Source organism: Ensifer sp. GW101-20A05 (assembly GCF_059424735.1).
In genome coordinates, this window is the sequence record NZ_JBWKZT010000011.1 from 115344 (window position 1) to 171860 (window position 56517).

A 56517-nucleotide genomic window follows, 5' to 3' on the forward strand; every position below is an offset into this window, starting at 1 on the left:
GTCGCCAGATTGACACTGGCTTCCGTGACGCCCGGCACGGTCTTCAGCGCCTTCTCGATGCGCGCGACGCAGGAGGCGCAGGTCATGCCTTCGATTGTGAGTTCGATCGTGTCTTCGGCGGCGCCGTACCCTGCATTTTCGATCGCCTTGACGATGTCGGCGGACTTGGTGCTGGCATCGAAGCGAACATCGGCGCGTTCCGTTGCGAGGTTGACCGAGGCTTCGGTGACACCAGGCACGGCGCGGATCGCCTTTTCAACGCGGGAGACGCAGGACGCGCAGGTCATGCCCTCGACGGGTATGCTCGCACTCAGCGCGGCCGCGGAAATCGCTTCGAGATTGTTCGTTCTAATGGGGGTCACCGATCCCATGATCGTGCTCCTTTCGCTGTCTTTGTCACAAGATGGAGCTTCCAACGATGGGAAGGTCAATGGCGCTGCCGAACTTTCTCTGCGCCGCCAACCCTGATGGGCCAAAACTAATTTGAAGCGGCGCCAAAAACACACGGCACAAACCCAAAAAATCTTGGTGTTTCCGTTTGCGTATGTCCTTGATGTAAAATTGATTAGTCGCTCTCGCGCGATTTAAGCGGGCCCGCCGTTACTTGGCTTCGTCCTCGGTCCGCTTCTCGAAACGAACATTCGCCGCGCAATGACCATCTCGCGCCCGATCAGTCTTATGCTCCTTATCGCAACGGTTGGCATGTTCGTGCTGATGGTCGTGCCGTCCTTCCGGCGGACGTGCGAAGAAGCATTCGAGGACGAGGAAGACTGATCGCAAGCCGACTGGGAAACTTGATAACGGCGGCCACGTGCGGCCGTTATCAATTTCAGCTCGGTCCCAGGTGAGCCAGAAGCTCTCGCATTCGAAAGCCCTGACGGAAGGTTCGAATCTGGTCAAGGCGAAGAGAAGCTGGTCCGACATCGTGCTCGATGCCAACTGCGGTCCACGCTCAACAACGGCTTTGCGCCCTCGCTCCTTCCGGAATGGCCGGTGGAGTTCCCAAGAGCATACGTTCCCCCGGAGGCGAGTTTCCCGACCCGCGCTACTCGTCTTTGCTTGAAAGCAATTCGTCGAGCTGCTCCAGCTGTTCCGGCAATGCGGCCGCCGAGCCCTGTAGTGTTTCCTCAAGCGCCTCCTTGGACGGATAGATTTCGTGGAAATTCAGCAGCGTCTTCCCGCCCTGGTCCTCGAAGGTTACGGTCGTGACCGCGCCCTCTTCGCCCTCGTCGTTGGTCCAGACGATGCGCTCGTTCGGCACCACCTCGAGATACTTGCCGTAGAAGGCCATGGTGTCCGAACCGCCGGCGCCGAATTCCAGCCGATATTTGCCGCCGGTACGGACGTCCATATCGCACGATACGAGCGAAACGCCGGATGCCGATTTTGGCACCCACCAGCGCTGGAACAGCTCGGGCTGGCTCCACGCCCTGTAAGCCGTGCTCGGCGGCGCATTGAATGTCCGCGTTACGACGAGTTCGCGATCCCCTCTGCGCTCGACTGACATGCCGTGCTACTCACCACCGGGACTGTTAACTTGCTGAATCATCGCTTCCCTCTTTTTTCATTTCGCTGATGATTTCGTCCAATGCTTCGAAGCGGGCCCCGACGAGCTTGCGATGCGCCTCGATCCACTCGGCGTCCGCCTTGAGGCCGCGTTTCCCAAGCTTGCAGATCTCACCCATCCAACCTTCTGCGTGACGACGAGGCACGTATCGCCCTCAGGATCAATCCCGGTTTTGACTCCAAGGCTGCTGGCATGAAGATGGGCGGGGGCCCAAAGTTTGGAATTGACCAACGCTGAAAGCCGACCCTTGTATTCAGCGTAGTGGGCCGACTGCAGGGACGACGAACGGAGCGACGGCCCTTACTTCACCGTGATGGCAAGTCCGCTGAGATCGGCGTTGACTTGCAGGCCTACCTGCTTGCCTGAGAGCTCGAGTTGGGCGCCCTTGTCATTGGTCATGACGATCACCTGGGCCCCTTTGCCGACCGCGCCGCCACCGCCGGCCGCACCGTAGACCCCCGTCACATCTCGGGCGCGGCGAATGTGGCGAACGGTACCATGGAAATAGGTCTTAGAAGCCCCGAAGGCGAGGCCGCCCGAGATGCCGCCGACAGAGATGGGATAGCGGCGACCATGGAAGGTCAGCGTGCCCTCGCCGCCAGAACCACCCACAAAGAAGGCAGCCTTGTAGACTGAGAAGCTGATCGTACCGCTGTCGGCATGCGCGGAGCCGGCAAAGCTGATTCCTGCTGCAGCGATAACCGCAGCCGCGACTGAACGAAATCTGGACGAAATCTTCATGATGCGAGTCTCCTCATAATCGAGGCTTACCCAGCCAGGAGGGCGCGTCAGCGTCATGCCAAAGTCACAGCTGAAACAGTCTTGCCCGTCATTAGTTCCAAGCACGCGGCCCGAATCCGGCTGCGAGAAGGCCGCCGGCTCCTGTCGACGGTGAAGAGAACGTCGCCCTTGCGAACCACGGCATTGTCGGCGACCGCAACGCGATCGACGAGCCCGGTGACGTCGGGCGCAAGCGAAACGATGATGCAGCGGAACTATCGCGCTCGCCAGCTATTGTTGCGCGAAAGGAGCGCACCGATGACAGACATCCGAAACGCCACATTCTACGTGTTGGAACAGGACGATCCCCCTACGCCCAGTGATGCAATACCTGTCAGTTTTGAAGACGCCTTCAAGGAAGCTGAAAAGCTCACGGCGAGCGGCCGCGCGGTTCACGTCCTTTACACCGAGGATGCAACCCAGATTCAGCTCACCCGCTTTGCCGCGGCTGGCATCAGAACGAGCCTTGCTCCGCAAGGGTAGGGTGGATTGGCCGCGCAGGGCGCGAACCTCGGATCACAAAAACCACGGAATAATAACGGCGAGGTTCGTGTCTAAGTTACAAGCGGCGAAAAATGCATTCCGTTCGGAGGACATCCGATGAATACCGGGATCCCGCGACTCTCGATCATTGTCTCCATCATAGGTGTCCTCGCCACCGGTTGTGTCGCCGTTTCGGATCAGAAGACGGGGGCAATTGCCTCCAACGGCGGCTATGGGCCGAACCCGACGCTGCCAAAGCCGCGACCGACGCTTATCCCCACGATCCGGATCGCCGAAGCGAAAGGTTGGCGGGACGGCACGGCGCCGACGCCCGCAAAAGGCTTAAGGGTCAATGCCTTCGCCACAGGTCTCGACCACCCCCGTTGGCTGCACGTCCTGCCCAATGGCGATGTGCTGGTTGCTGAAAGTAACGCGCCGGAAAAGAAGGGCGGCGGCTTCAGCCTCCGCAAGCTGGTCATGGGCGCCGCAATGAAGCGTGCCGGCGCGGCAACCAAAAGCGCCAATCGGATCACGCTCCTGCGCGACACCGATGGAGATGGCGCCGCCGACATGCGCCGGAGGTTTCTGGAGGGACTGAATTCGCCCTTCGGCATGACTCTTTCGAACGGCACGATCTACGTCGCCAATACCGATGCCCTCGTCGCCTTCCCCTACAGGAGCGGCCGCACCCGTATAACTGCTCCGGCGCAAAAGATTGTCGATCTGCCGGCGGGCGATCTCAACCACCATTGGACCAAGGACGTCACCGCCAGCCCTGACGGGCGCAAACTGTACGTTACAGTCGGCTCGAACAGCAATGTCGGGGAAAACGGCATGGCAGCGGAGGCGAACCGGGCCGCTGTTCTCGAGATCGACCGCGCAAGCCGCCGCACGCGCGTCTTCGCCTCGGGCCTGCGCAACCCGAACGGCCTCTCCTGGAATCCGCAGAGCGGCGAACTCTGGGTCGCCGTCAACGAACGGGATGAGATCGGTAACGATCTCGTCCCCGACTACATGACCTCCGTCCGCGATGGAGGCTTCTACGGCTGGCCCTACAGCTATTTCGGCGGGAACGTCGACGCCCGCGTCAAGCCACAGCGTCCCGATCTCGTCGCCAAGGCTATCAAGCCGGACTATGCGCTGGGCTCGCACACCGCCTCGCTGGGTCTTACGTTCTCAAAGGGCGCTTCAATCGGCCCACTCTATCGCAACGGAGCTTTCGTTGGTCAGCACGGCTCCTGGAACCGGAGCGTCTACAGCGGCTACAAGGTTGTCTTCGTGCCTTTCCGAAATGGCAAACCCAGTGGCCGGCCACAGGATATTCTCACGGGCTTTATCGGCCCCGACAACAAGGCAATGGGTCGTCCGGTCGGCGTAGCGATCGACAAAAGCGGCGCATTGCTTGTGGCAGATGACGTCGGCAACGTCATTTGGCGCGTAAGCCGACGCAATTGAGAACCGAGCGCAGGTATAGAACTCATTTTGGCGAAGGGGAGGGGCGTGAGTTCGTCTCCGAAAGCCGACAAAGCGCCTGACGGCGAGCCTAAGCGCAGTATCAGCACAGCCTCAGCTTGTTGCTCAGAATAGGCGCCTTTCGAGAATGACTGCATGTCTCGCGACCCATCGGCGACGCAATAGACCATACTGTCCGATCCCACGACGCGGTAGATCAACCGCCAAGGCTTGTGCGATAGCCCATATTCTATCGTGGCCAACCGCATCGAAAGGAATAACGACGCCAGCAGGCGTGTCATACGCTTCGACAACAAAAAAGATGGAGTTATTGCAATGAGGATCGTTACCTTGATTACCGCCTCGGCGGCCTTGCTGATCTCCTCCGGTGCGATCGCCCAAGCGGACGACCATCTATTCCAAGCGCAACAGAACGGATTGGCGGCTGGCGGCACAGCATCTTCCAACACACACGCTTTCACGACAAACAGTGCAGGCCATAGTGGTACCTTGGCGCCCGGTCAGGGCAGTCCCTTCACCGGCCATGACACCCAGACGCCCGCTACTGATACCGATGCCGCCAACCAGCACGCCAACGTGAAAGTCCGCTAAGGCTGAAGGAATGGCAGGGGCTCCGCGTCTCCCTGCTCTTCGACGGCCCCGTTACATAGGCGATCGAGGCAGCGGCGCCGGCTCCGAATCTGAGGCGAGGCCGGCTGGCTGGCGGAAGGCGAGGAGGTAACGCTCTTGCTGGCTGGCTTGGCGTGGTCGTACTGGCCTGACGGCATTCCTTGATCTGAAGCCGGGCGAAACGTTGCGAGTGTCACCGGAGCGGCAGCATGCGGGCGACAATGGAGTGGAGCACACAGCACAGCACGCCCGCCAAAATCAGGGCTATGCGATGTAAGCTTCGTGATGGCTTCACTAGAACATTGCGATGCCTGCGCGCCCTCGAAGTGGTAGGATAAAGTTGGCCATTGGAGTGTGGGCGGGAAAATGGAGAGGCGGCTCACCGCAATACTCTCTGCTGATGTTGTCGGCTATAGCCGCCTGATGGGAGAGGACGAGGTTGGCACCCTAGAGCGGCTGAAGGCCTGCCGCCGGGAGTTGGTTGATCCCGCCATAGCCGACTTCCATGGCCGCATCATCAAGCTCATGGGCGATGGTGCGCTCGTTGAATTCGCGAGCGTTGTGGACGCGGTTCAATGTGCCGCCGTGATCCAGCGGAGAATGGCCGGCCGCTGCGAGGCTGTTACCGCGGCACAGCGAATTCAGTTCCGTATTGGCATCAATCTCGGTGACGTCATCGTCGAAGGCGATGACATCTACGGCGACGGCGTGAACATAGCCGCGCGACTGCAAAGTGTGGCCCAGCCTGGCGGGATATGTATATCCGGAACCGCGTTCGATCACGCCGTGCACAAGGCCAATGTCGGCTTTTCGGCCCTCGGTGAGCAGCACCTGAAAAATATAGCCGACCCGGTCCGTGTCTATCGCGTTCTGCTCGACCCATCCGAGGGGGGAAAGGTCTTGACGGTCGGCCGCAGGCACGGCCGTCGGGCTATTATCTTGGTAGTGGGCCTCGCCGCGATGCTGATCGGAACCTTGGCGATCGTCTTCGCATGGCAATGGTCGTTTGCCCCGCAGCATACATCGGTTGCGGTGCTGCCATTCGCCAATCTGAGCGGCGACCCGGCCGAGGATTATTTCACCGATGGCATCACCGACGATCTGATTACCGATCTCGCAAGTCTATCGGACGTGGAGGTCACCGCCCGGAATTCGGTGTTCGCTTACAAAGGCAAAGCCGAAGCTGCGGCGGACATCGGACGCAAACTCGGCGTGCATTTTGTCGTCGAGGGCAGCGTTCGTCGAACGGGGGATCAAATCCGCATCAATGCCCAACTGATCGATATCGCAAGCGGCGACCATGTTTGGGCCAAGAGGTTCGACCGCGACGAAGCGGAGGTATTCGTGCTGCAAGACGAGATGAGCAGGCAGATCGCTAAGGCACTCGGGTTAGAGTTGACCCGGTCGCAGACCGAACGGATTGCCCGACCGCCGACCGCGAACCTTGAAGCATATGACAATTATCTGCGGGCCGAGCAGGCGACGAGGACCGGACGCCCTTCCGAGTTGCTGGAGGCCCTAGCCCTGTTTGACAAGGCGGAGGCGCTCGACCCCGGTTTTGCTGAGGCCTTCGCGGCCGACGCGCGCGCCACCGCTTACGTCTGGCGAAACGCATTTGACGACGTTCTCCAGAGCGCATTGGCGCGAAAAAGGGCCTACGACAAGGCAAGCCGTGCCTTGGCGCTCGACCCCGCCCTTTCATCGCCGTACGCGGTCCTTGCCGTCATTCAGGTTGTGGAGCGACGCTATGAAGAGGCCATCGCCTCAGCACGGCAGGCGATAGCCCTCGGGTCCGCCGATGCCGAAGCGCAGATGGCCGTCGCATACGTTCAACTGTTCTCCGGAAACCTTGCCGAAGCCGCTGCGGCCGTCGAGACGGCGCTCAAGCTCGATCCGAACCTGTCGGCCATCGACCGGTATACCGCTGGGCTGATTTTCTATCTACAACGCGACTACGTGAAGGCCATCGAAAATTTTGCGCTTGCGCGCGATGGTTCGCCCGGAAACGGCTATTTCGTTACCCCTCTCGCTATGGCCTACGTCCAGGTCGCCCGGCTTGAGGATGCCCGTGCGGCTGTCGCCGAAGGAATCCGGCTGCTCGGCGGTAGCAAATCTGCGGAGTCCCTGGCGGGCTGGCGGATGAGTCATGCCCACTTTCGAAACGAGCAGGACTTGGCGTTTATCCTCGATGCCCTGCGCGAGGCCGGTATGCCGGAGTGGCCATTCGGATTCCAAGGCGACGCGCACGACCGGTTGAACAGTGACGAAATAGCGAGCACGGTCATGGGGAAACTTCTGCGGGGTAAGATCGGCCCCTCCGGAAGCCCGGCACTCCTGCAGGTTAACCGCGATGGCAAGGCGGCATTCCGCTCAGCAACGCAGATGATGACCGAAACGGTTTTCGTCAAGGGGGACTTGCTCTGTGAGCAGAGTGAAAACGCATTTGGTCAAGCCGATTGCGGCCCGGTCTACAAACGTGCAAGTTCGCCCGATGAAGGCGGCTATGCTTACGTGAACTCGAGCAAGGTCTTCTACTTCTCGCCAGTCAAATAGATACGCGCATCCGTGGCGGTTCAGTGATATTGATCCAGCTTGAGGTCGGCCGCGATCTTCGGCCAATTGTCATCGGCTTTGGCCACTGCTTCCACCGCGTGGGTCGCAAACCAGTTCGCACCGCCCTGATCGTAGGTCAAGTAAAGCTTGCCGTCGATAATCTTGAACGCTTCTGGATCGATGTTTACCGTGACTGACCCGAATGCGACCTCGCCCGCGCAGTAGCCGCCATACTGCGGCGCATACTTCATCGGCTCGCTGATAAACATTTCGCGGTGTTTGGCATTGGCGAAATGCCAGGGCGTCCCCAGCCATTCGTAGGAGAATTTTTCGGAACCTTTCATTGCCTTGCCGCGGGTGAAGTAGGCGACCGGGTCGTATCCCATGATCGCTACGCCGCCGAAGTAGCCTGTGTTCACCGAGTCATCGGCGAAAGCTGATGGTCCACCAACATTGGCTGCGATCGCAAGGATAACCATCGCCACAGATCCGCGAAGCCCCCGAGTCGGAGCGCGTTTGCTCATCGCATGCATCGTTCCCTCCTGCTCAATCGTGGATTCCCAAACACTTCATGTAATCGTCGTCGCCCAAAACGCTGGCCGGAGGACAGGTCGCGCCATGCCGCTTCAACAGCCGGACAATGTCGGTATTGCCTTTCCAAAACGCCCGTGTGATGGGCGTGTAGCCGTGAACCTCCACACGGCCGACATCGGCTCCCCTGGCGAGAAGAAACGTAGCGAGAGCGACGTGGTTTTCCTCCCCGGCAACCATCAGCGGCGTCACACCCGCCTTATTGGCCGCATCGTCGAGCGTCGCGCCGTGGGCGAGCAGTAGTTTGGTGATCGGCAGGCTGCCAGAAAAGGCCGCGGCATGAAGCGGGGTAAAGCCGCCAGAGTTTCGCGCCATAACGTCGGCACCTTTATGTATCAGCAACTCGGCGATTGCGAGCTGGTCGGCCAAAGCAGCGTTTATCAGAGGCGTCGCTTGATCGTGCGCCCGGCTGTTGACATCGGCGCCCGAGGCCAGAGCCTTCTCGACAGCGGCGGAATCTCGGGCTGTTACGGCATCGAACACGGAATTCCCCGCGGCGGCGATTGTCGCCGTGAAGATCAGCGTTTCCAATGCCAATAACCCGCGCATGGCTGGCCTTTCTAGGTTTCTAAAATAGCATGGACCCTGTTTTTTGGGTAGGCGGCGACGCGCCTAGTCTCGTGTAAGCCCCTCCTTGTGGGCGATCACAATCATAAGGAGAGTAGTAGGTTTCAAAGCGGGCACGCGGGTCTTTGTCAAACACTGTGCGGCATAGCACCGGCCCTGACTGCACAGCGTATCTAACGCGGATTGTGCCGCGGTGAGGTCCACCAAAGGGGTGCTTGGTGTCAAACGCGTGAATCTGTCCGGCCGGCATTGCCTCAGGCAAAATGGTGCGCTGGCTTTAACTGCGTGGGGGAGGGCGATGCCGGGGCACAGTCGATTGGGGCCCCGACCAGCTGCGCGCGAGAGCCTCGTCAGCACGTCGCGTGTCGTCGCCTTGCCCGAAGCGAGATCGGCGTGGAGGATCTGAAGGGCGAGAAGATCATCTCGTTCTCACGGCAGAACCTCTCTGACACTGAGCGATATTTCACTAAAAAGTTCGAGGAGCACGATCTGTCGAAGAGTTTCGCCTATACTGCGACGACACCTTCTCGCTGGTGTCGTTGGTCTCCGCAGGTCTTGGCATCGATCTGCCCAACAGCAAGTTCGAGCCCATGGAGGTGAGGGGCATCGACTTCCCTGGCCTTCCCGCGGCGCGGCGTGCCGGGTAGTCGGCCCCGGTCCCCGGCTGATGGCTTGGCTCTCCTAATTCTCTTGGCAGACGGCACTTTTAAGCGATTAAGGCCCGCGCGGACGGACTCTCCAACATGCTTTTGCTATCTTCTAGCTCGGCAACTTTTGCCGCTGCCTCCTTCAGCGACGACTTTCTCTGCTCGGAACTTACGTTGACCCCATCTGCAGTGATAACCTCAGGACTGGCGATTCCGATGAAAGTCAGCACGCTCTTCAGATAGCTCAGCGTGTGCTCCAATTTCTCTGCTGGTGAACCCGGTCCGTAGAAGCCGCCGCGCGCCAACGCTATGATGACGCGCTTGTTGAACACCAAGCCTTCGGGTCCCTTTTCGGTGTACCGAAACGTCTTGCCCGGGACGGCGATTCGATCAATCCACGCTTTCAGTTGGCTGGGCACGCTGAAATTATACTGGGCTGCGCCGAGAACGACGGTGTCGGCTGCCAGGAACTCTTCCAGAACAGCTTGGCCAAGCGCAAGGTCGGCCTGAAGCGCGGCATCATGGCTCGCTTCCAAGCCTCCCCTGACCACGGCTACGTAGTTGCCTGAGAGGTGTGGGATCGGCTGGGCTGCAAGGTCGCGATACACCACGTCAAAGCCAGGATTGAGATCCTTAAGGCGTGTGACCACAGCCGCCGAAAGCGCTCGGCTGACGGAGTTTCCGCCGAGAATGCTGGAATCGAGATGCAGGAGGGATGGCATCGATGAACCTCACACACGGAATTGAGCGGGGATGGGGCTGAGCAAGATGGAAGTCTCGATCAACAGAAATGATTATAAAGTCATTTCGACGATATAGTCAATATGAAAATTCACTGATCATCTGGAAATTAGAAATGGGTCACGCCAGCTTTCGATCGCCTCTGTCGCGATTTTGCGGTTGCCCTTTCAGGATGGCTTGGCCTGCTGCATCCGTCGATCGGGCGCGGCGCCGGGAAGCGAAAGCTCCAATACAATTGAACGCAATAGTCAAAACGACTATATGCTCATAGCGAGCCACGGGATTTGCGGAGCAGGTTGACGAATGGCAAAGATAAATATGGAGCGCCGGGCGAAGATCGGGCGCGAAAGGCGGGCCAGGACGCACGCGCAAATCGTCGAAGCGGGGACGATGTTGCTCGCGCAAGGGCCCGCCAAGGCCCTCACAGTGGAAGCTGTTGCAGAGGCAGCGGGCCTCGCCAAGGGCACCTTCTACTATCACTTCCAGAATATCGAGGAGTTGGTTTCTGAGGTAACCGGGCAACTCGGCCGGAGTTTCGACGACGTGCTGTCGCCTGATCGGTTCGAGATGAGCGACCCTATCGCCCGTATTTCTTTCGCCTTCACGCAATCACTGGAAAAAGCGATTTCAGACACTGGCTGGGCGCGGTTGGTCGTTCAGAGCGCGCAAACCCGCGGCGAGTTCGCCCGCAGTGTTCGCGACAATCTCAAAACCGAGATTGCTGAGGCGATTGCCCAAGGGCATATGACAGTGAGGGACCCGGAACTGGCTGTCGACATCCTCGTTGGAATTTGGCTGCAGGTGACCCGTGGCATTCTCCAACGAGTCGCCCCCCCTGAATTGTCCAGCCAGGCCCTGGAAGCGGCACTTCGGGCCATCGGGAGCGCCCGACCCAAGAGCCCGAGTCCTTGATGGGTTCTGGCGAAGCTTCCGTGTCGGCATTATAGAGCATGTACCATGCCCCCGGGGTGTGCCGCTCGCAAAGCAGTCCGAAATCGCGAAGCTTGCTCCGCCCCGCATGTTCGCTACTTGGTCGCGCTTCGCGAGGAATTGTCCGACATGGGAGTTGCCGGTAAGCGCATAAGGACAGACTTGGCCTCCTGGGCATTGAGGCCGATCGCGCGCAGAATCGCGCTGATGGCAGCGTCACGGTCGATCGAGGACAACCTTCCTTCGCCGAGCGCGCGTAAGATCTGGAGCATGATTCCGACGACAATCTCCAGTTTCAGCTCTGCAGACACCCCGTCGTCCGGCAATGCCTTTGAGAACTGCTGTAGGTCTTCGAAGAGGCGGCGGCGGGCAATCTCGCCGCCCTTCGGCGCCGCTGCCGCCAGTCTTGCGACAACGCTGGCCCATAGAGGGTCTTTGAGAGCCTTGTCGATGAATGAGTAGCACCCGAAGGCAATCTTTAGAGCAGGGTCGGTGAGGGAGCCTCGGCCCGGCTGCAGCAGTTCGTCGAAGGACCGCACCAGCTCCTCCGCGACCGCTGCGGTCACTGCCTCCAGGCTGTCGAAATGAACGTAGAAGGTTCCCTTGGCGACGCCGGCCTCCTTGACCACGTCATCCACTGTGACAGATTCCACCGCCTGCCTAGCAAACAGCGAATTGGCGGCAGCAACAAGCTGCGCTCGAGTTCTCGCGCGCTTTTCACGCCCGATTTCGGCGCGTCGGATCGGATCGATTTTGGCCACGTACAGACAACCTGAAAACTTTTCATGCAAATAGGTCATATTGACCAGAATGTCCAGTTATCAGCCCTAACCAGATGCGACGACCTTTCTAAGTCGCGGAGGGGCAGCACCGGCTAGTTCTGTGCGATCGTGCCGCTGCAGCCGTCGTAAAGCTACCGGCAAACCCAGTGCGCAAGAAGTACTATCATCGCGCCCCCGTATTCCCGGCGCTAGGCTCGGCGAGGAGAGAACTCCTGCATCGTACAAAAGCGTAATTCTCATATTGACGTTAAGGTCGAATTGACATATTAGTCAAGCCGAAGGTCAAATTTGATCATGCGTAGGCCTTCTCATCGTCAAACCCTTACAACCTCGAACCTTTCGAGCGGAGGCTTTCATGCGCCCGTCGTCCGGTCAGTTTCTTTGTGTCTGTGTTGCTAGCCTTTATCTCTCTGGCAGTTGCGAAGTCCTCGGACTCGCAGTCGCGACCATGCTGACGCTGGTCTCCTATATCGCCGTCAACCAATTTCGGGAGACGGACGAGCCGGCGATAGATCCGCGTGCACTCGCGGCGCCTGCTGCCGTACGGCTGCACTGAGGCGGAACAGCCATGCCGGAGACCCCAGCCTCGCTCCTTGAGCGCTCTCTTCGATCGGATACCCCGATGTACGTCTCGCCGAGTGAGAACAAGCAGGATTATGTAGACAGGATGCTCCTTGCCGCGTTGCAGGAAACGCAAGTGACGGCGCGCTCCTATGACACCAAGGCGCAGATCGTTGGCGCCGGCTACATCCTGGCACTCAATCTGGTGCTGCATTTCGGCGATCTCCTGCCGACGCGTGCACCGCTTGGCCCGCTGTTCTTCGCCGTGGTCTGGGGCGTTGTCATCCTGCCGATCCTGCAGTTCGGGCAAGTGCTCTATCCGAGCCGAACCCGCGCAGAAAAGGACCTGCTCGGGAAAACGTCCGCTGCTTCCGATCAGCGCGTCTACTATGTCGAACCCGACACATTTGCCGATCTCAAAGACTTCGTCCGAGAGGCGCTGAGATCCGACTGGACCTCGGTGCTCGGCGCCGAGCTGCTCAAGACGTCTCGCGTCAGGATCATCAAACAGGTGCGCTTCCGGCGGGGCCTTATGATGGCCGTCGTGTCTTTCATCGTGCTCGGAGGCGAGCAGTTTATTCGAAGTCTCGCCATCCCCTGATAAGGAACATTCGGTAGGCGGGGACGATCCGGCCCGGTTCGAGTTCCACACCGGAAAAGATAGGAGATTCTATGCGACTTTAGAGGTGCACAGAGATCGGCAAGATCCACCTGGGGCTATGAACGCGGTAACAGTCCGTTTAGGGCCAGGTCGAAATGCGCCTCGATGAAGGCAGGCCCATCAATCGGCTTTCGATCCGCAAACATCAGGCGCCACACGGCAACGTGAAGGATCGAACTGGCGACGACGTCGGGAAACTTTGACGCGGCCCCCTCGCGGAATTCTCCCGATGCCACGCCTTCATCGACGAGCGTACGGACGGCAGCGATCAACGGAGCGATGAACTCGTCATGGTGTCGGTCCACAATGTCGGGGAAGCGCGTCCCCTCGGACAATGACAAGCGCAGGAGTTCTCTTGTTTTCCGGTCGTCGGCGATCTTTTCGTATGCCAGGAGCAGAAGGGCCCGTAGCTGGTCCGCCGTCGAACCTTCGAGTGTGCCGACAGACGCCAGCAGGTCCGCGAACGGGGTCGACATATGGCGGAACATTTCCTCGAAGAGAACGTCCTTCGTCGGAAAATAGAGATAGACGGTGCCCTTCGTCACCCCGAGGCGGGCAGCAACGTCTTCCACCCGCGTCGCCGCGTATCCCTTGACGGTAAATTCTTCGAACGCGGCCTCGAGGATCTCCTGAGGGCGCCTGGCTTTTTGTTCCGCCCGAGAGGTCTTCTTTTCGGTCTTTGTCATCACACTTCCATTTCCTGCTGGATTGGACCGGTTGTTCGGGTCGCCTGGTTGCAAGCAATCCTAGCAGGTTAGCCCGGGTACAGACGGTTCGCCGCTTTGGCAACTGTGATCATCCCGGCGCCTTGCTCAACTAATTGACTAACTCGTTAGTCAGTGATACTAGCGCACCACCCTTTTGATTGCAAACCGCTGTGGAGAAAAACATGAAGCCCTTTCGTTTGATTGGAATTGGTCTCGCCTGCGCCTATCTCGCCGCTTGCGAAGACAAAGCCGAAGTGGCCGCGCCACCACAGCAGGTTCGGGCGGTTCGCGCGTCTGCGGCCGAGTATCAACCGGCCGCAGAGATTACCGGCGAAGTCAAGGCACGGATCCAATCCGATCTGTCCTTCCGCGTCAGCGGCAGGGTTATCGAGCGTCTCGTCGACGTTGGATCGCATGTGGACGCCGGCGACGTCCTCGCTCGTCTCAACGATACCGAACAACGGGCCGATGTGGAGGTAGCCCGCGCTGGGCTCGAATCGGCACAGGCGATCGTCAAGCAAAAGGCCCTGACGTTCGAACGGTATGACGCGCTATTGCGCTCACGCTCGATTGCTCAGGCGACCTTCGATCAGGCTGACAAGGAACTGCGAACGGCACGAGCGTCACTGGATGCTGCGGAAGCGGCGTTGGCAACGGCGAAGGACGCATTGTCGCATACCGAGTTGAAGGCCGGCTCGGGAGGGATCATCACCGCGCGCGAGATCGAAGTCGGCCAGGTGGTTTCCGCGGCGCAGCCTGCCTTCACTCTCGCCCATGACGGCCCCCGCGACGCCGTTTTCGACGTCTTCGAGGCTTTCTTTCTCGAAGGACGGCCATTGGCGCAGGTCGGTGTCGCACCGGTCGGGGATCGCGCGCTCGAAACTCAAGCGACCGTCAGGGAGATCGCTCCTTTCATCGACACGAGAACCGGAACGATCCGCATCAAGGTGGCGCTTGCGGAAGATGCGCAATGGCCGCTTGGCACGCCGGTTGTCGGTGAATTCCGTTCGCCGTCACGCAAGGGGATTGTCCTGCCCGCCGGCGCGATCGCCTCCGCGATGGGCGAGCCCGCCGTGTGGCGCATCAACCCCGTGAAGAACTCCGTCTCGCTGCAAAAGATCGCAGTCGCTAAGTACCGGCAAAGCGATCTGATCGTGGAGGGCGGGATCGCTCCGCAAGACCTGATCGTCACAGAGGGCGGAAAGTTCCTCAAGCAAGGCCAAGTGGTGGCCTGGGAGGGCAAGTAAGATGGTTGCTTATCGTCCCCAAGTCTCGTTTTCACTCCTGGCAGCGCTGGCGATTCTTGCCGGCTGTAGTCAGGATGCCGGCGCAGGTGAGACCGCCAGGCCGCGGCCGGTCAAGTCCGTTGCGGTGAGTGCAGCGCACGTGCAGCTAGTGCGCCTCCCCGGGATCGTCCAGGCCAGGGTTGAGACCGATCTTGCATTCCGAACCTTGGGACGCGTCGTGTCGCGCAAGGTAAATGTTGGCGACCTCGTGCGTGCCGGCGATGTCGTGGCTGAAATCGATCCGTTTGCTCTTCAGCTTGCGGTCCGCAGCGCCGAAGCCGATCTGCGCAACGCTGAAGCGCAGTTCGAGAATGCCTTGTTGACGCAGGACCGCAAGCGGAGGCTTGCCTCGACGAGCGCCGCGAGCACCGCGGATCTGGACCTCGCCGATCAGGCGCTGAAATCGGCCTGGGCGGGCGTCGGCAAGGCAAATGCCAGCCTGGAGAAGGTACGCGAGCAGCTTGGCTATGCTGTGTTGAAGGCCGAGTTCGATGGTGTTGTGACTGCGACCTGGGTCGAAGTCGGACAGACGGTAACTGCCGGGCAGCCTGTCCTGAAGCTTGCGCGTCTTGATCAGCGCGACGTAGTCGTCGACGTTCCCGAAACGTATCTACGATCGTTGCGTCTGGGGGACCGAGCGGACATTGCCCTCCAACTCGATGACGCGCTGCAGACCTCCGGCGTCCTGCGCGAAATTGGCCCGCAGGCGGATGCCGGTACTCGTACTCATCGGCTGAAAATCGCCATCGATGAGGCGCCGGAGGTCTTCCGGCTGGGATCGGTAGTGACCGCGGCACCAGCCGGCGTTCGGCAAGGGGCGGCGATCGACGTACCGGCAACGGCCGTCGTCAAGAAGGACGGCGCCGACCGTGTCTGGGTGGTTGACCCGGAGACACACACCGTCTCGCTCAAAGCCGTGCGGCTCGACGGCTCCTCCACGGACATCCGTTCTGTCCAAGTCCTCTCCGGGCTCAAGGATGGCGAAGAGATCGTCGTCGCCGGCGTGAATGAACTTGCCGAGGGGCAGAGTGTGAGAACTGAACAGGATAATCGCCCGTGAACAAATTCAATCTTTCAGACTGGGCGCTCGAGCACCGCTCGCTCGTCTGGTATTTCATGATCATCTTCGCAGTGGCGGGAGCGTTTGCCTATCTAAGCCTTGGCCGTGAAGAGGATCCATCCTTCACGATCAAGACGATGGTGATCCAGGCCCAATGGCCCGGCGCCTCTGCCCAGGAAGTGACGCAGCAGGTTACCGACCGCATCGAAAAGAAGCTGCAGGAACTCAACAATCTCGAACACACCCGCAGTATCACAACCGCCGGCCAGACGATCGTCTTCGTCGATCTGTTGCCGGATACGAATGCGCAGGATGTAAAGCCCACCTGGTCGCGGGTGCGCAACCTGATCGACGACATCAAACACGAGTTCCCTCAGGGCGTCATCGGTCCGTTGTTCGATGACCAGTTCGGCGATGTCTACGGCAATATATTTGCCTTAACCAGCGACGGGCTAAGTCACCGGGAACTGCGGGACTTCGCGGAAGATGCCCGTACCCAGATCCTCAAGATTGCGGACGTCGGCAAGGTCGACATCGTCGGCGCGCAGGACGAGGTCATCTATCTTGAGTTCTCCACCCGCAAGATCGCGGCCCTCGGCCTTAACCGCGCCGACATTATTTCCACGCTGCAGGCGCAGAACGCCGTCACCCAGTCGGGTTTCATTCAGACGGGACCAGAACGCGTCGCATTGCGGGTCGGAGGACGCTTTATCTCCGAAGACACCTTGCGTGGGATCAACCTACGGGTAAACGACCGATTCTTCCCGCTGACAGACGTTGCCAACATCACGCGTGGCTATGTCGACCCGCCGACCTCGCTCTTCCGATTCAAGGGAAAACCGGCCATCGGGCTCGCAATTGGCATGAAGACCGGCGGTAACCTGCTTGCCTTTGGCGAAGCGCTCGAAAAGACGATGGCCGGGATCGTTCAGGATCTTCCCGTCGGCGTCTCGGTCGAACAGGTATCCGACCAACCGAAAGTCGTTCACGAGGCCGTGGGAGGCTTCACGAAGGCCCTGTTCGAGGCGGTGGCCATCGTGCTCGCGATCAGTTTTATCAGTCTCGGTTTCCGGGCAGGCCTGGTCGTGGCGATCGCGATCCCGTTGGTTCTCGCTATCACCTTTATGGTGATGCTCTATTCGGGCATTTCACTGCAGCGAATCTCGCTCGGTGCGCTCATTATCGCACTCGGTCTTCTCGTCGACGACGCAATGATCGCGGTCGAAATGATGGTGGCACGGCTGGAAATGGGTGACAGTCTCAGGAAGGCCGCCACCTACGTCTACACGTCCACGGCCTTTCCGATGCTGACCGGCACGCTCGTGACCGTCGCGGGCTTCATCCCGGTCGCCTTCAACAAGAGCAGCGCCGGCGAATTCACTTTCACCCTCTTCGTCGTGATCGCCGTATCGCTCGTCGTCTCCTGGATCGTTGCCGTCCTGTTCACGCCTCTCATCGGCGTTACCTTGCTGCCGAAGACTATGAAGAAGCATGCTGAACACAAGGGCCGGTTCGCGAGGGCATTCTCGAGCATGCTGCAGTTCTGCTTGCGCTGGCGCTGGATGACGATCCTCGCGACCGTTCTCCTCTTCGCAGGTTCGCTCGCGGGGCTGACATTGGTGCCGCAGCAGTTCTTCCCAAGCTCTGACAGGCCGGAACTGATCGTTGACTGGAACCTGCCGCAGAACAGCTCGATTGCCGAAACGAGCCGTCAAATGGCTCAGTTCGAGCGCGAGATGCTGGCCGGAAACCCTGCGGTCGATCACTGGTCGACATATGTCGGAAGGGGCGCGCCGCGCTTCATCCTTTCCTTCGACGTGCAGCCGGCAGACGTTTCCTTCGGTCAGACCGTTATCGTCGCCAAGGAGCTCGACGCCCGCGACAAGCTGAAGCAAGAAGCGGAAGCTTACCTCCAGAAGACCTTTCCCGGCACTGACGCCTATGTGAAGCTGCTGGAAATCGGACCGCCGGTCGGCAAGCCGATTCAGTACCGCGTGTCCGGCGAAGACCTCCAGACGGTGCGCGACCTGGCACAGAAACTGGGGTCTGTCATCGGTGCCCATCCTTCCCTCAAGAATCTCGCCTTCAACTGGAATGAACCGGCACGTGTCGTAAAGATCGACGTGCTGCAGGACAAGGCGCGGCAGCTCGGTGTCTCGTCCCAAGACATCGCGATGGCGCTCAACACCGTCGTACAAGGTGACGCCGCAACGCAGGTCCGGGACGACATCTATCTGGTCAATGTCGTCGGTCGTGCCTCGGAAAAGGAGCGCGGCTCGATCGACACGCTGCTCGACCTGCAACTGCAGAGCAGCAGCGGTCAGTCGGTTCCGCTCTCATCGGTCGCAACGTTCCGTTACGAGCTCGAACAGCCGACGATCTGGCGGCGCGACAGGGTCCCGACCATCACGATCAAGGCCGGGATCAGTGGTACGACGCAGCCGGCGACCATCGTGAAGGCGCTCGCCGACAAGGTTGCGGCGTTCGAAAAGACGCTGCCGGTTGGCTATTCCGTTGCAGTCGGCGGCGCGGTCGAAGAAAGCGCCAAGTCGCAGGGGCCAATCGCCACGGTGGCGCCGGCCATGCTCCTTATCATGGCGACCCTGCTGATGATCCAGCTCCAGAGCTTCCACAGGCTCTTCCTGGTCTTCTCGGTTGCCCCTTTGGCGCTGATTGGTGTCGTCGCGGCGCTGTTCATGAGCAATGCCCCGCTCGGCTTCGTCGCTCTTCTGGGGGTGCTCGCACTCGTTGGCATTCTCATCCGCAACTCGGTGATCCTGATCGTGGAGATCGAGGAATTGCGAGCCGCGGGAAAGTCGCCCTGGACGGCGGTGGTGGAGGCGACCGAACACCGAATGCGACCAATTATGCTGACGGCCGCAGCCGCGACCCTGGCGCTGATCCCGATCTCGCACGAGATATTCTGGGGACCCATGGCCTATGCAATGATGGGCGGTATCGTCGTGGGCACGGCACTAACGCTCCTCTTCCTGCCGGCGCTCTATGTCGCCTGGTTCCGGATACCGCGTGAGATCGAGGAGGGCTGACATGACCGGTTCAACGCCTCCCGACCGCCCGCGCAGCATTTGCGCTTTGCAATGGATCGGCCGCAAGCGGCCGATCCTCACGACACATCGAACAAAGCCTCGACAGGTGCTCCCCGCGCTAGTGATAGTGTCCGTCGTCATAACCGGCTGCGCGACCCGGGTGGAGAACGTCCTTCAGCCTCATCAGGTGGCAGCCAACGACGCCAGCCGGGTGAGCATGCTGGTGGCAACGACGCGAAGGCCATCCGACGATCCCGGCCGCCTCTATTCGGGCGAGCGTGGAACGGCGATCTCGCTGAATAACCTCACCGTCTCCATTCCTCCGGATCGAAACCGCAAGATCGGCGAGGTGCAGTGGCCCTCACGCGTTCCGCCGAATCCGGAAAAGGAGTTTGCAGTCCTTGAAGTCGGCAAGGTTGCGACGGAAGGGCAGGCTCTCGCATGGTTTCGCAAGAATCGGAACGCCAAGCGGCAGGTGCTCATCTTTGTTCATGGCTTTAACAACACTTATGCCGACGCCGTCTTTCGCTTCGCCCAGATCGTACACGACTCGGGCACCGATGCGGCACCTATACTCTTCGCCTGGCCATCGCGGGCTCGCGTTTTCGACTACCTCTATGACAAGGAGAGTGCCAACTACTCGCGGCGAGCCTTGGAGGACCTGATCCTTCAGGCCACCCGAAGCCCCGATGTCGACGAAGTGACGATTCTCGCGCATTCGATGGGGACCTGGCTCGCGGCGGAGGCACTGCGCGGTGTTGCCATGCGCGAAAAATCGATCCCGGCCAAAATCAAGAATGTCATCCTTGCATCGCCGGACATCGACATCGATGTGTTTCGCCGGCAGTTTATCGAAATGGGACCAAAGCGGCCGCATTTTGCGATTCTGACATCCACACGTGACAAGGCGCTCGAGGTTTCGGGCTTTCTGTCGGGCGGAGTTGACCGCGTCGGAGGATCCGATCTCAGACCCTATGCCGCTGCGCTCGAGGAGTTGGGCGTGTCAGTCATCGACACAAGCGCCATTGCGTCAAACGACCCGCTTGGCCACAATGCCTTTGCTGACAGTCCCGAGATCGTGCGTCTGCTCGGCCGGCGTCTGGCCGGCCAATCGATTTCGGGCGGCGAGGAGACGTTCGCGGATCGCGTGGGAGTAGCCGCCGCCAATTTCGCCGGGTCGGCAGCCCGCGTGGCCGTTGCGGCTCCGGTATCGGTCATCAGCGGCGATGCGCGCGAAGTCTTGAAACGCGAACTTTCTTCCTCGAGCGGGCAGATCGTGGATGGAAGGATCGCGTATTGACGACAGGTCTGCCTGGCAGACCTGTTTTCTGCCTAGCTGCCTCCATTCATGTTTGGCGCCCCTTAGCGCGCACCGTCGAGATCATCCAGTCGATCTGCGGCATAGAAGCCTGCAGAAACTCGCTCCCAGCAGAAGGTGACGTCGATCTGCGACGCCGTTTCCGGCGGCGAGGATCAAAACGAATACCCCACTTTGACGGCGGCGCTGACGAGATCGTTGTCCGTAAAATTTCCGAATGAACCCGACGCATCACCGAACTGGTGGTAGCTGATAGCGGTGGTTATTTTCATCCCGTCCTTCGTATAGATCGCCCCAAGCGTGGCGCCCCACAAACCGTCGGTTGCGTCGAGCGGCCCTTCAGCCGATACGTCGGTCGAGGGTTCATATGTCAGAGTTGTGAAACCCGACCATTGTTCACTGAACATCTGTGCCACGCCGAGCGTGTAGGTCGTCGTGTCGTTGAAGTGGACGAGTGATCCCAAAGGGTAGCCCGGCGGATTGATCGTGTGTTCGCTCCAATCGGCCCAGCGAACTGTCGCGAAGAGCAACGTGGAAAGGCTGATCGGCGCCTGGAGATGGACGTTGACCGATTGCGGGGTCTCGACATCCGTGGTCCCTTGATAGGCACCGGACGTGTCGAAATCGTAGTCGATCGCGGAATTGTACGTGACTGCGATCCGGACATGGCTTTCCGGGATTTCAAAGGCCGCCCCAACCACGTAGCCCGCCGCCCAGGTGTCGTCAAAGGTGACGTTGCCAATACCGGCGGGCACGCCGCCTGCGAAAACTGAGATATCGGTGTCGCCACCCATACGTTGCAGTCTGGGTCCGCCGAAGACGCTGAAACGATCCGTGAGCTTGTAACGCAGCAAACCTGTGACTGCGATCGACTCGACTTTTCCCGACAGGCCGGACAGCGGCCCGCTATCGTACTCGACTCTGCGCCCATACGGATTGTCTACGATGACCGCTCCTGAGAATTGTTCGTTGATATCGGCCTTGAAGGCGCCATTGTAGAATGGGACCGAGGGCGCCGTATCGCCGGAAGCAAACGGGGGCCCGACGGCAATGATTTGTCCCCCCACGTTCGGACTGCCAAAGCCGATCCCGAATTCGACGTAGCGTCCCGTCTCGAAAAGGGCTTCATTCGGCTGCCCCAGGAGATCGAAGCCTCCTCCCATCGCCGGTGTGACCAAAAGACAGCTGAACAATCCGGTCGACAAATTAATAGCTTTCATGCGGGTCTCCCTCCTCCGAGACGTGTCGCTTTTCCGCAAAGCCCAAGGAAATGCGCATTGCTCTCTTTGCCTGCAGCCCTGCGCGTTGCCGGCTGCTCCAGGTCAAGGGGCTAGACCAGAAGGTGACACCCGAGCCCTTCACACCTCCGCCGATTAGACTGTGGTGCGGGCGGCCACGGCGTGCGCGTCCTGGTCTCGCCGAGATCACGCGTCCACGATTGCGAGCAATTGCCCGCCAAAATCGACCGCGCTGTCATCGGTGCGCATTTCGGCACGCATTATGTCGCCCGGTGCGAGGTAACGTGCGTGCGCGGTCGCCTCCTGGATGATCGCTTCCTTCCGCTCCGAATCCTTGAAGAGCTTGGTCGTCAGGATTTGGGCGAGGGGGGCGCTCGCTTGCAGGATCACGCCGCCCGGCGTCCCGGTCAGGACCAGATCGCCCGCAGCCAGGTCCATTAGAGACGCAATGTCGTTGAGGCAGGTTTCCGGGCGAAAGACGAAGTCCCGGGAATGGGCCGACTGCCGCAGTTCGTCGTTCAGCCAGAGACGGATCTCAATCCTGTCGAGCAGATCCGCCACCTCGTCCGCTTCGGGAATGACCAGCCACGGACCACAAGGGCAGAAGGTCCGGGCGCTTTTGCCGCGGAACCACTGCAAGAAGGCTTCACCGAACATGACGTCGCGGGCTGATATGTCGTTGCACAAGACGAGTCCGCCGATGAAATCGCCGAGGGTCTCTCGGGTGACGTGGTCGCCCGCAGTTAGTGGTCGCTTCAGGACAAGCCCAAGTTCCACTTCGTAGTCGAGCATCTGACATCCTGTCGGCCGGATGACGGGATCGAACGCTCCGGATAGCGAGGAGGCGGCCTTCATGAAGAGCAGGTTCTTCTGGCGTGACGCATGCCCCGATTGATCCGCGTGATCTGCATAATTCAGACCCTGGCAAACGATCTGCGCCGGCGCTGTGACGGGGCTCAGAATGGTTGCCGAGTTGATCGGGAAACGTTCAGCGCCTGCCCGCGCCTTGAGCTCAGTGGGAGGAAGGCGCAGGATGTCGGCAGTCGAGACGAAGGTGCCTTCGAGGGGTGCGATCTCTTCTCCATCCAAAATTCCCCACAAGGGTTCTCCACCGATCGCAAATCGGGTCACTTTAACAACCATTTCATTTCCTTTTTTGAGGGGGCCGCTTGGAAAGCGGCTCGAATCTCCGCTCACAGCACTTTGAAGGTCGGCGCGGCGTTAGGCGCGGTCCTTGCCCTTGAGCTCCCCGTATCGCTCGCGATAGTTCTCGATCGTGTCCATTGCCCCGCAGAATTCGACATTGTGCCAGTCGGGGTCGTAGAGATAGCAGGCCACGTTTCCGCCGGTCTCGCCGTCGCCCAAAGGCGGTTCGCTGTTGTGGCGGACTGGACCGTAGTTCAACTGGAATCCGTCGGCCTGCTGTTGCTTGGCAAAGGCCAGGACATCCTCCAGTTGGTTTCCTTTCACCTCGAGCGCGAAATGGAAGAAGCTCATGCCCGAAGGTACGGTAATCCTGCCTGAAGGATCGTATTCCTCGACGAGCACGAGGCATTCCTCGTGGTCAGTTGCACTCATGTAGCAGCAGCGAATGCGCCACCCTTCCTTGAACGGATGCGGCTCCAGCTCGCAGGTGCGGCTATGGATCATGCCGGCAACTTTCTCGTACCAGGCCCGGCTTCGCGCGATGTCGCGCACATAGATGGAGAGCTGTCCGATATGAGAAACGAGCGAAGGCTTGAAGACGCCGTAGTCCTCAGTCTTGTTGGAGAACCGCCGCTTCGTCAGCGTCGGCCACAACAGCACCATTTCGCGAAACCATTTCCGCTTCAGGAGGCCTGCGAAGCGTAGCTTGAATGGGGGCAGGACGTTCGGGGGAACGAATGCGGTATTGCTCATCTGCTGGGCTCCTCAATGATCTCGATCCAGTGCCTGTCTGGGTCCTGGAGGCAAAAAGCACGCGATACAGGGCGCGCGGAGGCGAGCATGCGCCCCTCGCGGATCGGTAAGTCCATGTCTCGTGCGCGGCGTCTGATCTCGTCGAATGCCTCTGCGTCCTTCACGGCTAGCGTGAAGTGGAGCATGGAATTGTTGTCCATCTTCAGCTTGTGATGCTTCACCAGGCAGATGTCGTGATGGTGGAAGCCGAATGAGAAGAAATGCATTTCCTGCTGCGACAAACGCATCGCGGCGCTGCTGTCGGGATGGTTGAGAGCGGAGAACTGCAGGTCGAAGACCTTGATATAGAAAGCCTTTGAGCGTTCCAGGTCGGTAACGTAGAAGACGTGGTGTTGAAGGTGGGTGACGAGGATTCGAGTTGGAGCGTTCATGACTGGTTTCCTGACTGCTGGTTTGCCCATGAGAGTGCTGGCGCCCCGATCTCGGAAAGGGCAAAATTGATCGCCATGACTGGCTTCCTTTTCTTCTCGCGAGTGTTCAGAGGAATTGCGCCTTAAAGGCGTAGTGGCCCAGTTTTTCGCGCAATAGGCGTGGATCGCCCTCTGCTGTAATTCTTGCAAGCAGCCCGAGCCGGGCGTCTTGAATGACCGAAAGCGATTCGAGCTTCACGCCGGACGACGCCGCCTCCTGAAGGACGACATCCTCGATCTCCAGCATCGACAACGCTGGCTTGAAGAGCTTGCCGACGGGTGTGACGGGGAGCGTGGGCAGAATCCGGACGGATTTGGGGTGCGCAGCGCGCTCGGGAATACGGCCGACGGCATGGGCAAGCAGATCCGCCTCCGTTGCGGTCGTCCCGGGCTTCAATTGGACGTAGAGCACCGGCAGTTCTCCCGCGCGCTCATCGGGTCTTCCCACCGCTGCGGCAAGCTGTACCGCCGGGTGATCTTGCACGGCATTTTCGATCAGCTTCGGATCGATGTTATGCCCGCCCCGGATAATGAGCTCCTTCTTGCGACCGGTCAGCCAGAAGTAGCCGTCAGTGTCCTGGCGGGCGAGATCGCCGGTGTTCAGCCAGCGCTCGCCGTCAATCTCAAGCCAGAGGCCCTTGTTGTGTTCGGCATTGATGTAACCGGCAAAGACATTCGGCCCGCGGATCGCGAGCACGCCGACCTCGTCCGTCCCGGCGAACCCGGTGAAGCCCGAATCGTCGAGTCTGACCACTGCCATTTGCTGGTAGGGGAGGCGTAGGCCGATCGAACCGACACGCCGCTCGCCTTCCGGCGGGTTGACGCTGGAAACACAGGCGCCTTCCGTCAGGCCGTAGGCCTCCAGAATGCGGATTCCAATCGTCTCTTCGAAAGTGCGGAACAGTTCCACGGGCATCGGAGCCGCGCCGCAAAAACCGTAGCCGACGCTCGAAATGTCGCGGCCGCCGACCGGCACCTGCATCAGTGCCGAGTATACAGTCGGAACGCCCGAGAAGGCCACGACACGATAGTGTTCGACGATCTCCCAAAAGGACGGAATAACTCCCTCTCCGCGATAGCCGTGCGGCGTGCCCATGACGACATGCCCGCCTTGCGACCACGGGATGAGGCCTGTCACCAACTGTCCATTGACGTGGAAGAGCGGCAGGCCGCAGAAGATCGCCTTGCCCGGTGCGAACACACTCCCGATAAAGGCTTGGGTGGACCAGGCGTCGAACACCTCCGACAAATGGGTGCGCGCGGCGATCTTGGGCAGTCCGGTTGTGCCGCCCGTGCAGAAGTATGAAGAGATATCTCCGGGATTGGGCATCTCGAAGGTCAACCCGTCGCCGCGTTCCCCGGCAATTTCCTGACGCAGGCTGAGAACGGGGATAGAAAGGCCGCCGACATCCCGAGCCTGTGAGCGTACCTCCGTGGCTTCCTCGGTGGTGCCGCGGAAATACGGTTCAAAACTGACGGTCAGAATTCCCTGCAAATCCGGTACATTCGCCGCGGCCTTGATCGCCTTCTGCCAGATGTCTGTTCCCGGAAAGGGGGCCAGTGTGACGAGCCATTTTGCTTTCCCGGCAATGAGGAGCTCGCAGATCTGTCCCGATTCAAGCAGCGGATTGATCGCGAAGGTGATGCCCGCCGCCTCGCCACCCCAGATCACGAAATGCGCTTCGGGCAGATTGGGCAGCACGAAGGCCACGACGTCGTCGCGACCGATGCCCAGCCGCCGCAGGGCATTGGCTGTCCTCGTGATGTCAGCGAGGAGCTCGGCGTGCGTCCAGACGACGGGATCACGGAAGTTTTCAGAGCGCAGAAAGAAGGACAGGGCAAGCTGATCCGGCGCGACAGCGGCGCCGTGCGCAAGCATCTCATAGGTGCTTGCCGGGAGGTTACGCTCCGGCAAAGGGATTTGCTCGAATGCCTCAACATCGGGCAATGTGGCAATGGGGCGACTGACGCCGCCATGGGTTTTTGCGAGCATAGTGATCTTCCTCCCTGTAGGTCTGCGCCGGCTCACTTGGACACCGGCGGCAACTCCCAATTAGCGATGCGACGAGCTTCCTCCGGCTCGATCTCAAGTGCCTGGAGCACGAACTCCGCAGCGTCGGAGCCGCCATCCGCCCAGGTCCTATGGCCCTGCAGCACCAATGGCACTGCAGCGAGACTGGTGCCGGCAATCATCGCCAGCCTTAAGAAGGACCCTTCCGGAGGGCCGCAACACTGAAGGAAATCAGGACTTCGGGCGTGATGAGCGGGTGCCTGAGATTGAAATTCTTTATCGCTTTGGGCTCCCAGAGTGCCGCAGTTGACGCGCAAAGGCATTCAGCGGCCCGAACACTGTCCTGTTGTCGAAATTCCTGTGCATCAACACCCTGTTCGACAAGTTCAGCGACGATGCCCTTAACGCGTTGTGCGTGTGCCTCGAAAGCGGGCCAGCGCTCATCATCGGCGATCGTGAGCAGCTCGAATATTTTGTCCTCATCCCGCATGAGAGCAAGGGCCCCTCCATGCAGCCCCAGAATGAACTCTCGGAGCGTTTCGGCACTCGTAAGGGTTCCGGAGCCGAGTTGGATGACGGGAAAATTGTCTTCGAGCACCCGCGTAACAAGCCTGTCATATATCGCCACTTTGGAAGAGAAAAAACGATAGACGTTTGCTGGCGACATCTTGAGGTAGCTGGCGATGTCGCACACGTTCGTTTTCCTGGAACCATAGAGAGCGCACAATTTCTCTGCCGCGCTTAGAATACGGGCAACATTCGTTTCCCGGTTCTCCTGCCGGCTTGTTCGCCGGTGGGGCATGCCCGAGCGGCAGTTATCACTCTCAAGCATCGGCGCCCCCCCGCGAATCTGCGGCGCCGGGACGGGCCAACCTCAGTTCGCCCAGATAGACGCTCTCGGACAGGACGCAGTCGCGCCAGACGCTGCCATGGGCATGGGACACTTCGACACGATATGTGCTTCCGTCACCCCGCAAACCGTCGAAGCCAAAATCGCCGAAGCTGTTCGTCGTGGCTCTCGCGAGACACTTGCCTGCCTGGGATAGGGTTACCTCCGCCCCTTCGAGACATTCCACCGCCCCGGCGATGTCGGCGCTGACGCTGCCGCCTATGAAGCATGTCTCCCACCGTTCCAGACCCCGGTACCAGATGCGGGGTTTGGTTCCGAGCTCGGGCTTTTGCACCTTGAGCCCCTCGGTGGCCGCCTTTAGCTCCATAGCGGCGTCATCTAGTTTCACCGCCTCGAAGACGTCCGTCGGACAACTCTGCTGGCAGCGAGGCCGCTGCCAGCCCTGATCGAGCAGGTGGGCATCAAAGATCCAGGTCTGCGGCACCTGCTGCTCCTCGTTCCAGACGATTGCCCGGTACGGGCACGAGCCGAGAATGTCCTTGCGGCCCTTAGCCTTCTCTGGATCAATGATAACGATACCGTCGTCGCGTTTGCGGATGGCGTCGCCCGCATATCGCATGCAGGGCGCGTCATCGCAGTGGTTGCACATCACTGGCAAATAGGTGGTCTCCACCATCGGCGCACTGCCCTGTACGCGGCGCAGGATGCGGATCGGACTCTCTCCCACTGCAGCAGCCGGCGCCGCGTAGCCCGGAAAGTCGTTGCCGACATGTTCGTCCCGGTCCGCGATCACGCAATTGTGGCAGTTCTCGCAGCGGCCGACGTTGATGATCAGATTCCATTTGCTCAAGACTTCCTCCTACGCCGCGCAGCCATCTTGAAGGCGTCCGCGTTCTGCCACTTCTCGATTTGCACAAGGCAGGAATTGGGAGCCATGCTGCTGGTTCCGCGGGTCTGCGACCGGTCCGGGGTAAGGATGTTCAAGCAGCCGCCGACCTCTACGGTCTCTCCTTCAACTTCGATAAGCTGGAACTCGGCGCTGGCCTCATAGGACTTGACGACGCCCGGGGTCACCAGGGCCGAAATGTCGGCGGCGCAGATCACGGCTCCGCGATCGTTGAAGATTTTCACCAGGTCACGATGACCAATGCCGCGGGTGGCGGCATCGGCCGGGTTGATCCGCAGCAACCAGAAGCGATGGCCTGCAACCAAGGCACGATGGTCCTCCACCTGATTAACCGCGCTGTTCTTGCCATCCATGCTGGTGTGGAAGCTGTAGCGGCTATGTGTGGCGATCATCTGCAGCGGATAGCGCTCCGTCAGCTCGGTGGTGCTCCGCCCTTCCCAGGAGGGAATGTAGTGATTGATCGGTGGCCGATCCGGATTGTCCGCCGTGTTCCGCTTGAGGATCTCGGGCACGAATTCGAGTTTGCCGCTCGGCGTTTGCAGGCCCATGCCGAACTCTTCGGCATACTGGGACGGCATCGGAAGTGGTTCCGGCAGATCCTTGCGCCTGCCCTCGGCGAACCAGCGCATGTCGACGGGCTGGCGCAGTTCCGGCTTTTCGGGCGGCACGACGTAGTAACCTTTGCGACAGAATTTCTTCCAGGAAATTTCGCCGGGCAGATCTGACGAATCGAACACCCGCTTGACCCAGTCGAGTTCGCTGCAGCCTTCGCTGAAGACGGCGCCCAGGCCCAGCCGGGTCAGGATGGCTGTGAATATGTCGTAGTCGGACTTCGACTCGCCCAAGGGCTCGATGCACTTATGCTGGAGGGTGATGACGCGATGGTTGACCACGTTGACGCCGTGATGGGCGTAGCCTCCGGAATTCGCCCATTCGCCGATGTCCCAGCGCTCCAGCGAAGTGCAGGCCGGCAGGATGACATCGGCAAACTGGGCCTCGCCCTCCATCCAGATGGACTGGTTCACCACAAACTCGATGCTCTCGTGCCGATAGGCGTCCACCCAGCGTCCCGATCGAGTTACGGTGCTGAGGGACGATCCGCCGTAGCGGTAGATCATGTGTATCGGCGAGTAGCCCGGCATAGGATAGCTGAAAGGCGCAAACTGGGCCTCTTGGGCCATGCCGTCCCAGAGATAGCCGGTGGCGTGACCGGTGATGATCGCGTCGGGCAGTTGCTGGCGCGGCACCATCTGCTTGACGGGATTCATCGTCAGGATGTGGGGCATGCGCTGATAATTGTTGACCGCATTGCCGGTCCACGCCAGGTCGCCGGAAATCCCTCCATCCGCATAGCCCGGAAAATAGAAATGCAGGTCGTGCGGGACCCCGATCTGGAGACCGCCGAAATTGACGCCCGGCTTGCCCCAGCCCTGCATGGCCATCGTCATGATCATGCAGCGAGCCCACTGGGCTCCGGTCGCGCCGCGGCCTGCGCCGCCGAACCCCGTGCCGGTCATGCCAACAGCTAGATAGACCTTCCTGCCGCCCCACTTGCGGGCCAGGGCGCGCACGTCCCTGGCAGGTATGCCGGTCTCGGCCTCCTGCCATTCAGGAGTCTTCGGAACGCCATCGGTTTCGCCCAGCAGGTACGCCTTCCATTCGTCGAAGCCGGTGGTGCGGGTCGCGACGTATTCCTCGTCATAGAGGCGTTCCGTGACCCAAACATACATGATGGCCTGGGCCAGGGCCGCGTCGGTCTGCGGCCGGACGGGAAACCAGCGTCCGCCCAGCAACTGGGCTGTCGGATTGCAATGCGGGTCGATATGCACGAACTCAATGCCGAGTTCCTTGGCCCATAGACGACGTGTCGTGCCCTCAAACCCCGCATAGGCTCCATTGGTGCTTTCGGGATCGCAGGACCAGAAGACGATCATCTCGGCTTCCTTCAGGCAATCCTCGACCCCGCCATAGCCCGCAGGCACGCCGACCCGCATTGAATTGCCGAAATGATGCATTGCGCCCCAGTACCAGCCTTCCCAACTGTCCGGATTGGCCGCGACCCGGGTGAATCCGATCAAGTTGGCGAAGCGCATCAGCGAGCTCAGGTAATAGCCCACATTGCCCCACTGGTGGTGGGACGACATCGGGAACGTGATGGAACCGGGCCCGTGGACGCGCTTCTGCCGATTGATCTCCGTGGCAACGATGTCCAGCGCCTCATCCCAACTGATCCGCACGTAGCCGGATTTGCCGCGGTTCTGGGGATTGCGTTCGCCATTGGGATCGAAATCCACCCGCTTCATCGGGTAGAGGATACGCTTGTCCGAATAGACGAGGGATTTCATCGTCAAGGCGTGCGGCGCTACCAGCGCCCGCCGAGGCGGACTGAATTTGCGGCCGCGAGCCTCGATCACCCAGGTGGCCGGGTCGGTATCGTCGAACTCGATCGGCGTAACCCGCAGAATGCGTCCATCCTTGACATAGACGAACAGGGGACCGCCGTTGGTGCAGGTGGTGAAGCGATGGCTGCCATCGGGCATGGGCATCCCCATGGCCACGCCGGCGGTCTCGCTCATGTTGAGAGTCTGCGTGAACCAGACAATCAGTTCATCGGGCCCGGTGGTCACCACCTTAAAGTTCTTGGCCGCGTGGATGATCTCACCCTGATCGCGATTGGGTAGCAAGAGTTTCAAGGCGGTCGCCACGTCCTTGAAGGACATGACCACTTCGCCCTCGGCCGCCGTGCCCGGACGGGAGCGGAATTTGCCGCCTCGGATTTCCACGATGCGGCCGATGCTGCCGTCCTGCAGGCCGATCCACGCGGTGACATCGTGCTGCTTCAGCCGCTCCGCAAATGCGGGAGCCCGGGACGCCGTGTGGTTGAGCACCTTCGGCAGGGCAAAGAGGATAGTTCGGAGAACCTGCCGGTTCACTCTGGATCTTATGGCTACCATATCGATGCGGTCCGCCAGTCGAAATGTTCGGTTTCGACGGCATGGAAAAACGGCCTGATCGCGACATCGCGCGAGGCTTGCACGTCCATTGATCGCTCTCCTCCAACTCCCATTCCTCAATATTGACTATAAAATCACAATGACTAATTAGTCAATTCCAAAATGAGGGTCGAGCGGCGGTGGAGGGATGAAGGCGTGAGCAGGCCAAAGATACGCCCGCGTCGCTACAGCCCGAGCCCAGCAATCGACGGTTCCAATTCATGGCATTGGAGGAGGGTCGGGGGATGCGCACAAAGTGCTGGAAGTTTGCCGCCGCATTGAAGGGCGGGTCGAGGAAACCCTCTACGAATCCGAGCGGCGCCCTGTGATCGTCCTGTGTTCCGCGGTGCGGTAAGGGGATTCCTGTTCTCGTTGTATGCCTCTAGGATCGCATAACGTATCGTCGGGAACCGCGTGGGCCAGACCCAAGCCCCCCGGGGACCCAGATAGCTCAAGTGCCTTCCGGTTCTGCCGACAAACCGCTGGAGCCCAGCGCGGGAAGGACCGCCCTGACGTTTCGAGGCCGTGACGCCGAGCTGACGGGACCTAAGTCCCCATGGAGGAACATTTTGTCGGCCCTATGTTGAGAATAGGTGCTCGGTCCCCGTGATCGAGACGCCTGTAGGGCCCACCTGCCATCAGTGTCCCCGCTAGAGGTGGGCCTACCGAGGTCCCTGATGCTCGCAATTCTCGACCGGCTAGCGAAAGCCGGGCGCTGTTCACCTCACCGGTACCGCTTCGGCGGGGCGTTTTTTTACCCAGCATGGATGAGCTGGGCGTTCGCCTATGTTCCTCATCCACTTGGGTTAGGGAAAGCTGCGTGGACCTCTTTCGTGCCGCGAGCGTTCCACAACCGTTCGCGCATATTTCAGAAGTTGTAGTTATTCGGAGCGCCGCTGGAATGTGTTCCCGCAAGTTGCAATAGAAGAGCCCCACCTCCGCCCGAACGTCGATGGAGCTCTACCTTGATCCGGAGGGATTTTGGATCATTGGCGAGCCTAACAACGCGCGTGTTCTCGGAATGGTTCCTTAAAAGAAATGGCCCCGTCGGGGTGACGAGGCCAGAGGCTACCTTCGGACTTCACTCCCGGGATTTGGTGAAGCCTGCCATGTGATCCCGAGCGGGGGTGTCGGGACCAAGACACGCGAGAAACGCGCATACGGCGGAAAGGTTCCTGCCGGCAGGGAGCGAGCCAAAAAGAATGGCCCCGAAAGGGCAAGCGTGTACCTGGCAGGCTCCGTGGACATAGGCTGCTCCTCGGAGCCCGGTCGATCATCCGGCGTCGTGGATCATCGGCAAAGCAAAGAACGGTCACCGATGCGGAATGTTCCCTATGCGTCCGGCCGATACTGAGCAACGTCGGAGTGCTGCTCCTGCCACATGGCGCTCTCGAACAGCGCAGCCTCATCGCTCACCCCGTTGCGGAATTGCTCGATGATATTCCGGCCCAACATTTGAGCGCGCTTTCCGTAGCGTGGAATGCTGCACCAGATGCACACCCGATCGAATGTTCGTTGAAGCATATCAACATCGTCCGGACTTATCTGGACGGATGGCTCTCCTGCGATCTCCTGCATCGAGACTTCCGGATTACCGTGGATGAGCGCTTCAGCGTTCGCTGGCGCCACCGATCTTTTGTCGAAACCGGTCATGTATTTCAGGGCGCCGCTCTCTCGAATGCCTCTCTGGTAACAACTGAGAATGCGTCTTGCGATCACTTCTGCCGTCTCACAATCTCGCGACAGCCCGCGTTCGCGCAGGATGTCTTGGAAGATCCGATCGATCTCGTTCATTTCGTGAGGGAGAAGCGCCATCGATCTAGGCAGGGAATGCATGCGCGACCTCCTTTCCCAGGGGCGGCGCGAGGTTCCCTTCGCCGGAGCCCCGTAGTTTCGAAAATCGAGTGTGAAGAAAAAATAATATCGGCTAATCAATCCGACAAGATAGCCAAAAAGGGTGATTGAGGCCGCTCATAACGGATCGGAGCGGTCGTTATTGTGGCGCGTCAGTTACTCGACGGCGGGGCTGCTCGAGTACGCGCGAGTGTCGCGTTTTCGGCCAAGTGGTATCCACAAACCTCCCGATCGACCGCAAATGAGCGTCAATCTCCAGTTTCTGTGGATTGCGGTTGCCGTACTTCTCTCCAATGCAGTTGAGCTCTTCGATCGCGACGTCCTGTTCGTCGTCATCGCCAATCACATACTTATCGTGCCTCACAGCGCTGGTGTCACACCCAGCCTCGATCACGTCCGACGAATGCAGGAATTTCGCCCTCGCTCATCAGGCGCGTCAGAGGGCTTTGCTCATGCTGGTTTCCTCCCGATGTGGGATCTGAAGTGAGGTAGGCCGAGGCGCCGAGTGGTCGCTGGGCGCAAAAGTGCCAGCAAGATTTCGGGGCATGGGCCACGTGTGGGATGGACCCTGGAGCGCGGAGTTGATTGGGACGGGGACTTGCTAGAATTTTGCCAGTTCAGCTCCTGTGGTCTGGTCCACAACGGCGGAAAAGTCAGCCAAGATAGCAAGAGAGCAGAGGTGCTCGTCAGCGATTTGGATCAACGCTATGGCGACGTCATCATCAGCCAGCCCGCTGCCGTACAATAATCGACGAACACCCCGAACGCCTCTCTGAGGGCTTCTTGGCATTCATCGCTGCTCTGTTCGTATTTGGTTCGGCGGGTTGGAGGGGCGATTATCGGTAGAGTTACGTTCTTCATTGCTTCACCCAAGCAGCCTCATTGATTTTCCAGTGGCCCACAGCGGCCCGGACGGGCGGGCGGCTCTGGAGCCGGTTAAGAGACCTTGGCGCTGAGGCGAAGACGCCCTGGTTGAATCAGAATATGCCGTAATCGAAATACGCGACAATTGACCTCAGACCATTGGCGGACCGGCTGGGACTTAGGTCGTTACAGCAAATGGGTGGTCACGGAGTAGCTCCTTAACTCGAAGTGGCTATCCGGAATCCAAAGGGATTAACTGCCATGGCCGCGAGGGGCGGGAACCTCTGCGTCAACCACTTGTTTCCGTGTCCTGCGAGCCCACCTTTGAACGCAAGATCGACCCAATCAACCTCGCTGCCAACGGCCTCGCACCGAACTGGACAGCAACAGTGTCGGCTACATCGGGCGTATCAGGAAGGAGACCGGCGGCAGGTCAGATCACGACCATGTGTTCTCGCCCCGAGGAACGTCACTTTCGCTCGATGGTTGGCCCGACGCCAAAGCGATTGACCACCTCAGGGCACGGTTGCAGCTCTTCGGATTTATTGCTGGTTGCTCGCTGTACATTCCAGACTCAGCTCTTTGATGTTCCAGACTCGTGCTCTTAAGCTGCGGGGTCGGTAGATGGGGACGCCACCCCGCCCAAGAGCCTTGCCGGACCGGCTGCTATCGCGAAGTGGCCACGGAGAGCTTCGGAAGGACAGTGGCGATCGGACGGCCGCCGTCGCTCAAAGCGCCCCCGACCAGCAGGTAAGCAGCGATTACCGCCATTGATAGAAGCATTACTCCGATTGGGAGGGCCGTCGTAAACTTCCTCTGTGGCGTTCCGTAAGTGTGTCGTTCGTACATTCGCAAATCCTCAATCCTTCAATTGGGCAACGACATCAAAGCTGGTCCCTGCTGACTGCAAGGGGCGCTCCGGCGCCGTTGCCCGCCCAAGGCAGTTAAGGGCTGTGCTGCTTGGGCTAAGAAGAAAACTAACGCGACGGTAGGGTGCGACAACGAACCTAAGACCTTTGCGCTGGCCGTCTGGGACTGAGGTCCCATGGCGGAACCTTTTCCGCCGCCCTAGGTTTGGATATGTTCTCGATCTTCGACCCGATCGAGGCGCCTCTGGGCCCCGCCTGCCATTAGTGTCCCCGTTAGATGTGGGGCCCACCGAGGTCGTTAATGCTCGCAATTCTCGACCGGCTAGCGAAAGCCGGGCGCTGGTTCACCTCAGGTCCCGCTTCATCGGGGCCTTTTTTTACCCAGAATGGATGAGTTGTGGGCTGATCTTGTAGTCGCACACAGCCCCGGGGAGCTTCCACCCCCGGAGGAGGCTCCCCCATCTTCCATTCGGGAAGGGACAGCCGACCGCCGCCCGAACCTACCTTGGCTGCAGCGGTCACACCCAAGCAGGCAGAAAGACTGGCGCCACCCGGTAGCGCCCTCACGCAACAACGAGTCAAGTAGCCACTCGTTGGCAATTCCTGCCCACCGCGAGACGTAGGGCAGCGTCCCGGTTGGTAGGTGCGGGCGGACCCTCCTCGCTCCACGCCAAGCTCCCGCAGGCGGGTACCACATTGAAGCTATCGCGCCTGTTCAAGTCACTAGGAACCGAGGGTTTACAGCTCCTTGAAGTCTGGTTCGTCGAGCAATCCGGACTGCGCCGATATCAAAGGAACAAGGATCAAATTCGCTGGTTTGAAGCTCAATGGATCGGGCTCGCGCCTGACCAAGAGGAGGCGCAAATGATCGACGACCCAAAGGACCGCAGACCCCAGCAACAACAAAGTTTCTCACCGTCCGAGGAGCGCGGTCGATACCGGGAAGGTCTTGGAAATCGTTCTGCCGAGTGGCTGGATGAAAGCCAGGCTGATGAAAGCTCACCCGGTGATGATCAAGTCAATCAAGCGAAAAGAGCCGCAATGCGGGCCGTGGATGACGAAAAGAGCGCGCTGGCCCGCCAACTGCGCGGTTTAGCAAGCGCCGTGGAAAAGGTCGGATCCGAACTTCGCCAGTCGGAGCAACCGGCGCTTGGGCGCTACACACAGCAAATTGGGAATTCAATCGGACGGCTGGCGCGCGATTGTGAAAACCGAGAACTGGGCGAAATAGCGGCTATGGCAGAAGATTTCGGGAGAAAGCAGCCTCTCGCCTTTCTCGGAATCGCAGCAATTGCTGGACTGGCGGCAAGCCGATTCCTGTCTGCCTCGGCCGAACGGTCCCACATCACCCCGAATGTTGCCCAACCGAATTCCGCTGCGACACACCGCAAGGAAGGCGACTGGGACTTTGAAAAGGAATTGCGCGATGCTTGACCCTCGTGATGACCGCTCCTTATCCGACCTCATGACAGGATTGGTGACAGACATATCCGGGCTTTTCCGAAAGGAAATCGATCTCGCGAAGGCCGAGGCAGGCGAGAACCTAAATCGGGCTATCGGCAGCATCGAGACGTTTGTCGTTGGGCTTATCTTCGCAATAGCGGCCGTTGGTGTACTCTTGGGCGCGGTCGTGCAAGGGCTCGGCGCCTTCCTCATTGCGCAAGGAATGCAGGAGGCGAACGCTGATGCCCTATCAGCGGTCGTCGTCGGTCTCGTCGTGGGTCTTCTCGCATGGGTGATGATCTCGCGTAGCCTCGCCGGGCTCGGAAACCGCAGCGTGCGCTTCGACAAAACGACGGCGTCCCTCCACCGTGACCTCGAAGTGGCGAAGGAGACAGTACGATGACCGTGGACACGCATTCGTCTGCTCAGTTGCAGCGCGAGATCGAAGCCGATCGCCAAAGGATCGAAGAAAAGCTTCACGCTATCCAGGAACGGATGTCGCCTGGCGAACTGATGGATGAGTTTCTTGCCTATGCGAGGAGGAGCGGAGGAGCAGAATTTCTCAAGAATCTCGGCGGCGCGATGAAGTCGAACCCCATTCCGGTAGCCCTGACGGGCATCGGCCTTGCGTGGCTGCTGGCGGATCCTGCGTCCCGTGCACCTCAAGCTTCGGCCCCCGATAACGGTGTAGACAACTATCCACTCGCTTTCGTGAACGGCAGTCTTCGGCGTGTTGGGCCGGTCGAGGCAAGTTTTGGCGAACGATACAGCCATTTCGAAGATCAGGGAGGCAGTCGCTTTCGCGCCCGAACCGATGCGGCCGGCCACAGGGCCGGTCATTTCGTGGATCCGAGTGGCGCCGTCTATCGCGGCTTCACCGACGCATCCGGATCACCGATCGAGGACATCCGTGATGAAACGGGAAGGTTGTTCGACGAAGCCTCCGGCTGGGGGTCGGCTACCTGGCGAGAGATGAAGAGCGCAGCAAGCGGCATTTCCGATACGATTGCAGAAGCCGGCCGATCGGCGGCGGACAGTGCTCGCGGCGTCCGCCAGATTGCTCAGACTCAAGGAGCACAGCTGAACGCTGCCATCCTCAAGAACTTTCGCGACCAGCCTCTCGTTGGCGGCGCGCTTGCGTTTGCGATCGGTGCAGCCATTGGAGCAGCGCTGCCTGCAACGGCGCTGGAGGATGTTACCGCCGGCGCGGCCTCGGACCGCGTGCGCGACCATCTCGCGGCTACGGCCGATGCCGCCGCAGAAGGAGCGATCGAAGGTGCCAAAGGAGCCTTGGACGAGACCCGCAGAACGACACCAGGCGAGACGCCTAATGGATGACGCCCGACCGGGTCATCCGGCCGGCCCATTTCGATGATGACGAGATAGGTGCTGCTGCAAGCGGCCGCCGTGGTCAGGAGACATGACCGAAGCGACCATGGAAGCGAAGAAGCGCCGACATTCGAACCGGCAACGCTCAACTCGTACTGCTCACACTCCTGGGGCAACCGTCGCCGGAGTGCACAGGCGGCCCAAATATTCCTCAGATCCAAACGGGCCAGGATACCATTTTCGTAGCCATGGCGTTCTCATACCGTTCGATGAGCATTAGAGAATAAACCCTATTTCCCGTGTCGTTGCTGCCCGTCGTAGATCGCAACGACCACCGGAACAGCCGCATGCGTATAGTCGTGATTGCAATTGTCGCCTCGATCATGAGCATACTTGTTTTCAAGTATGTCGAGGGCACGTTCGGTAATTCCGAGGTCGCAGCGACGGCAGAGCAACTTTCGGAAGATTAAACGCCCAACAAAAAGGCCGAAGCGATCGCTTGCGACGCGGACTTCGCCCTCGCCCAGTTTACCTGTTCATCTCCGGTTTTGGTTGCCGTGATACAATTCGCGAGTCGGATGCATCCAAGAGGAGCCAAGCATGAGCCGAAATACCGTCCTTGGAATAATTCTTGCCGTGGTGGTCATCATCCTCGTCGTCCTTCTAATGCCAAAGAAGGAAACGACCCCGGAGACCGCAACACCGCCTGCGACCACGACTGAGCCGACGACATCTCAACCGTCGACGACCACGCCATCTACAACAGCACCGTCGACCGCTGAGCCGTCAACCACCCAACCGTCGACGACCACACCGTCCACTACGGAGCCGTCAACAACGACACCGTCGACTGCGCAGCCGTCTACGACGCAACCTTCAACTACGACGCCTGCTCAGTAGAGCTTTTACGTGTCGCGACCACCCCTAGACCGCGGTCCCTGGGTGGTCGCGCTTACCCAGTCGGTACTCTTCTGCTCATCGTTCGCAATGTTGAGGGCCTGTCGCGCGTGTTGTTCTTGAACTTGGAGTGCCGTCCAACCCGCAGAGATCTCGTCCATGCCGGCATCGACACGCAAGCGCGATCTCTTCCGCCGGCGCGCCGGCCTCGGCATCTTGCGAAACAGTTCGGCGTTGCTCACTTGACCATCTCGACTTCCAAGCCGTGGCAGGCCTTCATGAGCTTCTGTTTAATACGGAGTAGCGGGGTGACGACGCCCTTCGATGACGCGGCGGCGCCTCATGACGACATCAGAGGTTGCGCTTGCGGCCTCTCTGTTCCCAGCCTGTCGACGGGTGGGAGACGGAGCTTAATCATGCGGCCACCTCGATCGAATCTTGGAACAAACACAGTCCGGTATCGGTTGACCTCCTAAACAGGAGTCGAAAACGATGCCGACTGAACCGATCCCGAGGCCCCCCGATCCCGAATTTCCAGGCATGCCGTCGGACGTGCCGCAGCCGCCCATCGAGGAACCAGAGCCCGACGTCCTTCCGGACGAGGTTCCCAATCCGAACCCGGATGAGAATGACAAGCCACCGAAGCTGAAAGCGTGAATCCAGCCAGCACAACCCTGACGGAACGAAGGTTGCATCCCGCGGTTAATTCAGTAAGGAAACGGAGGCGCCGATGATCGAAACTTGGAACGAATGCGTGATCATCCAGCTTCCGGAACTCGACGGAGTTCAAATAGTGTGGACTCCCGCCAGGGCAGCTATGCTGCTTAGCGAGAGTTGGCCTGTCGACTATGGCGTCGCCCATTTGGCCGCCCTGAACAAATGCACGGACGCCATGCTTGGCACCTACCCGTGGGAGCAAGCGCGAGATGCGTTCGCGGCGGCCATTGCCGAGGCTAGGGTCACAAAGCTGCATTGACTTCATGCGGCTTTCGCCGGGACCGGGGAACTTGCTCGCGATTATGCTGCCGCCCCGCGCTTTTCGAGGGTTGCCAGAGACCGATTAAACCGGTCACGAAGGCGGGTGATCACCGCGAGCTTCTGCAGCTTCACGCCGTTATCGGCTTTGTTCATGCTGTTCTTGATGCGGAGGATCTGGGCTTCGAGCTCGGCAATTTCTTCGCGAAGGAGGTCTACCTCGCTCATGCTGCCTCCATCATCCGTACAAGGCGAGTTGCGCCGGCGGAGCCTCGTGCGCAAGCCGAGTTGCAAGAGTGCGGATACAGCGCGAATTTCGTGTCAAGGGGCCCAAATGAGCAGTTGATGCGGAATTCTCCTTCAACACGCATCCCAAGTGCTTTGCAGGGCCTTCCGACTGCTGTCACCTCATCACCACTGAACAAATGAAGTGCCCCGCGCGGTGATGGGAGGGAAAGAGGTCGAGTGATAAAATGGTGGTCTCCCTTAGAGGTGTGTGGACGCATTCTGGTGCGGGGGTACTTCAATGATTGTACGAATTTTCCGTGTTCGCGTTCTGCCAGGCAGGCTGGCGGATTGGAAGAACAAGGTTGAGGGAATTTCGATACCGTGGCTCCGCCAGCAGGAAGGTCTCATCGCATTTTATCCCGGCAAGCCGATCGACCCACGGGATCGGGAATTCTGGATGATCTCGATTTGGAAAGATGTTGAGTCAATTAAGAAGGCTGCTGGACATGAATGGCAGTGCCGATTCTACTAGAGGACGAGGCGGACCTCGTTGAGACCGTCGAAATTCATCACTTCGAAATCTTTGGAAACAAACACACCTGAATCTCTTAAAATCGAGCGGCTGAAGAAGCTTTGCCCCCGCTTGGGGTCGGCTCCGGTATTATCCCCTTACCCTACGCTGAGAGCGACTCGGATGCTTCCGTTCTGGATAAAAAAAGCGGAACGTTCGAGAGGCGGCCCGCGCCGCTGCTTTACGGCTTCAACGGCGCGCGCACACCACCGAGGTCTAGATATTGTCGATCCGGTACTCGGGCAGGGCACCCAACTTCGGCCTGGGACCAAATAGTTAGATGCGAACCTTTGGGCTTGATGAGCTTACCGGTTCGCCGGTACTCGTCAGAGAGAAAGAGCGCCTGATGCAGTCGGCGAAAGGTCTGTCAGTCATTGCTGCCTTGCGCCAGAAATTGTACGAGCGCCGAAACAAGGGCTTCTGCGCTGTAGTAATCCAAAGGGACTTCGATGTTCGCGCCCGTGAATGAGGTCAGTTCAAGTGTCCCAAGAAGCGGCTCCCGTGAGACAATACTGATTTCGAAACCCTGAAACTCCGCGGTTATTGTGGTCCGATCGTCTTCCATCTCTATCCCCCTCCAGGCAAGTAGCTGGCAATAGAGCGCTGAAAGGTTGGCACATCTCACCGCACTCCCTTGTATATAAGCGATGCGTAATATAGCTCACCTTCAAGGCCGACGAAAGCCGTCCCCCGGCCAGAAGAGCCGCGTCTCATTAAAGGCGGAGATTGCGGGTGCGATTGTGGGGTTGTTCCGGAACTCCCCCAATCAAGCTTCTATATAGGGGCCCCGCGGAAGCGAACGCCGCTCGCCCATGCGATATATTTTAGGGGAAATCTGGTTCCAGCATTCGCGCAAGGGGTAGGGGTGGCGGATGCTCGAAAGTCGGGCCATCAATCGACGACAACCGACGAACCTTCGGGTCGCAAGAAACGTCTCTCCGAGTATGGACTCGTACTGTGCTGCAAATCCATCCTCGAACAATGAGAGTGCCGCCAGGCCCCCAGGGAGATGGCGTGCGGCCGACCGCATGCACCATAACGTTGGCGTCGCACGAACGAGTCCCTGCCTGGATCATGGGCTTGACGGTATTGTCCGTAAGGGCACCCTGACGTCTCCTAATCCAGACACTAAAGCTTGTAGCCGATCTTTCGCAGCAGGTCTTTCCGCCACGTAATGTCCGCGTCGGTTTCGACACCCAGCGGTGAGGCGCCATCCACCACGCCGAGCACGCCGCGGCCCAGCTCCGTTTCAGCGACTATCACCTGCGTCGGGTTGGCCGTCGCGCAATAGATGCGGCAGACCTCTGGCACCGCGCGCACCGCAGCCAGCACGTTGACGGGAAAGAATCCATCGCCCAGAAAGATCAGGAAAGTGTGGCCGGCGCCAATGGCCAATGCGTTGTCACGTGCGAGGGTGAGCATGGCTTCTTCATTACCCGACCAGCGCACCAGCCGCTTACCGGAGGCCTCGCAGAAGGCCAGCCCGAAGCGGATGCCAGGAACCGCGCCCACCAGCGCCTCGTGGAGGTCTTCCACAGTCTTGATGAAATGCGACTGGCCAAAGATGAAGTTGGCGGCGTCCGGCTTGACGATGGGCACCACGGTGAGTTCCATGGCTGCGCTCCTTCAAGGTGGGCAACGCAATGGTAGGTAGGACCACGGAAGGCGATTTCAAGCCGCCATATGCGACCGCTTTGGCCCCCCAGCGCTGTCACCTTCACTTCTTCGCGGATCGACCAACACAAGGGAGCCGAAGACCAAGCGTGAGGTCAGTTTTCAAATGCTGGGGATCGTCGTTTTATGGGTGAATTCGGTATCCGATATCGGGAATATCCGACGGCTCCCTCCCCGCCAGACGGGGTCTGTTGGCCGCTTACTTGAAATCAGTGAATTTCCAGCGATAGATGGCGCGTCTGTGAATTCGAACGCTCAGACGGAAGGCTCCAGATCATCCTCGTGGCGTTCTGGGCCCTTTTTCAATCTCAGATCGCATTGCTCACAACGTGAGCTGCGACAACGCCAGTAGGGCCGCGCCAGTACGATGGCCGTTCTGTATCGCGCCAGAGAAGCGCTAACCCTTCCGGATTTCGCCGGCGCGCTCGTCGTAGCATGACTGAGCCTCTGCTCGTGGACGGCATTCGCGGCACTGCATCCGTCCGCAAGCCAAAGGTCCAGTAACCCGATGGTTGGGTCCTCAAACGTTAAGCCACGCAAGCAGTAAGAGAAGGACCAGCCCGGCGCTCACGACTCGGACCCAATGATTGTGAGTGATTTGGCTCAGTAGGCTAGGGGAACCAGGCTTACCGTTGACATAGCTGGTGGTGACGTCTTTGCCGGCATAGGCAATGTCGTCATCGTCCCATCCATAGCCGGCTGACGTCATGGATGCCCACTTTCGCTGTCGCCTAAACTCCTCTATCCGCCACAAACTGCGTTCTTGCACCGCCTTGAGAGCTTCGTCCTTCACATTCGGCGTTTCGATGATCCTGACCGCCGTGAGCTCCGTGGCTTTCAGAACTTTCTGCTGCGCAAAGATGTTCCCGCCGGTGTGATAGGGATTGAGAAATTGCCTTTTGAGCTGCTTTTCACTCAGGTCCCCGAACAGAAAAATCGGTTCGTCACCACTCTGAGCGGTCCAAACGACGACGTGGAAATAGTGCTGTTGCTCCATCGTCTGCCTCTAGCGTTCGAGGGTGAAGCAAACAGTGCGAAGGGAAGCAGTGTCAGATCGCCGAGAAAGTCACAGGCGAAGAGGCGGGCACCCAATTAACAAAGCGGGCACTGATATTGGTGAGCAATCTCACCACTTTGTCTTCGATCGCCTGACAGTTGCTTTCGTATTGGGCGATCAGAGATTCGCCTGAGATCGTGTGTCCTTGGAGTTCATCCCGGGTGATCACCGCGATGCCACAAGCCTCTAACAGGGTACTCAGCGAAAGGAGCCTTAGCTTCGCAAGCTGTTGCCGATGCCTCGGCAGCCGCACCATAAGGCGTGTCCGTCCGATCTTCTCGAAATCCATCGTTTCCGCCTTCAGGCGACGCCTGAAAGCCAGTGTCCTCCACAATCCGATAGGTAGCAACATGAATATGACGCACAGGCTCTGCAGCGACGACATGATTTTGCCCGAAGGCTCAACAGTCGCCTCGAGTAACCGGCGCTGTATCTGGCGATTGACCACATCTCTTTGGATATCGAGGAAACCCCTGGCTCTCGCGGTTTCAGGCGGTGATGCTGGCACACCTGTCGCGCCGGTCGCGCATGACGAGAGTGGCGATAATAAAACCCTGGACTAAGAGCAGCGCGTAGCCTCCGAGTATGATCTCGCACGGCACCACAAAATTCAGTTGCGGCGCGGCGCCGAGGATGACCGGCACGCTCCAGGAGACAATCGAAATTACGCCGCATCCTATCAGAGCGGTCTTCGTGGCGGGTCTGATTTCCGAGAGGAGCGTGGAGCCGATTTGGCGGCGGATGAACGGTATCACGAAGCGATGGATAGCGAAGCCGTTGACAGTGAGGATGCTGACGATCGTCACCTTGGCCCAGATCTTCGGGTTGAGCAGCTTCTCGGGTTCGGTCACTTGATAGAGAAGGAGAAATCCCAGGCCCGAGGCCCAGAGCAGCAAGAGTCCGGCCGCGATAAACCGGCTGATCCATTCGACGTGTTCGACGAGTTCCGAGCTGACGATCATCCGACGGTAGCGTGACAACATCAGATCAAGAAACACCGCGCCGCCGAGCCCGAGAACCAATCCCGAGAAATGGACTAGCCGTAGCGTTGTACGGATGTATGAGGCCAGCTGCGGCGCTGACGACAAAGAAAGATCCAGAACACCCATTTCCCAACTCCCCCAAGAAAACGCGCAAATGCATTCGCACCCCGAAACAGGGCACGTCCGATGCTTCGGACTGTTGTGATTTGCTGCTCCGAAACGCGATCGGGACCCGGTCTCGGAGCGAGCCCGTTCTATGAAATGGTGAGTTCCATTGTCAAGTATGATGCCGCGCTAATTCAGCAATTTGTAGATTGAAGGTGCGGCTAGCCGCCTTTGCTGCTTCGGGCTTGATGGCGGCTGATCCTGGCGATCGCCACCAGGATCAGGAAGCTCGCAATGCGGCTCGTGCTTCAGATTTTGACGAGTATTCCAGTGGTTTACACAAAGGCAGCACCGGATGCCAAACCAGCGAAGGAGGCGGCGTAAGGACTGCCTTGATGCCTTGTCTGTTCGAGCGCCCGATCAGGCCGCACACCTCCACGACGACCTGGTGCGATCGCGCCGGCTCCGACGGCAAGCGCGAGTCCACTGCAGCGAGTAGGCGAGGCGTCCGGTCCAGATCCCGATGACGGCCGGGCCGCCCGCAAGCAGAGCCAGGCCGACAAACGACAGCGGGCCCGTCGTATGGCAGATAGCGCTTACAGCGCGGGTCCGCTGACGAGGCCATAGGCTACATCCCGACAGCCGAAGGCGCGGAGCAGTCTTACTGCAGGCCGATCGAGCCAGCCATGGTCGGAGCTTCACCCACCCGGTCTCCGGCAAAGCTAGGGCGGTCAGTCCAAGCCGATCCAGACAGAGCCGTCCTGTACGCGGCACGGGTAAACAACCAGCTTGGCGCGGTTTTTCGAAATGTCGCCCGCGTATTCATAGCCAGGCGCGGTGCCATCCTGCTGCAACTGCGCCCACTGCCTGATTTCGCCTGTGAGCAGATCAAAACAGCTGTGATGCCATCGGCAAACCAGGCCAAGATCGCTGGTAATCGCACTTTCGGTGTGTGGGAGTTGCAGCCCTTTTGTCTGGGCTGGACTGCGACGCTCGTATAAAGGCAGGTGAAGATGTGGGCAGGCGTTGTTGAAGGCACAATAGCCATCCGCTTCGCGAACGATGACGATGTCGTAGTCCTCGAAGTCGAGGATCCGTCTTTCGTGGAGCTGAAGGTCTTGTTCAGCAAGAGCGCAAACCCACCTTCTGCCGCCATGTCGGATGGTTTCGCGGGAGGGCTTGGCGTTGAGTTCGGCGTCGATTTCGGGCCTTAGCCTATCGACTTCGAATAGCGTCGTGCGCTCGCTCGTACCGCGAAGGCGCACCCTGACAAAGTCAGCGATTTCAACTTTATCGGCAAGTGCGTTACGGAGCGGTTCGGATATCAGCAGCCGCGTACCGGCATCCTTGTTGGCGGCCTCGATCCGGCTCGCCACATTCACAACGTCACCAACGGCGGTCAGTCGTCCATGTCCGGAAAAACCCAATGTCCCGATGACAGCCTCGCCGTAGTTGAGGCCGATGCGGATCTCGAAGTCGATGCCATACATCGAGGCAAAGAACGGCTTCAATCGATCCACGGTGCCGAGAGTCTGGAGGGCTGCATTGACGGCACGGAGCGGTGCGTCAGGTTGACCATCAATGCCGAATATGGCCATGAGCCCGTCACCAATGAAACTGTCGATGAACCCGCCATTCTTCTCGATGATGTCGCCGACCTGGGCGAAGTAGCGATTGAGTAGATACATCACGTCGTAGGCAGAGAGCTTCTCCGACAGCGCCGTGAAATCGACAATGTCGCTGAAGAACACCGCGACGTGCTTCGCTTCCCCAGAACGTGTCGCGGCTGTTGCGCCAAGTTGGTTGGTGATCATCAGGTCGGTTTCGTCCAACACCAGTCGCCGGATACGAAGGTCGCCTTGAGGTTTAAGCTGGCAAGCCAACCGAACTTCGTCCGTCAAACTCAATCGGTCCGCCATCGAAGCCTCAGCGGCATTCCGATTTGGGCAGGCCTCCAAGCCAGAGAGGATCCAGACACGGCAGGTCGAGCATTTCGCCCGCCCGCCGCATGCATGCGCGAACGGCACGCCCGATCTCAAGGCCGCCTCCAGCAAGGTCTCGCTGGCGGTCACGTCGAAGTCCGTCTGATCAGGCAGGGCGGTTACTCTGGTCGTCATCTTCGACTCCGCGGGTTGGTCCCAATTCTAACACCAAGGGAGCAGGCGATCGAATCCTGTACGGGGCCGGGAGGCCGCAAAGTCCATCGGTGGTCTCGGAGGTGTCGGCTTAACGATTGGCGCTGATCGCGAAAGTATCGCAAGAGGGAAGTGCCCTGCACAAAGGCAGCGCCTCTTGCATTGTTCAATAGCGGAAGTGGCTTAAGCGACGCGACAAAACGCCATCGGTTCGATTCCGTTCACATCAGGATTTTTGTCAATGGTTCATTCACGTGGCATCGAATTGTTCCTTCGTAAGCGGATCCACGGTCTGAGCCCATAGCATTTACCGGCCCGTCCCCGGACCTGTACAATCTCACATCCGGTCGCCGCTTGTTACGGCTGCACCACTAACCCGCTTTCGACGGGAACGGGCTCAGGAGAACGGGACCAATCTCAAGGTCGGCGGGTAAAGCCAAACGGAATCCCGGTCCGTCCACCTGGATCCGTCAGGGCTGATCAAGCCCTGAGGATTGGAATTTAGGTCTATTGGCTGGTTTGATGGCTTAAGCGCTTTTCATGATCGCGCCCTCGATGACGACGCCAGAGCTCACGTATTTCCAAAGTGCAACCAGCAACTTGCGAGCCAAAGCCACGATCATCGGCTGTTTGAGACGGCCGCTGTTGCGGGCAATGCGCTCCTTGAACCAGAGAGCGAGCGCCGAATTTGGTTGGTGACGCAGCCACAACCAGGCAAGCTCGACCATCGTCGCTCGCAAACGCGGATTTCCTGCCTTCGAGACACCTTGCTCACGATTAACGTTGCCGCTTTGCCAAGGCGAGGGAGCTAGTCCCGCGTAGGCAGCGACTTGGCGCCGATTGTCGAAGTGTCTGAACAGACCTTCCGAGTAGAGGATCGTCGCGAACTCAGGACCTATTCCCCGGATTCCTAAGAGCGCGGCGGCTCTTGGCGGTGTCTCGGCTGTCTCGCGAGCGATCAAAGCATCCCGGTCTGCTTCCACAGCCTTGATCGGTGTAAGTAGCAATTCAAGGCGATCGAGTTCTCGGCAGATTTCGGCTTTCAGGTGCTTTGATAGCATCCGGCCATCGCCAGTACGAGCTTCCTCCAGTCGCTGACGGCGATCGCGACGCAATGGCTCGTACTCTCGTATTCCTTGCGTAAACAGCAGCCCCTTTATGCGATTGACGTGGAAAACACGCTCCGCAATCAGGGTTTTTCGCTCCCGTCCAAGCCTGCGGATGTCTTCCTCATCCGGGCGTAAGCAACTTGACCATTGAACAAGCACGCGGCTCGCCGCGTTTCCAGGCCATCAAGGCGCGTATCAAGGTTTCGCCATCGATGCGGTCCGTCTTTGCGCGGCGATGACGGCGCGGCATGGCAATGGATGCGGCTTCCACAATATGGCTCTCGATCCAGGTTTCCTTGCTGAGCACTCGCCCCAGCCAGAAGCCATCAAGCCCGGCTTCTTGGATCACGACCAGCGGGTAGAGCCTGTCCTTGCGCCGCTGGACTTTCTGGCGCAGGGAGGCAAAACATGAGAACAAGCCGGTGATGTCGCCTCCAGCAACAGCAAAACGAGACATCTTTTCGCTCCCCGGCGAAAGCGCCGTCACGAGCCATGTGGATTTGCGCAATTCCAACGAGACGAAAATTGCGCCAAGATCGATGTGGGTAGCGGCCCGTGCTTGAGTTTGATCTGCTGTCATCGGCATGGTTGGCCTCCAGAGAGTTTTCTAGCGACCTCACTCTGCCACGGTGCAGGCCGCTATCCACCCCTGATGGGATCTCAAGGCGAGGGAATCGTCGGTCGTGGGGCGTGCAGGTTTCAACTGGATGATAGGCAAGTGGGCAGCCGTTTCCTCCCCCCAAAGAGGCCTCAAGCGTAGCGAGGCCGAGGCGACACCAACAACGTCGTGTGTGTGTGTGTGTGTGTCCCCGTGGAACTTTTTGGCATCAGATCTGATTTACAGTTACTTTCACGGGAGGAGCGAATTAATGGCGAGACCCCAAGTGCAGTGATGCATCGACGAGTGCCACAGCTGCTATTCCGTCTGTTTCTGGACCCAGTGCACAGACTGCTGGCGCGTGGCCGACATGAGCGCTTATGTCGAGGCTTGCCGCAGCATGGAAGTCCGTCGCCAGCGTTGGACAGATGGTCATTGAGGTAAATACGCCTGCGAAAGGTGTGCGATGGTTGGCGATTACGGTGATCTGCGCCTGCTGTGCTACCTGTACGACCACGCAAGCGCCCAACACGAACCGCAGCAAAGCATACATCTCCGAAAAGGTATACGGAGCGAAGGCTAACCCGTGGGTCGCCCACCGCAAGAATGTCGCCAAGGGCGGTGGCCGCTATGTGGTTGGCAAGCCCTATGTAGTGAAAGGCAAGAGCTATTTTCCGAAGGAGGACCCGAACTACGACAGGAAGGGGGTGGCTTCCTGGTACGGCTCAGCTTTTCGGGGGAGGCGGACCGCAAACGGCGAAGATTATGACCCGAAACACCTGTCCGCCGCACATCCGACCCTTCCCTTGCCCAGCTATGTGCGGGTGACCAATCTTGAAAACGGTTCTTCGCTCATCCTGCGCGTCAACGATCGCGGTCCTTATCGAAAGGGTCGCATCATCGACGTTTCCAGCAAAGCAGCAGACATGCTGGACCTGAAGCACCGTGGCACGGCATCCGTTCGGGTGCAGTATGTGGGGCGCGCCCGCTTGGGTGGGGACGACATGCCCTACCTCCTAGCCTCCTACATCAAGAAGAGTGACCGTTTCCCAGCCGACAATTCGGAGCCTCAAATCGCAACCGGCGTGATGGTGGCCTCGAATCAGTCGATTGGCGACCAGTTGCGAAGCGACAGTCAGTCTTTCTCTCCAACGCGGACGAACCTTGCCGGAAAAACGCCGGGCGCCTCCTACCAGATCGCGTCACACACATCCAACCAACTCGGGATGTTGCCTGATTGGCTGTCCGAATACACACCATCGGTGTCACGAAGCGCCAAGATCGCACCACAGACTCACGAAATGCGCTTCCTGGCGACGCTTGGTGTCAAATATTGCTTGGACGAGGACGGCGATGACGGTCTGCGCGACATGTGTGGAGTTCAAGTTCCCCCTCTGGCGGCCGGCAGCGGCACCAAGCGTCTTGCCGGCGTAATCTTCATAAGGCGACGCCGCTCTTGCCAAAGCGGCTGCCGCTGGCGGGGCACAACATTAGGTCTTACCTAGCGTCGTTGACGGTCGTCATCGCCCGGCGCGGCTCGATGAAAATCCCTCCATTGACCTCCGTGGCAAGCCCCGTTCATCGGATACTATAGTCGGCTGAGCAACTCCGACTTCGTGGCCTCGAATTCCTGATCCGTGAGAATGCCTTTCGCATGAAGTGCCGCGAGGCGTTCGATCTTGTCGAAGATGTCCTCATCCGACCGAACCGCCTCCGGCGCTGGATGTGCCCCCTGTTGTGGCTCGGCGGATTCCGACGCGGACGATGCGAATATCGACGGCGCAGCCGTGGCGGCGGATGCTTCGGTAGTCGGCGTGTCTGCCGGTTCCTTGCCGCCCTGCCGTATCACATCCAGTTCCGAAATTTTCACCAGCCCATACTGGGAGGTAAAGCTCAGCGACTGGTCGCCGCTTTGCTGTTGCGAGAACCCGCCAATGCGATGGTCCTTCGTGTCATAGACCATAACCCGGCCGCCGATATCGATCGCTAGCCGTCGGGTTGTCGGGAAAAAGGCATAGCGCAGGTCATTCTGCGCCCCGGTCGAGGCAGGATGCCCTAACTCCTCGGGCCACCAGTTCCCAGCAGACAGCGCGCCAGGCACGAACAGGCTGACGCCGCCGCCCTGACCTTGATATTGGGACTGGGACGGCGTCTGCGGGCCCGGTAAATCCATGCCGCGCACCAAGGCAGAAAGCTCGGAACAAACTCCGGCCACGTTCGCCTTCAGCGCATTGTTGAACATGTCGCCGACCATGATCATCCCGCCCTCCGACCATTGCCCCATTCCACCTAGATCGGGATGGTTGAACTGGGCCTGTGTCGCCTGCCCGGCGATAATCGCCATCAGAAGGTGCTCCACCGCGCCGAGGCTGACCCCGTACCGCTCTGCAATCCCTCCCAGGGTTCGTCGGCCCTCTTCACTGAGTTGTCTCATCGCGATCGCTTCCTTACTCCTCTCCGCTGAGGTCGCCTGTCTGTTCCGTTTGAAGGTCTGCAAATCCGATTTTAGCCGTCGTGGTGAAATCCAGTACGCCGATAATACCCGCGCGTTGCCCTGCCTTTCAATGCAGTCTAGGCGTTTCTCGATTTGAAATGGGCGAAGAGCTTCTCATAGCGTGTTGCGAATGTGCTTCGTCAAACTCGCTATCGCCCTATCGACCAGATAGTAATTCGTCACTCCTAGGCCTCGCCCCGCTCCATCGCCAGTTCTGCCTCGAGGCTCTCGGTGTCGCGGAAGATCGTGGCGACCGCCAGCACACGTCCGCCGCGCTTGAAGCGCAGGAGGCAGTCCTTGGCGGGAATGTCGCCCTCGACCTCGATCTCGTCCCATCCCTCGGCATGGCCGACATAGTTGATCGGAACGTTGTAATGCTGGCTCCAAAAGAACGGCACATCCGTGAACTTCTTCTGGCGTCCGAGCATGTTGAGTGCGGCCGCAGCGCCTTGCCGCTGCGCCACCACCCAGTGCTCCACTCTGATGTTCTCGCCGCTATGGGGATCGGGCCACCGGGCAATATCGCCCGCCGCATATATGCCCGGCACGCTGGTCTCAAGATAGGCATCGACCAGGACGCCCCGATCGGTGGCGAGCCCGGCCGCTTCGGCGACACCGACCCGCGGCCGCACGCCGATGCCGGCAACGACCATGTCTGCGGCCAAGATGCCGCCGCTGCTCAGCTGGATCTCCGTTGCGCCGATGCTCGCCGCGGTATCCCCAAGGTGGAAGATGACGCCATTCTCCTCATGCAGGGCGCGGATGAAATTGCCGATCTGCGGCCCCAGTATCCGTTCCATCGGCCGTTCCTCGGGCGCCACCACATGCACTTTGACACCGCGGCCTCGAAGGGCGGCGGCAACTTCGAGGCCGATGAAGCTGGCGCCCAGGACGACGGCGCTGCGTGCGGTGCCGGCTTGCGCGATGATCTTCCGACTGTCGGCAAGCGAGCGCAGCGTGTGGACATGAGGCTGGTCGGCGCCGGGTATGGTCAGGCGAACCGGTTCGGCGCCCATCGCCAGCAACAGTCTGTCGAAGGCGACCCGCGCCCCATCGGCGAGCAAGATTTCGCTGGCGCGGACATCTATGCCGGCAACCCTGGTTCCGAGGCGCAAGTCGATGCCGTTCTTGGCATAGAAGCCCTCCTTGCGCAGTGGGATCCAGTCCTCCGGCGCCTTTCCGGCAAGATAGTCCTTCGACAGGTTAGGGCGGTCGACGGGCAGCGCCTCGTCATCGCTGATCATGACGATGGCGCCCTGAAATTGTTCGCGCCGCAGTCTTTCGGCGGCAGCAAAGCCGGCGGCGCCGCCACCGACGATGACGATCTTTTCTGGAGCCGCTCCGGCATCGCCTTCGCGTGAGACCGGCGACTGCTTCTTGCGCTTCTCGCCGACGATTATTTTGTCGCCGTGCTGTTCAACCGACCAGCAGGCGAGCGGCGATAACGCTGGAGCACGCAGGGCCTCTCCGGTGCGCAGATCAAAGCAGGCGTGATGCCAAGGGCAGCGAACGGTGTCGTAGGCGACGAGGCCGTCGACCAGCGGCCCACCGTAGTGCGAGCAGCTGGCGGCTATCGCGAAGATCTCGGATCCGCGGCGCACCAGAAGCACCGGCTCGCCATCGCGATGACCGACCACCTTTCCGCCATCGGGGAGATCGGCGAGCGCAATGCCGAAGGCGAGGTCGGGTCCGCTCGGGTCTGAATGGTTACCGGCCATCTTCTCCTCCGTCGAAGGGCAGCTGCCGGTGTCGCCCACTGCGACGCTGGGCTTGTCTACCCAACAGGCAACTCGTCTGGAATTGTCCGCCATTCTGGCTCCCAGGCAAGCGAATTTGACCTGCAGTTGCGCGCAATTTTCGCAATATGCCCCATAGGAGCAACCCGGGCACCGGCGCTGTGCCAATCGCGATTTTCCGAACCATTTTCGACTTCAAGCCGGCGGAGTTGGCCCCGCTCGCAGCTGAACGAGGCGGCGTGTCTTGCGCAGCTGGAAAGGATCAGTGAGGCAAGTAGGGCGGTGAGCGAACTGCCCGACGACTTCGATGCCGCCTTATACGCCCGCATTACCGCCGAGATCTGCAGCTTGAAAGAGGACGCGGCTCTTTGGCTTGATGGTTATCGTAATGCCGGAGTTGCGGTCTGAGGCTGCGGCAAACTATGCGACCGATGGTTCGAATCCGTTCGAGAGCGTCAAGTTTTGACTTCGCTCGGCTTTAACTCATGCATCCGCTGATCTTACTTCAGCCTTTCGATTTCTCCGGCGCTGATGCCTAAGCGGCCGCTCGTGTTGTGGAGCAAGGTAGATTTCCAACAAACGCAACCCGAGGATCAGTGCCGAATTGATGACCAAATATATGGCGGCTACCATGCAGAATACCTGGATGACAGCGAAGGTCTCGCTCATCAGATCCTTTGCTACACCGGTCAGTTCCATCACCGTGATGGTGCTGGCAAGCGACGTCGCCTTGAGCGTCACGACGATCTCGTTGCTGTAGGCCGCCAGAGCGCGTCTCACAGCTATCGGAGCGGTGACGAGAAAAAAGACCTTGATTGACGACAGTCCCAGCGCGCGGGCTGCCTCGATCGCGCCTTTGGGCACGGCGGCCAGACCGCCGCGCATCACCTCGGCCGTATATGCGCCCGAGCAAAGGCTCATGGCGATCACCGCACAGGCGAAAGGCTCCCTCAACAGGATCCAGGCTGGACTTTCGCGCAGCCATGCGAACTGGCTGAGGCCATAGTAAAGGACGAAGATCTGAACCAGCAGCGGCGTGGAGCGGAACGCTAGAACATAGGCTGATGCGATAGCCCGAAGAGACCCATGACGCGAAGCACGCGCCCAAGTGGCAATACCCGCCAGGACGAAACCAAGTGGGAGGGTTGCTGCCGCCAGTGCCAATGTGACCCAGATTGCGCCAGCCAGCTCGCTAGCAACGTGTAGTGTCGTTTCGAAATCCATGATCAGCCCCAGCGCATTCTGTTCTCGACGGCGACGAACACCCGCGAGGATACCGCGACAAGCACGAAATAGATGACAGCCGCGGCGCCGTAAAAGACGAAGGGTTGTCCGGTCGTGCGCCCGGCGAGGCCGACGACCCGCATAAGCTCGGCCACAGAGATCACGGAAAGCAGTGTCGTTTCCTTGATGGCCATGATCCAGACATTGCCCAGGCCCGGCAGGGCCTGCCGGAACATTTGCGGCATGATGACCAAATAGAGTCCCAGAAACGGACGAAGGCCGAGCGCGGCGAAAGCCTCGAACTGCCCGGCTGGAATTGTGCCGTGCGCGCCGCGGAACACTTCGGAGCTATAGGATGCCGAGACGAGCGTGACGGCCATCACGCCGACCGAAAACGCGTCTATTTCGATGTAGCCGGTGTAACCGAAACCGCGCGCGACCCACATCAGCGCCCCGTTGGTTCCGAAAAAGAGAAGGAATATGACGAGCAAGGGCGGCACTCCTCGCATCACCGTCGTATAGAGATTGGCTGCGCCCGCGATCCAGCGATTGCTTCCGAGCTTCGCCAGTGCAATCGCAAACCCAAGGGCGACACCGAGAACGTAGCCGAGGCTCGCGCAGGTTACGGTGACGCCGAGCCCGAATAGGAGCGGCCTGGACCAGCCCTGATCGCCCCAGGCCAGCATTTGAAGAATGGACGCGTCCGCAGCCATCAAAAATCATTCCCCGCAGATTTTCGGGTCGGCCTTGGTCGAGATATCGAAACCAAACCATTGCTGCGAAATCCGTGTGATTTCGCCGTCTTTCTTCAGTTGGCAAAGGGCCACGTCCCATGCTTTGCGAAGCTCCTCGGTATCCTTGCGCATCAGTCCGCCGACACCGACGCCGAGATAGTCGAACTGCTCGAAATCAAGATTGGGCGACAGGATCTCGATCGTTTCGCCTTGTGACGAACCCGTGAGAGCTATCCACGGGGAACGCCCCGCAAGCGCGGCGTCAATCCTTCCAGCCAATAGGTCGAGATTGAGGCTGTCCTGATTGTCGTAGAGGCGGACGTTGACTTCGCCCTTCAGTTCATTGTCCATGAACTTTTGACTTTGCGTGCCGGATTGGACGCCGACCGTCTTGCCTACCAGCGCATTCTTGAGCTCTGCCCAGGAGCTTTTCCCGTTCAGGCCGGAATTCTTGGCGGCCGCAAAATTGATCGGCAGGTTGCCGTAGCTCTGCGTGAAGGCAAGGCGTTTCTGCCGCTCTGGGGTGATCGATATCCCACCGACGAGGATGTCATATTTGCCCTGCTCAAGAGCGGGAATCTGTCCTTCCCAGGGTTGGGCGGTGAAGCGGCAGCTGCGCTGCATCCGCTGACACACGAGCCTTGCCAGTTCAATATCGAAACCGGTCAGCTCTCCCGCAGGCGTCATCGAGGTCCAGGGAAGATAGCCGCCATCCGTTCCGATGCGCACTTCAGGTAAGTCCTCAGCCAAGACTGGCGTCGCGCATAATGCTGCAAGCGTCAACGCTGCGACCAGTTCCGTCCATTTTGCATTCATGATTGTCCCCCTCTTTGTATTTGTGTTGGTAGGCTCAAAAGCGTTCGGGTCGGTCGTCCGTGCCGAGGTCCCAGAACAGGCCTGCCATGATTGCAAGACCCTCTGCGACAAGTGGCGCCAGCAGATGTTCGTCCGGCGCATGCTGACAGCATCCCGAATAGGAGTGCGGCACCCAGACCGTTGGAATTCCTAACAGATCTGCGAAGCAATCGTTCGGTAGAGAGCCTCCGGCATTCGGCAGAATTGTCGGTTCCACCGCCGTCGTCCTTTGAACGGACGCGGCCGCCCAGCGCATCAAGGGATGCTCGGGATCGAGGCGTGTGGCGCCCCATTCCAGTTCCGTTGCCTTTGGGACCACTGCGACATTGCCAAAGCCGTTTTCGTCGAGGTAGGCGCGAATTGTCTGCATGAAGCCCGCCGGATCGGTATCGACGGTGTAACGGATCTGCAGTCGTGCAGATGCGCGGGGCGGAATGGCATTGATCGGTAAAGCCGGCGTGCCTGCCGTCATCGCCAAAACTTCGAGCGCCGTCCAGCCGAAGACGCGTTGCGATGGCGTCAATCCCGGCTCGCCCCACCAGCCGTCAAGCTCCGGGCCGCCGCTCTCGGCTTGAAGCTCTATTCGACCGAGCGCGGCCATGACGCCTTGAGGAACTTCAGTCGGAAGAATTCCTCGAACATTGATTTGACCGGTCGCCGACACCAGGCTGGAGATGGCGTTGGCGAGGATCACGGCCGGGTTGGCAAGCAGACCGCCCCAATTGCCGGAATGATGTGCGCCAGCCCTGAGATCGCAGATCAGATCGAAATCAACGGTTCCACGGGTGCCACCATCAAGTGTCGCGCGATCGCGGGCCAGGCGAGGTCCGTCCGATGAGATCAGCCAATCGGCCTTGAGCTTCGAACGATGTTCCGAACAAATCTGGTGAAGTCCGGCCGAACCGGTCTCCTCAGATGTTTCGATAAGCACCACGACGCTAAAGCCGAGGGATCCGCGCGTCGCCAGAACCGCTTCCAGAGCCAGCATCACGATTGTGTGCTGGCCCTTGTTGTCGGCGGTACCGCGACCGTAGAGGCGGTCGCCCTCGACACTCACTTCCCAGGGATCACGGCCATTCGACCATGCGCCTTCCATGCCAGCCACCACGTCCGCATGTCCGTAAACGAGCAGTGTCGGCAGATGTCCGGCTTCGTCGCGCCGCGCGATCAGCAGCGGGCCGCCTATGGGATCCGGGTTGTCCAGAATGTCGCCAGTAAAGCCGAGGCTTGCGAGATCCTGCCTGAACTCGTTTAAATAACGCACGCATTCCGGGCGCCGTGCGGGATTCTGGCTTTCCGTCGCGATTGCGACCCGGCGTGTCAGATCGGCCAGAAAGCGCCCGTTGGCCAGATAGGCGACGGCGGTGGCTATAGATTGATCCCTAGACATAATCCTGCTCATTCATTGCGTTGACAGCACGATGTCACGGGGACGAATATGCAAGCAAACCAAAAGTTCTCTCGGTTACCCTTAGCTGGATTGAGTCTCGACATGGCCCGTCATTTGCCACCGCTGCCCGCACTGCGCGCTTTCGAAGCTGCGGCGCGCCACCTGAGCTTCGCCAGGGCGGCTGGTGAGCTGAGCGTGACCCCGGGCGCAGTCAGTCATCACATGAAACAGCTCGAAGAGTGGGTCGGTGGACCGCTGTTTGAACGGCGCGCCAATGGCGTGGGGTTGACGGAGACCGGCCGGGTCTTTGCAACGCGCCTCGGTGCGATCTTCGATCAACTCACCGCCGTCGGCGCTGCGGCGCGAGTGCCCGGTGGGCTCAGCACCGTCACCGTTCGTTGCCAGTTTTCACTCGCAACGAAGTGGCTTGCACCCCGCATTGGCAAGTTTCGCAAGGCTCATCCCGACATCTCCGTGGCTGTCATGGCTCTGCCGCACCGATGGAGCGCCAGGGAGCCGGATCCGGATCTTGCAATCTATCATGGCCGTGGAACGATTCCGGGCGTCCGACAGGATACGCTGATCAATGGCAGCCTGGTTGTCGTCGGTTCGCCCGACTTGGCGGCCACCCTCCCGCCTGCGTCGACACCTGCTGACTTGTT

The 56517-nt window shown here is 59.6% G+C and carries 52 protein-coding genes and 4 pseudogenes (2 of these 56 running past the window's edge); 22 read left to right on the plus strand and 34 right to left on the minus strand.

The annotated features are described in order from the left end of the window. The 4 genes and pseudogenes from AC070A_RS24235 to AC070A_RS24250 all read right to left on the minus strand — a co-directional run. Positions 1–287: the start of a heavy metal translocating P-type ATPase gene (locus AC070A_RS24235; RefSeq protein ID WP_492384399.1), read on the minus strand. 2146 nt of this gene lie to the left of the window's left edge; the window shows 287 of its 2433 coding nt (coding positions 1–287); it begins with the start codon at positions 285–287; the stop codon falls past the left edge of the window. 758 nt (positions 288–1045) lie between these two features. Continuing rightward, a complete protein-coding gene (locus AC070A_RS24240; RefSeq protein WP_112994676.1) occupies positions 1046–1507 on the minus strand; it encodes an SRPBCC family protein in 462 nt (153 codons plus the stop codon). 25 nt (positions 1508–1532) lie between these two features. After that, positions 1533–1708 (minus strand): annotated as a pseudogene (locus AC070A_RS24245) (ArsR family transcriptional regulator); the annotation flags it as partial. Positions 1709–1867: 159 nt separating this feature from the next. After that, a complete protein-coding gene (locus tag AC070A_RS24250) occupies positions 1868–2308 on the minus strand; it encodes a hypothetical protein (protein ID WP_492383886.1) in 441 nt (146 codons plus the stop codon). Positions 2309–2605: 297 nt separating this feature from the next. Here AC070A_RS24250 and AC070A_RS24255 point away from each other — a divergent pair, with 297 nt between their 5' ends. After that, positions 2606–2830 (plus strand): hypothetical protein, encoded by a 225-nt coding sequence (locus tag AC070A_RS24255; RefSeq protein WP_492383887.1) that lies wholly within the window; start codon positions 2606–2608, stop codon positions 2828–2830. 117 nt (positions 2831–2947) lie between these two features. Next, positions 2948–4285: a PQQ-dependent sugar dehydrogenase gene (locus tag AC070A_RS24260; protein WP_057255114.1), complete on the plus strand. Its 1338-nt coding sequence runs from the start codon at positions 2948–2950 to the stop codon at positions 4283–4285. A 143-nt stretch (positions 4286–4428) separates the two neighbouring features. On the opposite strand, the pseudogene AC070A_RS24265 reads toward AC070A_RS24260, so the two are convergent. After that, positions 4429–4524 (minus strand): annotated as a pseudogene (locus tag AC070A_RS24265) (type II toxin-antitoxin system RelE/ParE family toxin); the annotation flags it as partial. A gap of 13 nt (positions 4525–4537) precedes the next feature. Between AC070A_RS24265 and AC070A_RS24270 the strand changes: the two are divergent. Together AC070A_RS24270 and AC070A_RS24275 are read left to right on the plus strand one after the other, a co-directional pair. Further along, positions 4538–4894 (plus strand): hypothetical protein, encoded by a 357-nt coding sequence (locus tag AC070A_RS24270; RefSeq protein WP_244495726.1) that lies wholly within the window; start codon positions 4538–4540, stop codon positions 4892–4894. Positions 4895–5278: 384 nt separating this feature from the next. After that, positions 5279–7465, plus strand: coding sequence for an adenylate/guanylate cyclase domain-containing protein (locus AC070A_RS24275; protein WP_112994302.1), 2187 nt, complete (start codon positions 5279–5281; stop codon positions 7463–7465). Between the two features lie 20 nt (positions 7466–7485). On the opposite strand, the gene AC070A_RS24280 is transcribed toward AC070A_RS24275, so the two are convergent. Together AC070A_RS24280 and AC070A_RS24285 are read right to left on the minus strand one after the other, a co-directional pair. Further along, a complete protein-coding gene (locus AC070A_RS24280) occupies positions 7486–7998 on the minus strand; it encodes a YHS domain-containing (seleno)protein (RefSeq protein WP_112994301.1) in 513 nt (170 codons plus the stop codon). Between the two features lie 13 nt (positions 7999–8011). Beyond that, entirely contained in the window at positions 8012–8605 is a 594-nt protein-coding gene (locus tag AC070A_RS24285) for an ankyrin repeat domain-containing protein (protein ID WP_057255118.1), read from the minus strand. 396 nt (positions 8606–9001) lie between these two features. Between AC070A_RS24285 and AC070A_RS24290 the strand changes: the two are divergent. Further along, a pseudogene (locus AC070A_RS24290) lies at positions 9002–9237 on the plus strand (LysR family transcriptional regulator); the annotation flags it as partial. A gap of 92 nt (positions 9238–9329) precedes the next feature. Here AC070A_RS24290 and AC070A_RS24295 read toward each other — a convergent pair. Continuing rightward, the gene (locus AC070A_RS24295) at positions 9330–9992 is read right to left on the minus strand and encodes an FMN-dependent NADH-azoreductase (RefSeq protein ID WP_112994299.1); all 663 of its coding nucleotides are present in this window, start codon (positions 9990–9992) and stop codon (positions 9330–9332) included. A 322-nt stretch (positions 9993–10314) separates the two neighbouring features. On the opposite strand from AC070A_RS24295, the gene AC070A_RS24300 reads away from it, so the two are divergent. Then, a complete protein-coding gene (locus tag AC070A_RS24300) occupies positions 10315–10923 on the plus strand; it encodes a TetR/AcrR family transcriptional regulator (RefSeq protein WP_057255120.1) in 609 nt (202 codons plus the stop codon). 113 nt (positions 10924–11036) lie between these two features. Here the strand turns inward: AC070A_RS24300 and AC070A_RS24305 are convergent, their stop codons facing one another. After that, positions 11037–11741: a TetR/AcrR family transcriptional regulator gene (locus AC070A_RS24305; RefSeq protein ID WP_244495727.1), complete on the minus strand. Its 705-nt coding sequence runs from the start codon at positions 11739–11741 to the stop codon at positions 11037–11039. 337 nt (positions 11742–12078) lie between these two features. Between AC070A_RS24305 and AC070A_RS24310 the strand changes: the two genes are divergently transcribed. Continuing rightward, entirely contained in the window at positions 12079–12279 is a 201-nt protein-coding gene (locus AC070A_RS24310) for a hypothetical protein (RefSeq protein ID WP_156414745.1), read from the plus strand. Between the two features lie 12 nt (positions 12280–12291). Next, positions 12292–12885, plus strand: coding sequence for a Pycsar system effector family protein (locus tag AC070A_RS24315; RefSeq protein ID WP_057255122.1), 594 nt, complete (start codon positions 12292–12294; stop codon positions 12883–12885). Between the two features lie 116 nt (positions 12886–13001). Here the strand turns inward: AC070A_RS24315 and AC070A_RS24320 are convergent, their stop codons facing one another. Next, positions 13002–13631, minus strand: coding sequence for a TetR/AcrR family transcriptional regulator (locus tag AC070A_RS24320; protein ID WP_057255123.1), 630 nt, complete (start codon positions 13629–13631; stop codon positions 13002–13004). Between the two features lie 203 nt (positions 13632–13834). On the opposite strand from AC070A_RS24320, the gene AC070A_RS24325 reads away from it, so the two are divergent. The 4 genes from AC070A_RS24325 to AC070A_RS24340 are packed head-to-tail and all read left to right on the plus strand — an operon-like array spanning position 13835 to position 20345. Next, entirely contained in the window at positions 13835–14899 is a 1065-nt protein-coding gene (locus tag AC070A_RS24325; protein WP_057255124.1) for an efflux RND transporter periplasmic adaptor subunit, read from the plus strand. Between the two features lies 1 nt (position 14900). Then, positions 14901–15998: an efflux RND transporter periplasmic adaptor subunit gene (locus AC070A_RS24330; RefSeq protein WP_057255125.1), complete on the plus strand. Its 1098-nt coding sequence runs from the start codon at positions 14901–14903 to the stop codon at positions 15996–15998. Beyond that, on the plus strand, positions 15995–19045 hold the full coding sequence (locus AC070A_RS24335) for an efflux RND transporter permease subunit (RefSeq protein ID WP_057255126.1): 3051 nt from the start codon (positions 15995–15997) through the stop codon (positions 19043–19045). The genes AC070A_RS24330 and AC070A_RS24335 overlap by 4 nt, the downstream gene beginning before the upstream one ends. A 1-nt stretch (position 19046) precedes the next feature. Then, positions 19047–20345: an alpha/beta hydrolase gene (locus tag AC070A_RS24340; protein WP_244495728.1), complete on the plus strand. Its 1299-nt coding sequence runs from the start codon at positions 19047–19049 to the stop codon at positions 20343–20345. 173 nt (positions 20346–20518) lie between these two features. Here the strand turns inward: AC070A_RS24340 and AC070A_RS24345 are convergent, their stop codons facing one another. The 10 genes from AC070A_RS24345 to AC070A_RS24390 all read right to left on the minus strand — a co-directional run bounded on the left by AC070A_RS24345 (position 20519) and on the right by AC070A_RS24390 (position 32979). Further along, on the minus strand, positions 20519–21583 hold the full coding sequence (locus AC070A_RS24345) for an OmpP1/FadL family transporter (RefSeq protein ID WP_057255127.1): 1065 nt from the start codon (positions 21581–21583) through the stop codon (positions 20519–20521). 204 nt (positions 21584–21787) lie between these two features. After that, positions 21788–22798, minus strand: coding sequence for a fumarylacetoacetate hydrolase family protein (locus AC070A_RS24350; protein ID WP_244495729.1), 1011 nt, complete (start codon positions 22796–22798; stop codon positions 21788–21790). A gap of 24 nt (positions 22799–22822) precedes the next feature. Beyond that, positions 22823–23500: a VOC family protein gene (locus tag AC070A_RS24355; protein WP_057255129.1), complete on the minus strand. Its 678-nt coding sequence runs from the start codon at positions 23498–23500 to the stop codon at positions 22823–22825. Continuing rightward, positions 23497–23931 (minus strand): VOC family protein, encoded by a 435-nt coding sequence (locus tag AC070A_RS24360; RefSeq protein ID WP_057255130.1) that lies wholly within the window; start codon positions 23929–23931, stop codon positions 23497–23499. Before AC070A_RS24360 ends, AC070A_RS24355 begins: the two co-directional genes overlap by 4 nt. Before the next feature lie 106 nt (positions 23932–24037). After that, positions 24038–25999, minus strand: coding sequence for an acyl-CoA synthetase (locus tag AC070A_RS24365; protein WP_244495730.1), 1962 nt, complete (start codon positions 25997–25999; stop codon positions 24038–24040). A gap of 172 nt (positions 26000–26171) precedes the next feature. Continuing rightward, entirely contained in the window at positions 26172–26813 is a 642-nt protein-coding gene (locus tag AC070A_RS24370; protein ID WP_244495731.1) for a TetR/AcrR family transcriptional regulator, read from the minus strand. Beyond that, positions 26806–27681, minus strand: a complete 876-nt coding sequence (locus tag AC070A_RS24375) for a 4Fe-4S dicluster domain-containing protein (RefSeq protein WP_057255132.1) — start codon at positions 27679–27681, stop codon at positions 26806–26808. Before AC070A_RS24375 ends, AC070A_RS24370 begins: the two co-directional genes overlap by 8 nt. After that, entirely contained in the window at positions 27678–30671 is a 2994-nt protein-coding gene (locus tag AC070A_RS24380) for a molybdopterin-dependent oxidoreductase (RefSeq protein WP_113133385.1), read from the minus strand. Before AC070A_RS24380 ends, AC070A_RS24375 begins: the two co-directional genes overlap by 4 nt. 1392 nt (positions 30672–32063) lie before the next feature. Next, positions 32064–32567 carry a hypothetical protein gene (locus AC070A_RS24385; protein WP_425988148.1) on the minus strand — a complete coding sequence of 168 codons (504 nt, stop codon included), beginning with the start codon at positions 32565–32567 and terminating at the stop codon, positions 32064–32066. 157 nt (positions 32568–32724) lie between these two features. After that, positions 32725–32979 (minus strand): Y4lK-related protein, encoded by a 255-nt coding sequence (locus tag AC070A_RS24390; protein WP_492383889.1) that lies wholly within the window; start codon positions 32977–32979, stop codon positions 32725–32727. Positions 32980–35014: 2035 nt separating this feature from the next. Here AC070A_RS24390 and AC070A_RS24395 point away from each other — a divergent pair. The 6 genes from AC070A_RS24395 to AC070A_RS24420 all read left to right on the plus strand — a co-directional run bounded on the left by AC070A_RS24395 (position 35015) and on the right by AC070A_RS24420 (position 38963). Further along, positions 35015–35752, plus strand: coding sequence for a nutrient deprivation-induced protein (locus tag AC070A_RS24395; RefSeq protein ID WP_156414746.1), 738 nt, complete (start codon positions 35015–35017; stop codon positions 35750–35752). Next, positions 35745–36164, plus strand: a complete 420-nt coding sequence (locus AC070A_RS24400; RefSeq protein ID WP_057255137.1) for a phage holin family protein — start codon at positions 35745–35747, stop codon at positions 36162–36164. Before AC070A_RS24395 ends, AC070A_RS24400 begins: the two co-directional genes overlap by 8 nt. Continuing rightward, entirely contained in the window at positions 36161–37099 is a 939-nt protein-coding gene (locus tag AC070A_RS24405) for a DUF3618 domain-containing protein (RefSeq protein ID WP_057255138.1), read from the plus strand. The genes AC070A_RS24400 and AC070A_RS24405 overlap by 4 nt, the downstream gene beginning before the upstream one ends. 338 nt (positions 37100–37437) lie before the next feature. Continuing rightward, entirely contained in the window at positions 37438–37560 is a 123-nt protein-coding gene (locus AC070A_RS24410; protein WP_280137729.1) for a hypothetical protein, read from the plus strand. A gap of 919 nt (positions 37561–38479) precedes the next feature. After that, complete coding sequence (locus AC070A_RS24415; RefSeq protein ID WP_200964213.1) at positions 38480–38644, plus strand: hypothetical protein; 165 nt, start codon at positions 38480–38482, stop codon at positions 38642–38644. 73 nt (positions 38645–38717) lie between these two features. Then, the gene (locus AC070A_RS24420) at positions 38718–38963 is read left to right on the plus strand and encodes a DUF982 domain-containing protein (protein ID WP_112994295.1); all 246 of its coding nucleotides are present in this window, start codon (positions 38718–38720) and stop codon (positions 38961–38963) included. Between the two features lie 41 nt (positions 38964–39004). On the opposite strand, the gene AC070A_RS24425 is transcribed toward AC070A_RS24420, so the two are convergent. Further along, on the minus strand, positions 39005–39190 hold the full coding sequence (locus AC070A_RS24425; RefSeq protein WP_057255140.1) for a hypothetical protein: 186 nt from the start codon (positions 39188–39190) through the stop codon (positions 39005–39007). Between the two features lie 298 nt (positions 39191–39488). On the opposite strand from AC070A_RS24425, the gene AC070A_RS24430 reads away from it, so the two are divergent. Beyond that, entirely contained in the window at positions 39489–39722 is a 234-nt protein-coding gene (locus AC070A_RS24430; RefSeq protein ID WP_082616209.1) for an antibiotic biosynthesis monooxygenase, read from the plus strand. A 406-nt stretch (positions 39723–40128) separates the two neighbouring features. On the opposite strand, the gene AC070A_RS24435 is transcribed toward AC070A_RS24430, so the two are convergent. The 7 genes and pseudogenes from AC070A_RS24435 to AC070A_RS24465 all read right to left on the minus strand — a co-directional run bounded on the left by AC070A_RS24435 (position 40129) and on the right by AC070A_RS24465 (position 47410). Next, entirely contained in the window at positions 40129–40326 is a 198-nt protein-coding gene (locus AC070A_RS24435; RefSeq protein WP_057255141.1) for a Rossmann-fold NAD(P)-binding domain-containing protein, read from the minus strand. A gap of 563 nt (positions 40327–40889) precedes the next feature. After that, positions 40890–41375: an adenosine-specific kinase gene (locus tag AC070A_RS24440; protein ID WP_057255142.1), complete on the minus strand. Its 486-nt coding sequence runs from the start codon at positions 41373–41375 to the stop codon at positions 40890–40892. 580 nt (positions 41376–41955) lie between these two features. Continuing rightward, positions 41956–42432: a hypothetical protein gene (locus tag AC070A_RS24445; protein WP_057255143.1), complete on the minus strand. Its 477-nt coding sequence runs from the start codon at positions 42430–42432 to the stop codon at positions 41956–41958. A 52-nt stretch (positions 42433–42484) separates the two neighbouring features. Further along, complete coding sequence (locus tag AC070A_RS24450; RefSeq protein WP_156414747.1) at positions 42485–42781, minus strand: hypothetical protein; 297 nt, start codon at positions 42779–42781, stop codon at positions 42485–42487. Between the two features lie 199 nt (positions 42782–42980). Beyond that, positions 42981–43601: a hypothetical protein gene (locus AC070A_RS24455; protein ID WP_082616211.1), complete on the minus strand. Its 621-nt coding sequence runs from the start codon at positions 43599–43601 to the stop codon at positions 42981–42983. Between the two features lie 710 nt (positions 43602–44311). Beyond that, positions 44312–45697 carry an adenylate/guanylate cyclase domain-containing protein gene (locus AC070A_RS24460; protein ID WP_082616213.1) on the minus strand — a complete coding sequence of 462 codons (1386 nt, stop codon included), beginning with the start codon at positions 45695–45697 and terminating at the stop codon, positions 44312–44314. A 545-nt stretch (positions 45698–46242) separates the two neighbouring features. Further along, positions 46243–47410: pseudogene (locus tag AC070A_RS24465) on the minus strand (IS110 family RNA-guided transposase). A gap of 440 nt (positions 47411–47850) precedes the next feature. On the opposite strand from AC070A_RS24465, the gene AC070A_RS24470 reads away from it, so the two are divergent. Continuing rightward, on the plus strand, positions 47851–48927 hold the full coding sequence (locus AC070A_RS24470) for a septal ring lytic transglycosylase RlpA family protein (RefSeq protein ID WP_057255531.1): 1077 nt from the start codon (positions 47851–47853) through the stop codon (positions 48925–48927). A gap of 83 nt (positions 48928–49010) precedes the next feature. Here AC070A_RS24470 and AC070A_RS24475 read toward each other — a convergent pair whose 3' ends face one another. Further along, the gene (locus AC070A_RS24475; RefSeq protein ID WP_112994292.1) at positions 49011–49856 is read right to left on the minus strand and encodes an SHOCT domain-containing protein; all 846 of its coding nucleotides are present in this window, start codon (positions 49854–49856) and stop codon (positions 49011–49013) included. A 245-nt stretch (positions 49857–50101) separates the two neighbouring features. After that, positions 50102–51634 (minus strand): FAD-dependent oxidoreductase, encoded by a 1533-nt coding sequence (locus AC070A_RS24480; protein ID WP_112994291.1) that lies wholly within the window; start codon positions 51632–51634, stop codon positions 50102–50104. Positions 51635–51934: 300 nt separating this feature from the next. Here AC070A_RS24480 and AC070A_RS24485 point away from each other — a divergent pair, with 300 nt between their 5' ends. Beyond that, positions 51935–52060 (plus strand): hypothetical protein, encoded by a 126-nt coding sequence (locus tag AC070A_RS24485; protein ID WP_255571468.1) that lies wholly within the window; start codon positions 51935–51937, stop codon positions 52058–52060. A 75-nt stretch (positions 52061–52135) separates the two neighbouring features. On the opposite strand, the gene AC070A_RS24490 is transcribed toward AC070A_RS24485, so the two are convergent. The 4 genes from AC070A_RS24490 to AC070A_RS24505 all read right to left on the minus strand — a co-directional run bounded on the left by AC070A_RS24490 (position 52136) and on the right by AC070A_RS24505 (position 55855). Next, positions 52136–52876 carry an ABC transporter permease gene (locus AC070A_RS24490; protein WP_057255149.1) on the minus strand — a complete coding sequence of 247 codons (741 nt, stop codon included), beginning with the start codon at positions 52874–52876 and terminating at the stop codon, positions 52136–52138. Between the two features lie 2 nt (positions 52877–52878). Continuing rightward, a complete protein-coding gene (locus AC070A_RS24495) occupies positions 52879–53589 on the minus strand; it encodes an ABC transporter permease (RefSeq protein WP_063963368.1) in 711 nt (236 codons plus the stop codon). Positions 53590–53595: 6 nt separating this feature from the next. Next, complete coding sequence (locus AC070A_RS24500) at positions 53596–54393, minus strand: transporter substrate-binding domain-containing protein (protein WP_162770852.1); 798 nt, start codon at positions 54391–54393, stop codon at positions 53596–53598. A gap of 67 nt (positions 54394–54460) precedes the next feature. Then, positions 54461–55855: a M20 family metallopeptidase gene (locus tag AC070A_RS24505; protein WP_112994290.1), complete on the minus strand. Its 1395-nt coding sequence runs from the start codon at positions 55853–55855 to the stop codon at positions 54461–54463. A gap of 102 nt (positions 55856–55957) precedes the next feature. Between AC070A_RS24505 and AC070A_RS24510 the strand changes: the two genes are divergently transcribed. After that, positions 55958–56517: the 5' portion of a LysR substrate-binding domain-containing protein gene (locus AC070A_RS24510; RefSeq protein ID WP_057255152.1), read on the plus strand. It continues 358 nt past the right edge of the window; 560 of the gene's 918 nt are visible here — the first part of the coding sequence; it begins with the start codon at positions 55958–55960; the stop codon falls past the right edge of the window.

Excerpts from the sequence above, each read along its gene's own strand:
- AC070A_RS24240 (WP_112994676.1), bottom strand. The coding sequence starts at position 1,507 with ATGTCAGTCGAGCGCAGAGGGGATCGCGAACTCGTCGTAACGCGGACA.
- AC070A_RS24250 (WP_492383886.1), bottom strand. The coding sequence starts at position 2,308 with ATGAAGATTTCGTCCAGATTTCGTTCAGTCGCGGCTGCGGTTATCGCT.
- AC070A_RS24255 (WP_492383887.1), top strand. The coding sequence starts at position 2,606 with ATGACAGACATCCGAAACGCCACATTCTACGTGTTGGAACAGGACGAT.
- AC070A_RS24260 (WP_057255114.1), top strand. The coding sequence starts at position 2,948 with ATGAATACCGGGATCCCGCGACTCTCGATCATTGTCTCCATCATAGGT.
- AC070A_RS24275 (WP_112994302.1), top strand. The coding sequence starts at position 5,279 with ATGGAGAGGCGGCTCACCGCAATACTCTCTGCTGATGTTGTCGGCTAT.
- AC070A_RS24280 (WP_112994301.1), bottom strand. The coding sequence starts at position 7,998 with ATGCATGCGATGAGCAAACGCGCTCCGACTCGGGGGCTTCGCGGATCT.
- AC070A_RS24285 (WP_057255118.1), bottom strand. The coding sequence starts at position 8,605 with ATGCGCGGGTTATTGGCATTGGAAACGCTGATCTTCACGGCGACAATC.
- AC070A_RS24295 (WP_112994299.1), bottom strand. The coding sequence starts at position 9,992 with ATGCCATCCCTCCTGCATCTCGATTCCAGCATTCTCGGCGGAAACTCC.
- AC070A_RS24300 (WP_057255120.1), top strand. The coding sequence starts at position 10,315 with ATGGCAAAGATAAATATGGAGCGCCGGGCGAAGATCGGGCGCGAAAGG.
- AC070A_RS24305 (WP_244495727.1), bottom strand. The coding sequence starts at position 11,741 with ATGACCTATTTGCATGAAAAGTTTTCAGGTTGTCTGTACGTGGCCAAA.
- AC070A_RS24310 (WP_156414745.1), top strand. The coding sequence starts at position 12,079 with ATGCGCCCGTCGTCCGGTCAGTTTCTTTGTGTCTGTGTTGCTAGCCTT.
- AC070A_RS24315 (WP_057255122.1), top strand. The coding sequence starts at position 12,292 with ATGCCGGAGACCCCAGCCTCGCTCCTTGAGCGCTCTCTTCGATCGGAT.
- AC070A_RS24320 (WP_057255123.1), bottom strand. The coding sequence starts at position 13,631 with ATGACAAAGACCGAAAAGAAGACCTCTCGGGCGGAACAAAAAGCCAGG.
- AC070A_RS24325 (WP_057255124.1), top strand. The coding sequence starts at position 13,835 with ATGAAGCCCTTTCGTTTGATTGGAATTGGTCTCGCCTGCGCCTATCTC.
- AC070A_RS24330 (WP_057255125.1), top strand. The coding sequence starts at position 14,901 with ATGGTTGCTTATCGTCCCCAAGTCTCGTTTTCACTCCTGGCAGCGCTG.
- AC070A_RS24340 (WP_244495728.1), top strand. The coding sequence starts at position 19,047 with ATGACCGGTTCAACGCCTCCCGACCGCCCGCGCAGCATTTGCGCTTTG.
- AC070A_RS24345 (WP_057255127.1), bottom strand. The coding sequence starts at position 21,583 with ATGAAAGCTATTAATTTGTCGACCGGATTGTTCAGCTGTCTTTTGGTC.
- AC070A_RS24355 (WP_057255129.1), bottom strand. The coding sequence starts at position 23,500 with ATGAGCAATACCGCATTCGTTCCCCCGAACGTCCTGCCCCCATTCAAG.
- AC070A_RS24360 (WP_057255130.1), bottom strand. The coding sequence starts at position 23,931 with ATGAACGCTCCAACTCGAATCCTCGTCACCCACCTTCAACACCACGTC.
- AC070A_RS24370 (WP_244495731.1), bottom strand. The coding sequence starts at position 26,813 with ATGCTTGAGAGTGATAACTGCCGCTCGGGCATGCCCCACCGGCGAACA.
- AC070A_RS24385 (WP_425988148.1), bottom strand. The coding sequence starts at position 32,567 with ATGCATTCCCTGCCTAGATCGATGGCGCTTCTCCCTCACGAAATGAAC.
- AC070A_RS24400 (WP_057255137.1), top strand. The coding sequence starts at position 35,745 with ATGCTTGACCCTCGTGATGACCGCTCCTTATCCGACCTCATGACAGGA.
- AC070A_RS24405 (WP_057255138.1), top strand. The coding sequence starts at position 36,161 with ATGACCGTGGACACGCATTCGTCTGCTCAGTTGCAGCGCGAGATCGAA.
- AC070A_RS24410 (WP_280137729.1), top strand. The coding sequence starts at position 37,438 with ATGCGTATAGTCGTGATTGCAATTGTCGCCTCGATCATGAGCATACTT.
- AC070A_RS24415 (WP_200964213.1), top strand. The coding sequence starts at position 38,480 with ATGCCGACTGAACCGATCCCGAGGCCCCCCGATCCCGAATTTCCAGGC.
- AC070A_RS24420 (WP_112994295.1), top strand. The coding sequence starts at position 38,718 with ATGATCGAAACTTGGAACGAATGCGTGATCATCCAGCTTCCGGAACTC.
- AC070A_RS24425 (WP_057255140.1), bottom strand. The coding sequence starts at position 39,190 with ATGAGCGAGGTAGACCTCCTTCGCGAAGAAATTGCCGAGCTCGAAGCC.
- AC070A_RS24430 (WP_082616209.1), top strand. The coding sequence starts at position 39,489 with ATGATTGTACGAATTTTCCGTGTTCGCGTTCTGCCAGGCAGGCTGGCG.
- AC070A_RS24435 (WP_057255141.1), bottom strand. The coding sequence starts at position 40,326 with ATGGAAGACGATCGGACCACAATAACCGCGGAGTTTCAGGGTTTCGAA.
- AC070A_RS24440 (WP_057255142.1), bottom strand. The coding sequence starts at position 41,375 with ATGGAACTCACCGTGGTGCCCATCGTCAAGCCGGACGCCGCCAACTTC.
- AC070A_RS24445 (WP_057255143.1), bottom strand. The coding sequence starts at position 42,432 with ATGGAGCAACAGCACTATTTCCACGTCGTCGTTTGGACCGCTCAGAGT.
- AC070A_RS24450 (WP_156414747.1), bottom strand. The coding sequence starts at position 42,781 with ATGGATTTCGAGAAGATCGGACGGACACGCCTTATGGTGCGGCTGCCG.
- AC070A_RS24455 (WP_082616211.1), bottom strand. The coding sequence starts at position 43,601 with ATGGGTGTTCTGGATCTTTCTTTGTCGTCAGCGCCGCAGCTGGCCTCA.
- AC070A_RS24460 (WP_082616213.1), bottom strand. The coding sequence starts at position 45,697 with ATGACGACCAGAGTAACCGCCCTGCCTGATCAGACGGACTTCGACGTG.
- AC070A_RS24470 (WP_057255531.1), top strand. The coding sequence starts at position 47,851 with ATGGTCATTGAGGTAAATACGCCTGCGAAAGGTGTGCGATGGTTGGCG.
- AC070A_RS24475 (WP_112994292.1), bottom strand. The coding sequence starts at position 49,856 with ATGAGACAACTCAGTGAAGAGGGCCGACGAACCCTGGGAGGGATTGCA.
- AC070A_RS24480 (WP_112994291.1), bottom strand. The coding sequence starts at position 51,634 with ATGGCCGGTAACCATTCAGACCCGAGCGGACCCGACCTCGCCTTCGGC.
- AC070A_RS24490 (WP_057255149.1), bottom strand. The coding sequence starts at position 52,876 with ATGGATTTCGAAACGACACTACACGTTGCTAGCGAGCTGGCTGGCGCA.
- AC070A_RS24495 (WP_063963368.1), bottom strand. The coding sequence starts at position 53,589 with ATGGCTGCGGACGCGTCCATTCTTCAAATGCTGGCCTGGGGCGATCAG.
- AC070A_RS24505 (WP_112994290.1), bottom strand. The coding sequence starts at position 55,855 with ATGTCTAGGGATCAATCTATAGCCACCGCCGTCGCCTATCTGGCCAAC.